Genomic DNA, 56603 nt, shown 5'->3' on the forward strand with positions numbered 1-56603 from the left:
TTCAGCTGAAGAAATCGTTCCGTGAGTCACATCAAAGAGAACCATTCCGTCGCCAACAACATAGTCGCTGCTTTTCAGCTGCAAATTCGAAGTTGTATCCGGCAATTCCAAATACTTCATGCCCATGTGAATTTTAGCCATGCGAACGCCGTCTTGCAAAAACACATCCTGTAACGTGAACGTCTTATAAACTGTTGTGGTGCTGTTGCCCTTGCCAAAAATCGGCATTTGGCGTTCCCAGGTTTCACCAAGCTTTACCGGCTTTTCGGGGAGCAGCGGCTGCGCCTTGAGGAAAAGCGGAATCAAGTTGAGTTCGTCTTCAGAAGGCATGTCCAAGGCATTTTCGATGGTCGGATCGGTAATGATGCCATCGTGATGAAGCTTGAACTGGAAATTCTGAATGGAAAGATATTTTTCGATATTGCGGAACTCATCGACGGAGCGCTTGTCGCTTGTGTAATCGACGGAATCGATTTTCATTTCGAAGCGACCAGAGCCATTGTCGTACGACATGAGGAGACTCATGGTACTGCGGACGCTCACATGCGTGCGCATAGATTCAGGAACATTCACAGAATCGCCCGGCAAGCTCACGTTCAACGTAGATTCAAGAACATACGACTGCGGGGCTACAGTCTGCGTGTTAAAAGCAAGATGAATTTCGTTCCGTTCGCAGGAGCAAAGAGTCAATAAAGCAATTGAAAGCGCCGAAAAAGCGCCAAACTTGATAAAATTCATGCAGTGAATATAGTAATAGTAGGCAGAACTTAGTCCGCTCCGCTCTTAGAACTTAGTTATTTTCTTTTAGATAGAAAGGAGTGTTCTAAGCTCTAGACACCCTTATTGCCGGAATCGCCTTTTTCGAGGCGCATTTGCTGGAAGAATCCTTTAAGGAGGCCAAGGCATTCGTCGGCGAGAACGCCACCCGTGACTTCTACAACGCGCTTGAGGGCATTGCCGGTAATGACATCTATTGTCGTACCGCAGCCGCCAAAGCGAGAATCCGGGGAGCCATAAACCACACGGGAAACGCGGCTGTTGAGGATGGCACCAGCGCACATGGGGCACGGCTCCAGAGTCACGTACAAAGTACAACCATCCAAGCGCCAGTTGTCGAGCGTGCTTGCGGCAGTGCCAATGGCAATAATTTCGGCATGGGCGGTTGCATCCTTGAGCTGTTCAACCTGGTTGTAGCCCTTCCCTATCACGACTCCGTCTTTCACAATAACGCAACCGATGGGGATTTCCTTCATGTCAAAAGCAATCTGCGCCTGACGAAGCGCCATGCGCATGAATTTTACGTCGTCGGGATTCGGGGTTTGTGGCGCGAGGTCGTTCGCTTCGCTCACTTTGAGGTCTGAGGATTCTTCTTTGATTTTTACGTTATTCATACTACAACCTATTCCTTTTTATTGCCGCTTTTACGACGATAAAGCATATACTCAACATAACCTCGAGGAAACATAAAGACAAGCCAAAGCCCCAATGATATAAAGATTCTTCCCAAAACACCACAAGAATTTCTAAAAATATAAAAAACACAACCAAAAATTATCGGCAATGCAACCAAACGAATTTTCCATATTTTCGGTTCATTGTACGGATGTTCATTGCATCCCATCAAAATTGGAATTACCAGCCCCGCCACAAAAAAGCAACCAAAAAAAATTTCATCAAAATGTAATGTTATAAAATCAGTCATTTTTGCATCACTACCAATTAGACTTATTTGAACTGCTGATTTCTTCAAGATTTTTCAATTTTTGTTCGTATTCGGCTTCCTGTTTCGAGGTATCTTTTCCTTCGCGTTTTTCACGCCCTACTTTCATAGCCATATCAAAAAGTTCATCCGCATAAAATTGAGATTCTTCCGATGATATCAAACTACCGGTTTCTTCGAAATTTTTCACCTTTTGTTCGTATTCGGCTTGCAATTCAGAAGTATTCTTCCCTTCCCGCTTTTCCTTGCCAATTTTCAAAGCCATATCGAAAAGGTCACCCGCATTATCACTAGCGTCACCTGGCGAAACTTCCCAAGGCGGAGCTTGTTTTCCAAAAGACCTCCCCAGAAAAACAATTGGAAGCTCTATAAGCCAAACCAATAGCGTAATTCCAAGCCAGTTAAAGATATTAGGCAAATTTATATAACAGTACGCTTTTTCACCGATAAAGAACTCAAAAAAAAGTATAACTCCAAAAACAGGGAAAGAGCCTAACCAAACAATCCACTTAAGATTGTCCCGTTCAACAAATTTCTTTGTTTTAAGCAGAAAGGGAAGAAGAATATAAATCAAGTATATCCAAAAAAGCGACCACATAGTCATCACTTAATTCCGCGGCCGTACGCGCAATACGAATCTTCCTGCATGTAGTCGCCTTCGTGGTAGTAGGCGGCACGGGCACGGCAGCCGCCACAACGGTCGTTGAACTTGCACTTGCCACAAGCGCCCTTGTAAGCCTTTGTACGCAACTGCTTGAAAATTTCGGCGTTCGCCCAGATTTCGTCAAACGGCGTATCGTGAACATCGCCCGCTTCTTCCATCATGTACGCGCACGGACGCACCTTGCCAATCGGGCTTACGATGCAATAGTCGAGGCCCGCGAGGCAGCCACGGCTGTAACGCGTCTTGATATCGAGCTGGTCTGCAATGCGGAGAAACTGCGGGGCGCAAGTGGGCTTCACCGGGATTCCAAGCGTGCGGCTCTTTTCCATAATCTTGCGGAGGAGGCCTTCGTATTCGGCAACGCGAAGCGCATGGTCTTCGATTTCCTTACCGCGACCGACCGGAATGAGGAAGAAAATCTGGTGGTTCACGGCCCCGATTTCCTTGACCCAGTCCATGATATCAAAAATTTCGTTCTGATTCCAGTCCATGATGGTCGTGTGGATCTGGAACGGGAGGCCAGCCGCCTTGCAGTTTTCGATGCCCATCAACGTGAGTTCAAAGGCATTCGGGAGGCCTCGGAAATCGTTATGGCGTTTGGGATCGATGCTATCGACGCTAATGCCCATCGCCATGGCGCCCGCTTCCTTGAGCTTAATTGCGAGGTCATGCGTGATGAGCGTTCCGTTCGTACCAAACACCGGGCGGAGTCCACGTTCGCGGGCATGGGCCACAAGTTCCACGATGTCTGGACGGGTCATCGGTTCGCCACCGCTAAAGATCATGATTTTGAATCCGGCCTTGGCAATTTCGTCGATGAGTTTGAGCGCTTCTGCCGTTGTAAGTTCGGCTGATTTATTTTCGCCAGCATCCTGGTAGCAGTGTTTGCACGTCAAGTTACACTTATTCGTTGTCATCCAAGAGACAATCATGCCATAGACCTCAATTCAAAAATGTTTTTCGCCACTAAAAAGCATCTGTAATAAATACAGTGTATGGCGATCCCCGAACACTTCGGCTTAGCTCAGTGCATCGCGGGGATGACATTGCAAATATAGAAAATGCCCGGAAGTAAAAATCCGAGCAACGCAATAATACCCATTGCGATTAAAAACCGCGAATGCGTTTACAGCTCATTTGCGCCGTTTCTTCATTGTAGACATAGATTGTATAAGGATGTCCCGGAACAAGTTCCGCATCGCATATTTTCAAAGCACCACTGGGGCATCCTCTCCCAGGCGTAAGGGTCGTTTTACGCTGAAAAGGAATAGAACCATCTTTACATTCCGTAAAATTTTCTTCAGACGATTCGTAACAAATGTGATCAACAGGCTCTTCAACAGTATTCTGATCACAAGAATAAACGTTACTGTTACTCGAAGAATCACTGCAAGCAGAAAGAACCGCCGCAAAGATTACAGCAATGCCAAATATCTTTTTATTCATTATAGATCCTTTTAAATATTGCTCTATACAGAAAAAGCAAGATTAAATCATTTTAATGAGCAAAATTTTGATACTTACTGCAGTCTGCATTTTCAAACAAAGGGCCATACGCATACAAAGTAAAATCTATTCCATTTTGTGTGGAATTACAAACCTTCGATGCATTACCAGGGCATCCAGAACCAATAGTTGTAGTTACGCCCGATGAAGACATATCAAATCCGGTATTTTTACTGGAACACGCTGCCCTTACATAGCTATCATCCTCCGATTCAACGCACATATGCACATCAATCCCCAAAACGACACCTTGCAAGTCGCAGGAAGTCACTTCCTTTTCGTCTTCGCAACCGGTAAAAAAACAGCAGCGGCAAGCACAGCTCCAATGAATATCTTTTTCATTTCAACTCCTTTTAACAATTTAAAATTAAATATATATAATTCGGCATTGTGGAAATCAGGGAAGAAAAATGTTTATAAGCGCAATATCTTTGCTGAATAAAAAAGCCCAGCATTAAAATGCTAGGCTATTAAGCAATTTCTTTATTAAACCATTCTAGACAAAATCAAGAATGATGTAAAAACTAGAAATCGAAAGTATCGCAGGATTCACCGAATGCATAAATTCCGTAAATGTATGTTTTTCCACCATCCTTCTTTGGGCATTCAAGCTTAGCACCAGAAGGGCAGCCAGTGCCAACCGTAGCGGAGCCACCAATTGCACTGTATGTCGTGTTCTGAGTTGCACAAAACTTATTTGCAGTTTCAGAATCAGAAAATTCTAAGCAGAGATGTCCGGACGTATCCCCAGCACTACCCATGAAAATATCACAAGAAACCTTGGAACTGCCATTAGCAGAGGTTCCGTTATCGTCATCGCCACAAGCGGTAAAGGCTGCTGCGCATGCAATCATGGATGCAAGTATAATTTTTTTCATATTACTCCTTTTTTTAATGTTAGAACAAACATACAAAAATAAAAAAACAAAAAAAACTTTTTTGCAATATTCATATAAATTTACAAAGCAGCTCTATTTTTTCGCTAAAAAAATTATTTCAGCAACTTTGTAAAAAAAACGAGCATATAATCAATTTGTTTTCATCAACATAATTCCTCAAAAAACTATCTTTATTGAAAAAACAAAAATATTTATGAATAGAAGAAGAGTCGTTATTACTGGTATGGGTGCGGTGACCCCCGTTGGCAAGTCCGCCCCTGAACTTTGGGCATCCATCAAGCAAGGCAAGTGCGGCATCGGCCCAATTACGCTTTTTGATGCAACAAACTGTCCTGTGAAAATCGCAGCCGAAGTCAAGGATTTTAAGCCCGAAGAACACGGCATCGACCCAAAGGAAGCCCGCCGTATGGCACGCTTTACGCAGTTCCTTGTCGCCGCCGCAAACGAAGCGGTCAAGGACGCAAGCCTCAGCCGCGAAATGCTCGCCGAAGATACAACAGGCATTGTCGCAGGTAACGGTCTTGCCGGCATGGACGTTGTCGAAGAAACTTATTGCAAGTACCTCGAAGGTGGACGCCGCCGCGTTTCGCCGCTCGCCATGCCAGAGCTAATCGCCAACGAAGCGTGCGCAAACGTTTCCATTGCACTTGGCATCACGGGTTCTGCACACACAGTCTGCACCGCCTGTGCCTCCGGCACGGATGCCATCGGCGTTGCCCTTGACTCCGTTCGTTCTGGCCGCTTGGATATTTGCCTCGCCGGCGGTTCCGAAAGCGCCATCACGGACTATTCCATCAAGAGTTTTGCTGGCATGCATGCGCTCACCGACAAGTTCAATGACGCTCCCGAAAAAGCTTCCCGCCCCTTCGACAAGGACCGTTCCGGTTTCGTGATGGGCGAAGCTGGAGCCATTCTCGTGCTCGAAGAACTTGAACACGCCAAAGCCCGCGGCGCTAAAATCTACGCCGAAGTTGCCGGTTACGGTTCTTCTGCAGACGCCTACCACATCACGAGCCCGCGCCCGGGTGGAGAAACTTGCGCCAAGGCCATGCTCAAGGCCATGAAGGACGCAGGCATCGCCCCAACGGATGTGGACTACTACAATGCCCACGGTACCTCGACGCACCTGAACGACCTCACCGAAACGCAAATGCTTAAAATTGCTCTCGGCGAACACGCCTACAAGATCAAAGTCTCTAGCACCAAGAGCATGACCGGCCACTGCGTCGGTGCAGCAGGCGTTATCGAAGCGATGATCAGCACGCTCGCCATCCGCGATTCGTTCTACCCTGCAACAATAAATCTGGACAATCCAGATGCCGAATGCGACCTCGACTACGTGCCGCACAAGGGCGTCGAAGGAAACATCGACGTTGCAGTGTCTGCTTCGCTTGGTTTCGGCGGTCACAATGGCATTGTCGTGATCAAGAAGTTCAAGGAATAAACGCAAGTACAAGAATCAACCGGATATGTCGGATAAAAGTCGAAAGAGTATAGCGATTTTAATGGCTGTGTTGCTGGTTGTGCTAATCAGCATCATTGTCGTTGGAATCCGTAAGCAAGGTGTCTATGATTCGACTATCCCGTTGAACCACGGCTGGACGCTCATATTCCATGGCGACACGACAGAAATCGAATCGACGGAAAAATACGCTATAGCCGAGCACATTCTCCGCGGTGACTCGCTCATTTTAAAGCGAAAACTCACGGCAGAAATTCCCCAAACTCCGGTCCTCCGCTTTAAGACCTATCAAACTTTTGTAGAAGCATATCGCGACGGGAAAAAAATTTACTCCAACAGCGAAAGCAATTACAGAAATCACGGCCTTGTCGGAAGCGGGATTCATTTTGTTTATCTAGGCATATCGTTAGTCAAAGACAGATCGTTAGAGCTAAAGTTCTATTTCTCGGAAAACGATGCGTGGAATATTCTCCCGTCCTTCGAAATCCTTCCTGCAAAATACGCCTACAACGACTTTTACGCACGACATTCTATAGCATTGGTCGTTGGGCTATTCCTATTGCTTTTCGGCATATTGGCTCTGTTCCTAAGCGCAGGCATGTTGTTCTACAAAATGAGATTTTTCCAACTCATGATGATTGGATTTTTGTCGATTTGCCTTGGCATTTGGACGCTGTGCTTTACGAAACTTTTCCAGCTGTTCTCCTATGATTTCACATTCAATACCAATCTTGAGTATGCCGCCCTTTACATATCTCCATTGCCACTTTATTTGCTATTGCTCCACATGCGTTACAAGCAAATTAGCAAAACGCTATGGTCGGGCTTAATCATTGTTGCAGGCCTTGATTTACTGATATTTGCCGTAACAACCATCCTGAACTTCACAGATGTCGTACATTACCCGCAATCCTTGTGGGTGTTCCACGCCTATGTCATTTTATGCATCGTTTACCTGTTTGTGACAATAATTTCGAATAAGCATAAATTCGACGCTCCGACTAGAATCTTAACAGCAGGCGTATTCACATTCGGCACATTCGCCATACTCGAACTCGTCCGATTCCATGTGATGACATTCTTCCATTTGGAGCATACAATACTCGGCATCACGTGGCTCCCAGCAGGAACACTTTTATTCGTCCTTCTGCTTGTCATGAGTTACATTGTTTACACGTACCGCTTGATGTCGGTAAAAACCGAGAAAGACTTGTTGAAGGAAATTGCTTACAGAGATTCGCTGACAGGAATTTACAACCGCGCCAAAAGCCAGCGTATTTTTAAAATACTCGACTCGACTTCCGCAGATTTTGCCATCGTGAGCATCGACATGAACGGCCTTAAGCTTATCAACGACCGCTATGGGCACAACGAAGGCGACCGGCAGCTCAAGGCTTTTGCAACCGCATTCCACGACGCCTTTACCGAAGTTGGAACAACCATCCGCTTGGGCGGCGATGAATTTTTAGCCGTCGTGCGTCAAGAGCACATTGCCGATGTGAATATTGCTTTAGCAAAGATGGCCGAACTTCAAAAAGATCTTAGCGCAAATTTACTTATGCCACTAGAAGCAGCCTACGGTGTTGCCTACAGACATGAATTTTCAAAAGATAAAAAAGGCCATTCAAAAGATATCGCTCAAGTCGATTCCGTAAAAGTGTATCAATTAGCAGACGAACGCATGTACGCCATGAAATCTGTGATGAAATCTACACTCGTACGACTTTGAAAAAAATTTACTTGACATCCGTTTGAAGGAATAGGTATATTGACATGCCGCCCGTTGAGCAAAATCAATTAGGGCGAACTTTTGGTGTATGAAAAAAGTCAAGATATTCCTGCCCTGTATTTTACTAGCGCTCGTGGCGATTGCCGCAATATTTTACGTCCATGAACGCCCAATGAAGGAATACCAAATTGACGGCATGCAAGTTTTCGAAATAGCGGCAACCGACAAAAACAAACCCGTAATCCTTTACATTCACGGCGGCGGTTATACGCTTGGCATTGCACAGACACACTGGGACATGCTTGCCGAACTTTCCAAAGCAACAGGCTGCGGCATCGTGATGCCCAACTACCCTCTATTGCCAAACCACACCGCTATTGAAGCACACACGCTCGTATTGAAACTCTACAGAGAACTGACAAAGCGCATCCCAGCAAGCAGAATCATCATTATGGGCGACAGTGCCGGCGGTGGATTCTCACTTGCGCTTTCGGAAGAAATTACAGAACAGTCTCTCCCCTTGCCCATGCATATCATCTTGATTTCGCCCTGGGTCGATATCACTGGCGGCGACAAATCCATCGAAGAATACGACAACTGGCTCCATATCGACGAACTTCATCAGTTTGGTTTATCTTGGGCAAACGGCATGGATGCACACGATCCGATGGTATCGCCTCTTTACGGCAACATGCAAGGGCTCCCGCCCACCGACATTTTCGTAGGCACGTGGGAAGTATTCTACCCCGACATCGTCAAATGCACCGAGAAGCTTAAAGAAGCAGGCGTCAACGTCACGCTCCACATCGGTGAAGAATTGGGGCACGTCTATCCGCTCTATCCAGACACAGACGGCAAGCAAGCCCGCAGAGCCATCGCAGAAATCGTCAACCGCAGCGCAGAAAGAACGCAGCAATTGGTTTTGAACGAACTTCTGAAAACGACCACAAAACGTTTTTAATCAAAAGAATCTGTTCCTTGTTATAATCATATTTCCAAAAGCATCACAGAAACTTTTGGAATAACTATATTTTGCCCCATAAACAAAAGAAGGAACAAATAAATGGAAAAGCAACCTACAACGGACAAGCAACCAGTAATAGCACAGCAATTAAAGCAGCCCAAAAATTACACGAAACTGATAATCATTGCCGTAATCGCCATCGTAATGATAATTCTTTTCAAGTGCAACATCGGTTACAACAGTGCGACGCAGTTGCTCGTCAAGCAGTCTCCGTTCGGTACGCTATCGTGCATCGACCACGCCGGTTTCTACTTCAAGGGTTTTGCAAGCATCTACTCCTACGACAGAACTAAAGACTTCTATTTCAATTCCTCTACCGAAAAGGTTAAAGGCGAAGGCTGGGAAGGCGGCGACGATGACGAAGACGACATTTCCGTAACGCTTTCTCGAAACGCAAACGCAGAAATTAGCGGCTACCTCAAATACCAGCTCCCGACGGACTGCGATGACCTCGTAAAGATTCATCGCGAACAACGTTCCGACAAGAAACTCAAGCATGACCTTGTTAGAAACTCCGTGCTTTCGGCCGTTAGAAAAACCGCACCGCTCTTCACCGCTGAAGAAGCCAAGGTGACAAAGATTGCTGAATTCAGAAGAATCGCCGAAGACCAGCTCACGGAAGGCGAATACCTCACCACGATCGAAGTGCTTACCGAAAAGGCAGGTGAAGACGAATTCGATTCCGAAGGAAAGATCATCAAGAAAGCCGAAACTCAAGAATACAAAGTAACGAAACTGAAACTGGACTCGAACGGTAACCGCATTCTCACCAAGCCCTCCGCACTTCGCCTTTACGGCATCAGGGTGGTGCAATTCGAAATCCAGAATGTCCGCCTCGACCAGAAGGCTCAACAGCAGCTCGACATCGTGAAGGACCGCGAAATGAAGCGCGTCTCTAACGCTACCGCAGCAGAAACCGCAAAGCAGGCTGCCATCACCGCCGAAGCCGAAGGTAAGGCTCGCATCGCTCAGGCCAAGGCCGATCAGGAAGTGGAAAAAATCAAGGCCGTGACGCAAGCCGAAAAGGAACGCGACGTGGCCGTTCTCCAAGCGCAAAAAGAACAAGAAGTCGCTCGCCTCGAAGCATTGAGAGCACTCGAAGTCGCAAAGAAAATCAAGGCCGAAAAAGAAGCTGAAGCAGCCGCCAACAGGGCTCTCGTCAGCGCCGGTTTGACTCCGCAAGAACGCGCCGAATGGGACTACAAGACGAAAGTCGGTGTTGCAGAAGCACTCGCCAAGTCCGCACACCCGCTCGTCCCGGAAATCATGATGACGGGCGACTCCAAGGGTGGCGCAAGCACCGCCATGGATGCCGTAGGCTTGAATATGCTTATGGGCCTTACCGAAAAGCTTTCGAAATAAACGGCTCTACGAAGCCTTCATCCTCGAAGCCTGTCATTCATTTACGCATGACTTGTTCGCCTCGGATATAGAAACATGCAAGCATGTTTCCGCATCACTCGGCTCTGCCGTCATTCTCGACCGAAGGGAGGGAATCCATAATTTTTCGTGCTCACAATTACGACAGGACTCTGTAAATCATCCCGCCTGATGAGGCGGGATTTTTTTCTTGGCGTTGAAACCTTTTTAAAGAAATTTATATCTTTCCATCAAGCATATCCCCGCCATTGATGGCAATTGAGCCTGAATGGAGTACCGCAAAGGAGTGTCGTATGTTTGAGAAGTTTATCAAGTCCTGCGTGAAATTTTCCATCTGCAGTGCAGCGTTGTTTTTCGTTTACCATCTATTCATCACGCAAAAGCTTGAAGAAGAAGTCCCTACAAACGTCAAGGAACAAGAGTAGCTTATGGAACAGAATAAAGATATCGCCGACATCCAGGCCGCCGAAGCAACTTCTCAAAAGAAGAAGAAGTTCATCCTTTGCTATCACAGTTTTAGCGTAAAAAATTTCAAGAAGGCTTCGGTCCAGATTCGTAAGCTTGCCGAAGCTGTGGGCTCCCCTATCAGTATTGCGGTGATTCCAGCAATGGGTGCAGCCCCGGAATCCGAAGCCGAGCAATTCCGTGAAGAACTCGAAAAGTTCGTGAAAGAAGGCTACGAGATTATGCTCCATGGCGCTCGTCATCGAGCCGATCTTTCGTTAAAGCGTAGCATTTCGGGCAAACTGGCCCTTTTGGTTTCGAACAACGAAGCGGAATTCGCTGGTATCGATGAACGTTTTACGCAGGCACTCCTCAAGCGCAGTCTCGCCTTGTGGAAGGCTCATGGCATGGGCAAACCATCCGGCTTTATCCCGCCTATCTGGTTCGGGAACAAGTACCTCAAGGAACAGGCTCTTGCAATTTTCGACTACTACGAAGATTTCCACGGCATTTACCAAAAGGTAAAGGGAAACATCAAGAAAACTAACTCAAGTACGCTCAGTTTCTCGATTTTGCCCACTCCGCTCCTCAAAATTGCGCAGACTTACGCTTGCCTCAAGATGCTCTTACCAGGTGGAGTCCACCGCCTTGTTTTCCACGACAAGGACTTTAGGACGATTGGTGAAAAACGCATTTTGAACATGGTTCGCTACATTTCGACCATGCGTGAAAAAATCATGTACAAGGACCTGTAATCACTTAAAGCGCAATTATGATTTTAAATAAGTTTTTATCTAAGATCGATTACAAGTCTTACGAAGACTTGTACAAGAATTTTAAGATAACTATTCCGAACAATTTCAACTTCGCTTACGATGTTGTCGATGAATACGCCAAGACCGAACCCAAGCGCGAAGCTCTTGTGTGGTGCGATGACAATGACGAAAGCCATATTTTTACGTTCAAGGATTTATCGCTCGCCTCCCAGCGCACTGCGAATTTTCTTGTAGAACAGGGAATCAAGAAAGGCGACCGCGTGATGCTTATTTTGCGCCGCCGCTATGAATTCTGGTTCTTTTTGCTCGCACTGCACCGCATTGGCGCTATTGCAATTCCAGCCACAAACATGCTTGCCGCCGAAGACTTGGAATACCGCTTTAACGCGGCCAAGGTCAAGATGGTGGTGACGTATGACGATCCGGCTTTGCAGAAAGAAGTCGATAAGGCTAAAGCTAAATGCGATTCTGTCGAAAAGCTCGTGACCGTAGGCCAAACGGCGCGTCAGAACTGGATCAGCTTTTACGATGACTACGAAATTTATCCGGCAATATTTGAACGCCCGACCGGGGACGCTGCGACGCACAATGATGATATCATGATTGTGTATTTCACGAGCGGCACGAGTTCGAACCCGAAGATGGTGGCGCACACTTATACGTACCCGCTCGGCCATATCGTGACCGCCAAGTATTGGCAGCATGTGGTTGACGGAGGCCGCCACCTGACCGTTGCAGAAACGGGTTGGGCGAAAGCACTCTGGGGTAAGATTTACGGGCAGTGGCTTGCCGGCAGCGCCGTGTTCACTTACGACATGACCACATTCATTCCGGGAAAGTTACTCGAAAAGATGGCAGAATACAAAGTAACGACGTTCTGCGCGCCGCCGACAGTGTATCGCTACATTTTGCAACATGGGATTGGCAAATACGATCTTTCGAGCCTCAAGTACTGCACAACCGCAGGCGAAGCACTGAACTTGGACATTTACAACAAGTTCTACGAGCAGACGGGCATCCGCATGCAAGAAGGCTACGGACAAACCGAACTCACACTTACCACGGGTAACTTTGGCTTTAGCGAACCGCACCCTGGTTCTATGGGCAAGCCGTCTCCAGGCTACCGCATGGAAATCGTGAACGCCGAAGGCAAGCCTTGCGCCGTTGACGAAGTTGGCGAGCTGATTATCAAGATTGATCAGGGCAAGCCTTTTGGCATGTTCGGAGGTTACTACAACGACCCGGAACGCACCGAAAAAGTGTTCGAGGGCGGCGTGTACCACACTGGTGATACGGCAACTCGCGACAAGGATGGATTCTTCTGGTTCGTAGGCCGCACCGATGACCTGATCAAGAGTTCCGGCTACCGCATTAGCCCCTTCGAAGTGGAAGAAGTGTTGCACAAGCACCCCGCCGTTTTGGAAGTGGCCGTGACAGGCGTCGAGGACAAGTCTCGTGGTCAGGCGGTCAAGGCAACAGTCGTTCTGCAGAAGGGCTACGAAGCGTCAAAAGAACTCGCCAAAGAAATTCAACTATTCGCAAAGAACATTGCCGCAAGCTACAAGAGCCCGCGCATTATCGACTTTGTAACGGAACTGCCGAAAACGATCAGCGGAAAAATCCGCCGTGCGACAATTCGCGACAAAGATGCCGCCGATGCATCGACAAGCTCAGCAACCGATAACGCAAACACGGGGAAAAATGAAAAAACCGCTGTAGAAAATGCAATGAGCGAAAAGTCTGAGTAAAAAACAAGATTCAAAAAAACGCACCCCTTGAGGATGCGTTTTTTTTTGAAAACTTCAAAATAGAATCAACTATTTATTAAGCGTATTGCAAAATTTATTAGCCATATCGACCAGGTCATCTATAGTATAATTTCCCGGCATTTCAGTCGGTTTCATACCTTCATAACCATAGCCTCCATAGGTTATTTTATAGCCATCATCTGTAAGCGTGAAAGTGCTTGTAGAGGTAACGCCAGCAACAGTTGTAGTTGCGGTTGCAGAATTATCCGTAGAGGTAACCTTGCAGGACGTATCTGTAGATGCAGATACACCATCTTCATCACCGCAAGCGGTAAAAACAGCTGCCGTAGCAAGAGCTGCAATAAGAGCCAATTTTTTCATTTTTATCTCCTTCTTATATTATAAAATTGGATTAGAATATATAAAATGTAATATTTTTATCACCATAAAATAACGTAAAATTTATTTTACAGTGACAAAAATCAAATAAAAAAACACCAAAAGGCGAGCAAAAAAAAAGTCCGACTTCCTAAGAAGTCGGACTTTTACAGATTTACTTGTTGTCGGCGCAGTATTTATTGGCCATGTCGAGCAGTTGCTCCTTCCCCACTTTTACATCAAATTCCTTTGGTTCAAGAGAACTTAGGGCTCCGCCATAAGTCATTGAATAACCGTTTTCGGTCTGAGTGAATGTTACGGAACCACCTTTCGTTGTGGCTGTAGCCGAGTTCTCGGTGCTAGAAACCGTACAATCGCTAGCATCAGTAACAACCGATGAGGCTTTAGAAGCAGCAGCGCAAGCAGAGAGAATGACCGCACTTCCAACAGCAGCAAGAATCATAATTTTTTTCATTTTTATTCTCCATCTTGTTGATTATGATACCAATAATATATAACATAATTCAATCAAGGTAAATAATAAAAATTTAACATTACAAAAAAGAGCCCAAGAAGGGCTCTCTTCTTTTCGCAAAAAAAACTCCGTTTATTTACAGCGTTTTGAACACCTTGCGGGCAGCTTCAATCGTACGGTCGATATCCGCTTCGCTGTGGGCGGCACTCACGAAAATCGCCTCGAACTGGCTTGGCGCCAAGTAAATGCCTTCGTCGAGCATCCCGAGGAAATAGCGACGGAAGAGTTCCAAATCGGATTTTTGCACATCGGCAAAACATGTAACCGGACCTTCGGTAAAGAAGATGCAGCCCATGGAACCCACCTGATTTGTCGCAAGTGGAATCCCTGCTTCAATTGCGGCATCCTTGAGCCCAGCAATCAAGCGTTTCGTCATCGCTTCGGCATGCACGTAATGCTGAGGATGCGTCGAAAGTTCGCGCATCGTTGCAAGACCTGCCGCCATCGCGACCGGATTCCCCGAAAGCGTTCCCGCCTGGTAAATCCCGCCGAGCGGAGCAATTTGCTGCATCACATCCAAACGACCGCCATAAGCGCCCACCGGCATACCGCCGCCGATAATCTTGCCAAATGTCGTGAGGTCCGGCTTAATGCCATACAAGCCTTGTGCACAATGAATCCCAACGCGGAAACCGGTCATGACTTCATCAACGATGAGCAAAGCGCCATGCTTTTTCGTCTCTTCCGAAAGCGTCTGCAAGAACTCGGGCTTCGCCGGCACCACGCCCATGTTGCCCGCTACAGGTTCTACAATCACGCCTGCGATTTCATCACCAATCTTATCAAAGAGTTCCTTCACGCCAGCAACATCGTTGTACTGGAGCGTAAGCGTATACTTTGCCAAGTCCGCCGGAACGCCTTTGCTGCTCGGCTTGCCCGTCGTGAGCATTCCCGAGCCAGCCTTGATGAGCAAGCTATCGCTATGGCCGTGATAGCAGCCTTCGAACTTCACAATCTTATCGCGACCGGTAAAGCCGCGAGCCGCACGAATCGCACTCATCGTCGCTTCGGTGCCGCTGTTCACCATGCGAATCATCTCGACACTCGGAACAAGCGACATCACAAGCTTTGCAAGTTCCGATTCCAAGCCGCACGGAGCACCAAAACTTAATCCGTTTTTCGCCGTCTCCGCAACCGCATTAATCACAGCATCGTGCGCATGCCCCAAAAGCATCGGACCCCAGCTGCCCACGTAATCGATGTAATCGTTTCCATCCACATCGTAGATGTGACTGCCCTTCGCACGAGCAATAAACGGAGGCGTAGCCCCCACGTTACCATATGCACGTACAGGGCTATTCACGCCACCCGGCATAAGTGTCTTTGCTTCTGCAAAAAGTTTTTCGCTTAATTGATGATTCATATAAACTACCTTAAAATCTCTAGTAACTAGCCCATAGGGCGAAGTAACTATCAACGAGTAACTCTTTTATTCCTTTACGACATGCACCACGCGCTGCGGGAACGGGATGGAAATTCCAACTTCGTCAAAGCGTTCCTTGACAGACTTCATATACTTGCAACGCATATCCCAATATTTAGCAGTCTTGACCCAAACTCTCATGTTGACGCAAACTGCGCTATCATCCAGCGACGAAACAAAGAAAGAAGGAGCCGGATCTTTCAATACCTCCGCATCGCTTTCGACAAGCTGTTTCATTTCGGCCATAGCCTTTTCCGCTGAATCCGCATAATCGATGCCAAACGTCAAATCCAAACGGCGCTTCGGATTGCGGCTATAATTGATAATGGGAGAACCCCAAAGCATGCTGTTCGGAGCAAACACATAAAGGCCATCCAGCGAAATGAGAATCGTATTGAAAAGCCCCACGCCCACAATTTTTCCCTTCAAGGAACCGCATTCGATGTAGTCCGATGCACGGAACGGCTTGAGGAACAGCAATAAAATTCCCGACGCGATATTCCCCAACGTGTCCTTCAACGCAAGGCCTATCGCAAGAGAAGCGGCACCAATCACAGTCACAATTCCCGCCGTATTCACGCCAAGAATGTGCAGAATCATGAGCAAGCCGACAATATAAATCGCATACGAGAACAGCGAATAAAGTAACGGTTTTACAGAAGCATCCGCCCCTTTCTTAATCGCAAAACTCAGAATGAATCGGATAATCGCCAATATAAGAACGATAGCGATAAGAACAATTGCTATTTCAATAGCATGCTGCAACAACACATTCTTTATCCCAATGTTCTTTAAAAACAAGTCAAATTCTTTCATAACTAATCATGCCCGCAGGCATCTCCCTTACAGAATTTTATTTTCCAAAACTTCCTTCGCGTGGTACGTGATGATAATGTCTGCACCGGCACGCTTGAACGCAATCAAGTTCTCGCGAATAATCGCATTTTCGTCAATCCAGCCCATCTTTGCCGCAGCCTTGACCATCGAATATTCACCACTTACGTTGTACACAGCGACAGGCACATTGCTGATTTCAGCCGTCTGGCGAAGCACATCAAGGAATGCGAGGCCCGGCTTTACCATCACGATATCGGCACCTTCTTCCAAATCGAGTTCCACTTCGTGAAGCGCTTCGCGACCATTGCGCACATCCATCTGGTAAGTCTTGCGGTTGCCAAAATGCGGAGCAGAATCCGCCGCATCGCGGAACGGACCGTAAAAAGCACTCGCGAACTTTGCACTGTAACCCATAATCGGCGTATTCGTAAAACCAGCCGCATCAAGCGCTTCGCGGAGAGCCGTGATATGACCATCCATCATGTCACTCGGAGCCACCATATCGGCACCAGCAGCCACCTGCGAAACAGCAGTCTTTGCCAAAAGTTCAAGCGTTGGATCATTATCCACATCGCCATCCTTAATGAGGCCACAATGTCCATGACTCATGTATTCGCAAAGACACACATCCGTAATCACGTACAAACTCGGAAATTTCGCCTTGATGGCACGCACCGCACGCTGCACAATACCATTCTTATCGTAAGCAGATGTCGCCATTTCGTCCTTGTGATTCGGAATTCCAAACAGCAAAATGGACTTGATGCCAAGCTCCACGCAGCTTTCAAGTTCCTTCAGGATTTCGTCAATCGAAAAGCGGAACTGGTCGGGCATGGACGGGATTTCTTCTTTCACACCCTCCCCTTCTACCACAAACATCGGGTAAACGAGAGCATCAGGGTTCACAGCAGTCTCTGCAATCATATTGCGGATAACTTCATTTTTACGTAAGCGACGAGGACGAATAATCATAATTTTAGTAGTCGGTAGGAAGTTAGAAGTAGTCAGTTTGAAATGTCATTCCCGCCACCGTGCGGGAATCTCCTTTTATAAAACAGGATTCAAGCTCAATTATAGTAAATAATGGGGGAAAAGTCCCCCTGATTTCTGTTTCGACAAACAATGCAGAAGTAAGGTTGGTGAGCTTGTCGAACCATCCATCACCCCCTTCCCTAGGAGCTCCGCCCCTAAGACCCGGTAAAGCGAATGCTAGGGCTATGTGCGGAAGTATATCTGCAAAAAATCCAAGAAAATGAATAAAATGTTAAAATTTAACATTAAGACAAGATGTCATTGTAAATGAGGAAAAATTATGACCATCTATTACGGATATCTATTACAAAAAAACTTTGCGACAGTGCAACAATTGTGATTATGAGCCATTATTTAGAAGTCAACATCCATCTAACAGGTCTAGTAGTACTAGTTTTATATTTTTTTATTACATAAATTAAACTGAATAATATATTTTTCTATAATTTATATAGTACAACAACCAGACATATTTTATTAATATATGAAATCGCTATCCGATCTTGCTTACAAAGCAGCTCATTGTTATGTAAACATTCATGAGAAATTTTGGTTTAAATATATTCTTAGTTTTTTTCTTTTTGGAATCCCTTTTTTTCTTTTAGATTTATGCACAAATGCCGGCCTTAGAGATTTTTTAAAAGAAAAATCCACGAGTGAAGTAAAAGATTTTTTCGATAGTAATTTCTGGTGGTTTTATCTGGCAACTGCCGCTATTTCATTTTTAGGAACGAGACTTTACTCATTAGCAAATTATCTTGACAAGAAATCAATCTTTTCTGACGTAAACATAGCGTCCCTTAATATCGTTTGGGAACAACTGGTTGACAACAAAAGAAATCGTTTTGATCAATTGCTTACATCAAAAAAATACACAAAACAAATGTCCAAAGAGGATATATTTAACGAAATAACACGTCCTGATCAACAATTTTTAGCAATTGCACAACTTTTACATGACTACTTTCACAACTCATTCAAACACGCATATAAAGTAAGAATTCTTCAGATTGAAAACAAAAAAGCTTATCAATGGTTGGCAGCAACGCCTCCAGGTCCTGTAACGGATTGTGCAAAACTAAACGAGCCAAAATCAACTATATCGCATTGCATAAAAAAGAAAAAAATGATAATTATCGAGGATATTGCAGATGAAATACAAAAAAACGATTCTCATTATTTAATAACTCACGATATAAAAGAAGAAAAAGGTTCTTTGATATGCATTCCATGCTACTGTGAAAAAAAACGTGATTTTGCAACAATTGTTATTATATGGTGTGATGAAAAATACTTTTTTAAAGAACGAGAAAGAGGAAGAATTGAAACAATCACAAAACAAATTGAAGCAAGAATCAAACTAGAACAAAATCTCTACATTTTAACGGAATAACATATGAAAAAAAAAGATATTGACGGTGCAGCTTTTAGCATAAAAACAAAAACTCCAGTTGCAGATGCAATAACAACAAATTATCTAAACCAAATAAACAGTTCTTTCAAAAGAAGACTAGAAAAAAGAACCTCTTTTTACGAAAATATCTATTTAGAAAAGAACAAATCATTTTGATTTAAAAACATTTCTTTCAATTTATTTTCATTTTCCGAATTCGCGTTCGATTTGCGCCAAATCTTCGGCCCATTCGCTTTGGATTTTTTGTTTGAGCTTCTTGGCAAGCGAAGGGGCGCGGCCCTGCGTGGAAACCGTCACAGCAATGTTTTCACCAAAATCCATGCGGGCAGGCACAATGAAATCGCCATCGAGGTAATCGCAAGCATTATTCACGAGAATGCGGCGAGCGCGTGCATCGTTAGAAACTTGGGCATTGACGGCTGGTTGGTCGGTGCAAATAAAAACCATGAAGACGCCACGGAGGTCGAGCGGCTCGTACGGACGCTGTTTTAGAGTGATGGAGAAAGACTGCTCCGCAGATGCTGAATGCGAGAAACAACTGGATTCTTCACTTCGTTCAGAATGACGATAAAGCGCATTAAATTCGGGGTCGAATTGCGGCGCAACTACAGTAATGCGAGCGCCAGTCGGAATAAGCGTTTTCACCTTGCGCAGAGCAATGCGGCCACCGCCCACCACAAGCACGTTACGCCCTTCAAGATTCAACTCGATGGAGAAGAGATTTGATGTTTTAGACGAAAGACGAGAGACGAGAGACGAGAGATGGTTTTCTTCAACAAGGGCATTATTCTCTTTCGTCTTTCGTCTGCAGCTCGCTTCAGCGAGCGTTCTTTCGTCTAACTGCGCATTGCGAATACCGCACACAACCATACTCGAAAATTCTTTCCAATCGCCAAGGCAAGGCAAAAGCGTAATCGGGATTTGCGGGAATTCCGCCTGCAATTTTGCAACAACACGCGGCACGTCATTCTTTGTATGCTGACCATTCAACAGCAAATACGGCAAGAGAGTCACCGATTCCACATCTTCACGCAAAATGGTCCGCAAGTCATTTTCCAAATCCAAAAGGCTTGTGCTCGCCACACGTGTTCCCGGCAAATCATGGTGCAAGCGGTCGAGAATTTCTTCGAATCCTTTGTACGCACCAGGCAAAATGCAATGATGAGCGATGATGAGAATGGCTTTCATATTTTTAGTAGGAAGTAGACAGTAGGAAGTAGACAGTTAGAAGTGTTAGTGGTTAGGATTCTTTTGTGTAATATTCCACGATTTTTTTCACGAGAGAATCCATCGTTGTTTCGTCAGAGGTAACCGTTTCAAAACCGTACTTGCAAGCTGCGGATTCAGTCATGCGACCGATGCAAAAAGCTTTTTGAGAACTTAGTTGGCAGAACTTAGAACTTAGTATTTTTGAGAAATTCTCGACGGCGCTGGAGCTTGCAAAAACCACAGCATCGGCAGATTCCACGGCTTCGCGTTTCCAATCAGGGAGTTCAGCCACCGGGAGCGTTTCGTAGACAGTCCAACGAGTTGCTTTCGGCAAGAGTTTGAGCAAAGTATCATCAGCGAGATTGCCTTGCAAAAGGAGGATACGGGATTCATCCAAATTCATGGACTCCGTTCCCTTCGACAAGCTCAGGGAACTTGTTAAACCACACTCGTCTCTCGTCTGTAGCGAGTTTACGAGCGTTCTTTCGTCTAAAATGCTTCGAAGAAGCATTCCCAGTCCTTCGCCGGTATGGTCTTCGGGAACGTAATCACAGCGAATACCATATTCGAGCAACTTCTTTTCGGTGATTTTTCCGACACTTGCAATTTTCTTGCCGGCTAAAACGCGCACATCATAGCCAGCAGCGAACAACTGCTTGAAGAAACTTTCCACGCCGTTCGTGCTCGTGAAGGCAAGGATGTCGAAGTTTGCGAGGGAGCCAAAGTCGGCAAAGCAATGCTGATCTGGATCCTTCGACTCCGTTTCACTACGCTCAGGATGACACATAACCAGAGGTTTTTCCAAAGAACGAGTTTCGATCATCGGGGTTTCGATAACTTCGGCGCCGAGAGCCGTAAGGCGTGCGCTAATTTCGCTAGATTGCTTTGCAGCACGCGTTACAACCAAGCGTTTGCCCGAAAGCGGCAAGTTCTTTTTCCAAGCAAGAGTCTTGCCAAGTTCAACAACGCCGCCCATAATCGTAATCGCGGGAGCGGTTACATGTTCGCGGACAATCGTCTCCCCCGCAGTTTCAAGCGTTGCCATCACTGTACGCTGGAACGGAGTCGTTCCTTTTTCGATAAACGCAAGCGGAGTCTTCGGGTCTTTACCGCATTCTATCAAGCGTCGAGCAATAAAATCCATATTGCCAATACCCATCAAAAAGACGAGCGTTCCAGGACAATGAGCAAGCGTCTCGAAATCAAGTCCAACAGGTTCACCAGAAGAAGGCATGGAGATTTCCGCCTTCGCGGGAATGGCAGAATCACTTCCTACTTCCGACTGTCTACTGTCTACTTCTTTCTCATGCCCCGTGATGATATGGAAACTTGTTGCAATTCCGCGATGGCTCACTGGGATTCCCGCATAGGCCGGCACAGCGATTGCCGAGGTCACGCCAGGCACGATTTCAAATTCGACGCCAGCAGCCACGAGTTCCAAAGCTTCTTCGCCTCCACGACCGAACACAAACGGGTCGCCGCCCTTGAGGCGTGCGATGGTTGCACCAGGCATTTCAATGGCGAACTTCACCAAAAGCTTGTTAATTTCGGATTGCTTTACCTTGTGGTGCGTTGGCATTTTGCCCACATCAACCATCTTAGCTTTTGTATTGCACATTCCAAGAATTGCTGGTGAAACAAGACGGTCGTAAACGACGACATCCGCCTTTTCCAAAATCGCATGAGCGCGCAAAGTCAAGAGTCCAGGATCACCAGGACCTGCGCCAATCAGATAAACCTTTCCGAAATTATTTGCTTTTTCCATCAAAATCAAATTTAGAAAATCTTTGGCTCACCGCCAAAAATTCATTTTTTAAAGACAATAGTACATCATGCGGGTGGGGCCCCAGCTCGGAGTGGTTCTCTTTTTTACGGATAATTTCATAAATTTTTTTTCCACTCATTAAATTTTGCCTATATTTTTGGCATGAATAGTTCTAGAGCAAAGCTTCGCGACGAAGTCTATACGCAGATGATGTGTGCCCAGGCACGTCTTTCCAAAGATCAAAACACGCAAATGGGAGCAGTGCTTGTCAGCGCTGACGGTCGAGTTATCAGTACCGGTTACAACGGAGCCCCCGCCGGATTCGACGACGAGACGGTACCCTATACGCGAGAAAAACAACTCCTGGCCTACGACCTTTTGGACGCAGATACAGGCGACCTCATCAGCCATCACGAATTCGAAGCGAATAAATATCCGTTCATGGTCCATGCCGAAATCAACGCGCTCCATTACGCCCGCGGCAAGGTGCCTCCCGGTTCCAAGCTCTATGTGATTGGATTCCCATGCGAACGCTGTTCTCTCGACATCAGCCTTTCAGGCGTTGCCGAAGTGTTCGTGACCAAGGATGATTACGACCCCAAGTCCACGCTGAACAACAGCCGCGACACGGCCTACTACATGTTCGCCCAAGCAGGAATCATCGTGACACTTTGCGGCAAACGCATTCGTCCCGTCGTTTCCAAGCCAAAAAAAATAATTTAATAGCCTTTTTGCTGTTCTTTTTCCGAAGCAATTATTATTTTGTAGATCATGAAGATCAAGCAAAAAGTAAAAATATTTATCAGTATTCTAAGCACCCTATTCTTTTTAGGGTGTGAAGGTTATTATACAAAGATCCATACACTGGACATGACCGTAGCCGAAGCTCCAGAAGTTCACGGTGCAAATACAAACCAAGATTCACATTCTGCTTCATGGCGCATTACAGGCAAAATAAATTCCGTTCAAGAAAAAGAAATCAAAGAAACTACAAAAAGAAACAACGAGCATTCCGAAAACACCTATATTACTTATAAAACAGGCGGTATAGATTTCAGCGGCAAAGCAGATTTTCTCTACAAGGTTGATGGTTTCTTTTTTGGATCCGGTTTGGGATACAGAGATGGAATATACCATCACTTCACTTTTGGAGCAAACCTGCAACACGTTGAATTCGGCCTATTTTTTGGTCTATACCACCAATATATTGAAATGGATTACAACGCTACAAAATGTGACTACGAATACGACTTGTTCATCCAAAAAACTGAAGAATGCGAAGCATACAAAGATAATCAACAAGACTATTTCACAAGTCCATTCATTGGTGCATTTGCAAGTATATATATAGATAAATTCTTTATTAGTTATAGTGCAAGTTTATATTCACCCCGCGTTAAAATTGAAGAGCATAGCCTAGACCTAGCAGCCATCACAACACAGTATATCACAGCGGGAATTAGAATCAACAGATGGATTGAATTAAGCGCAGGTGCATCAATAACTTATATAAACACACCACAGTGGTACTATGGATTTACGGGCGGAATAAGCATCTACGCCATGTAACCGTCAATAAAAGAATTTACATCCCCAATTTAGTCATAAACTATTTACAACTGTTCTTGAATTTTTTGGGCTAGCGCAATGCCCAATTTTTTTGATTGCAGCACAAAATCCACAGTATTCAAATCAAGGTTTCCGACTACTTCTGCACGGAGCAACTTTTCAGATTTTTCGTCCCAGTAAATGCCACGAATTTTTAAAGTCGGAGCAGTTTCAGAATCGAGATGGAATCCGTCCTCATTGCAAACAATTTCTGCAAAACTTGCCACCGGGAATTGACAGCCCGCATTGAGCGCCTTCAAGTAAGACATTTCCGCGGAAGCAATGCAATAAGTCGCGACATCGTTCGCACGAGCGAGAATTTGTGCGAGGTCGCTTCGACCAGGCTCTGCGACCTTTTCCGATAAAGTTTCAATCGCTAAAATTCCCTGACCGCTGGCGGGGAGCACCTGGTCCGTGCTAAAGTATTCCGTCACTTGGTCTGCAAGGCCCATGCGTTTGAGGCCGGCCGCCGCTAGCACAACTCCATCAAGTTCCGCAAGTTTACCAATGCGTGTCTGGATGTTTCCGCGAATCGGCACATATTCCAAATCCGGGCGGAGCGCTTTCAATTGGACGATACGACGAATGCTACCTGTTCCGACGCGAGCACCAGCCGGCAAATCCATAAAGCGAACGCCTGCAGCACCACCGCGCGCAAGGAATGCATCACGCGGGTCTTCACGCTTCAAGACTGCGGCAAGCTTGAACTGCGGCAGCACTTCGGCCGGCATGTCCTTAAGACTGTGAATAGCAATGTCAGCGCGATTTTCGAGGAGCGCAATTTCAAGTTCCTTGATGAACACGCCCTTGCCGCCAAAACTCGAAAGCGACTTGTCCAAACGGCGATCACCTTCAGTTGTCATGGAGACAAGCTCGTAAGGCACGCCGATAACCTCGGCAGCCATCGTTGTCTGAGCCAAGGCCAAAGCACTTTTGCGAGTTGCTACACGAAGTTTCATCGCTCCCCCTAATTACATTTACGAAGACATTTCAAATACGTCAACACGTCTTCGACTGAATTCGAATCTTTTATCTTGTACAAATAATCATTAGCCATTTTTTTGGCAAAGCGTTCATACATCATCTGGATGCGCTTTTTGTCCGCATCAGACACATCTGGGAGCGAGCGCAACAACTTTTCAGATTCTTCATTCGCAGTCGCCACCATTTTTTCGGCAAAGACATGGATATCCTTTGCAATATCGTCCATGCGATACCACTGCATAAAATCTTCGATACCTTGTTGCAAAATCTTTTGCGCAGCTTCAAGCTCAATCATTCGCAAACGACGGTTTTCAGACACAATTTGTTTCAAATCATCAACGCAAACATATTGCACACCGGGCAAATCGCCAATTGAAGATTCCGCATTGCGCGGATTCGCGAGGTCAACGACAAGGCGTTTTGAAGCGGCAGTCTTTTGGGCTACTTCGGTAGATTCCGCGACCTGAATCGCCTTTTCAAATTTTTCCTTCGTGATAATCGGTTCCTGGCTTGCGCTGCAAAGGATTAGCACATCGCTCTTGCCCACAACACTATAGCGGTCTTCGAATCGAACAGGCGTCAAAACATCACCGAACTTTTCCGCATTGGTAAATGTTCTGCTGCTCGCAAAAATCTTCGTCGTATTCTCTTGTACGTACTTTAGCATGAGCGAACCCATTTCGCCAAGCCCCACAATATAAACAGTGCGATTTTCCAAATCGTCAAAAGTCTTTTGCACCTGCTTCATCGCCAAAAACGGGATGTTGCAGCTGAGCTTGCTCAAGTTCGTTTCGGTCTTGATGCGCTTTGTCGTGTGGATGGCGCTCTGGAAAAGTTTATTCAAACTGTTGCCCGTCGCCTTGAGCTGGTGCGCTGTTTCGTAAGCACGGTCGATTTGGTGCAAAATCTGATCTTCACCCATTGCCACGGAATCAAGCCCCGCACACACGTTCATCACATGATGCACAACATCCTCGCCAGCCTTCGTGTAGAAGAACTTTGCAAAATCATCATAGCTCTGGTGCGCAAGTCCGCAAACATAACGAACCAATTCGGCAGTATCCAAATCGCGATCGCTTGCGACATAAACTTCAGTGCGGTTACAAGTAGCAAGAATCAAAAGCTCGTCAAACGGAGAATGACTCAATGCCTCCGTCTTAACGTCCATCGGAATATAAAACTTTTCGCGAATTGCGATTTCTGCCACCTTGTGGCTCATTCCTGCCATATAAATCTTGCGCATGATCCAAAGATAGAAAAAATAAACTCCACCACACGCAATATAGGGGATTTCACTATGACACAAGTACTTTCTTAATTGAAAAATACTTTTTCTTTCAAAAAAATATTATATATAAATTTATAGAAACTGAATTACTTGGCTAGGATATTCAAGAGCATGATAAAAAGAATTTTCTCCAGCGCTATTATTTCGTTAGTTTTCGCATCGCAAGCCAACGCTTGGGATATGGGTACATATGTCGAAAACGCTCAAGCCGGAGAAGGCATCAAAACGGATTCAACGTGGAAAAAAAGCGAAACACAGACTGCAAAAAAAGATTTGAGCATGCAAACGGGCTTTCAAGAAGACAAAGTCAAGCATCATAGCATTTCATTTACATACGGAATACTCACACTTAGCGACTTTGCCGCAATGCACATTTCTGCATTCACAGAACTTTTCTCTTTAGGTCATGAAAAACTTCCCGTATCCATGTATGGAGCTTATTCAATAAATTATGGTTATAAGTTCAATGAAGTCGTAGAAACAGGCTTAATTTTCAATTACGCGCATCCTTTTAAAAAAGGCTCCTTTTACACAATCATGCCTAAAATCAAATTAAATTGCAACTATGAAGGTTATGTCAACCCGTTCGTAGAACTAAATGCAGGAATCATTTTTTCTGATTTTTTACCAGATATTTTTCCGGCATTTCACATCACATTTATAGGAATCGAAATTGGTCGAACATTCCCGATTACTCTTGGCTTACTCGGTTTTGGACAACAAGGCGTTGCATACGCCGGTTTAGGATACAGATTCTAGAAACTCAAGCAAAAAACTTGAAGCTCGTCTTCTTGAGTTCGCGAACGGAATTCAGCACGACAAATTCAACAGAAGATTGTTGTAGCGCGCTCAAGGCATTCACGCAATCGGCAATGATTTGATCCAAAAGTTCCGCAGAATTGGCGTGCATCATCGCATATACGTTGTACGGAAATCCTTCAAAAGACGGACGCTCATAGCAATGAGAAATATGCGGATTCGAAGCAAGAAGCGAGCCCGCTTGCGCAATCAAATCACAAGACTTTACAGGATCCTTCGTAGCTTCGCCACTCAGGATGACGTTACTACCCCTTCCTACTTCCGACTTCCTACTGTCTACTATTCTAAAGCAAACCATTGCGTTAAAAGCAAAACCAGCATCTTGATGCCGCAGAATAGCTCCAAAACGACGCATACGTTTGGCGTCAATATCTTCGCGGAGTTCTTCGCACGAAACGCCCCAATCCTTGAACGGAGTGAGCGAATGCGGAATATCTTCACAAGCCGTGCGAATACGGATTTTGTCAGATTCGGAGAGATCGACCGCAGTCTTCCTGAATTCACTGGATTCTTCCAACCAAGCGTCAACACGAGAAATAATGGTTCCCCTACGCTTCGCTTCGAGGATGACAAGGTTGTCAGAATGACGTTCCGTCCCTCTCTCGTCGCTATTCCTGCCTACTGCCAACTGTCTACTGTCTACTGGCACGCTAGCGCCTTTCATCACCGTATTGATTTTAAACTTTCGCGTTGCCGACATCACATGCACATCGTGCAAATCCGTCTTCGCGCAAACGCGGTCCACAACAGCCTGGATTGCGGATTCATTTTCGGCAATGACCGTAAACCAAACATTGTATTCGTGACTGCGGATGTAATTATGCGTAATCGAGGGTTCGCTCATCACGACGGTGGCAAAATTTTCCATCGCCGTCTGCGCATGCGGTTCTGCAGAAAAATCAAGCGATGACGTCAGAACCTTCCCCGCGCAAAGTCTCGAAATAAAGCCCAGCTTTTTGGAATCGTAAACGCCACCAATACGGCGAATCACGCCAGAGGCGCGCATTTTCTCAACGGCATCGAAAACCGTGGTTTCATCTGAGCCGATTTTTTCCGCAAGGACAGCGTACGGACGTTCCGCCAACGGGAACGCATCCTGAATCACATCGAGAATCTGCTGTTCAAAAGAGTTCATGGATCCTATCGGTCGTGCACTCCCTCCAGGATGACAACCTTCCTACTTCCTACGGTCTACTTCCTACTAAATTCCCACTTCTTCATCCGTCAAATAGCAAGCCGGATCTTCGGCCCAGAAGTCGCCAGTCACCGCTTCGGCACGCGTGCGGAAATTGCCGTTGCACAAATTCAGGAACTTGCAATTCGGGCAACGTCCCTTGAGTATCGGCTTACGGTTCTTGAGACCCGCCATAATCGAGTTCGATTCGTCCGTCCAAATGTCGCCAAAGTTGCGTTCGCGAACATTTCCGAGCGTGATATATTGCGTAAACTGGTCCGGATGCACGTTACCGACGCTATCGATATTGCCAAAAGCCATACCGCTGCGGTTTCCGCCATTGCGTTGGATCAAATCCAGAACAATCTTCGCGCGTTCCGGATCTTCACGTTTCATACGCTGGTACAGATAAACGGCATCTGCATGGTTGTCGACTGTCAAAATTTCTTTGTTCACGCCGCGCTTCTTAAAATCCAAAGTGCGATCGATAATCAAGTCCATCGTCTTGCGGCTTTCTTCGTGATTCAAGTCGTTCTCGACCATCGCACTTCCGCGACCGCTATAGACAAGGTGATAGAAACAAACTCTATCAATGTTTTCCGCTTCGAGCAAATCAAAAATCGCATTCAGGTCCTGCACGTTGTAACGCGTAATCGTAAAACGCAGCCCAACCTTCTGGCCCGTCGCCACACAATTGCGGATACCACGCAAAGCCAACTGGTACGCACCCGGCTTACCGCGGAACTTGTCGTGAGTTTCTTCGCAACCATCCAAGCTGATGCCCACATAGCCCACGCCCATCGCCTTGAGCTTCTGGGCCACATCCGGTGTAATGCAAGTGCCGTTCGTCGAAATCGTCGGACGGATGCCCTTGCTTGCCGCGTAGTTCGCGAGTTCAAAAAAATCCGGGCGCAAAAGCGGTTCGCCACCGCTGAACAACAGCACCGGCACTTTAAATTCCGCCAGCTGATCAATAAGCTTGATTCCCTCTTCGTGCGAAAGTTCGTTCTGGTACTTGATAGCCTCGGAACGAGCATAGCAATGCACGCACTTCAAATTGCAAGTCTTGGTGCAATTCCACACCACCACCGGACCACGGCCCGGACCCACACCGTTCTTAGATTCGTGAGCACGCGGTTCGTAACGAAGAGAATCCCCAAAGTTCGGGGAATCCATCAAAAGCTTAGTAATACTGATCATGATGCGCCAAATGTAGAAATTTTATTCTGCGCTCTGTTGCAAAATCTTAATCTGCTCGTCCGCCCATTCTTCAAAAGTGTCGTCTGCGATATGCGCTTTCACGGACTTCATCAAGTGGATGTAGAAATGCAAATTGTGAATCGCCGCAAGCGTCCAGCCAAGCGGTTCCTTTTCCTTGAAAAGATGGCGGAGGTAAGCGCGGCTATAGTTACGGCAGCAATAGCAATCGCAATTCGGGTCAAGCGGCAAATCGTGCTGGTGCGCAAATTTAGCACCTTTGTAGCGGAGCACACCACGGCTTGTATAAACTAATCCATCCTGTGCGTTTTTCGCAGGCAGAATACAATCGCACATATCCACGCCACGTTTCACAAGCTCTAGCAAATTCCACGGCGTTCCCACACCCATCACGTAACGGGCGCGGTCCTCGGGCAATAAGTTTGTACAAAAGTCAGCGATTTCGTACATTGTCTCGACAGGCTCGCCCACCGAAAGCCCGCCCATTGCATAACCATCCGGTGCAATTTTCTTGAGCGCTTCGATGGACTTCTGTCGCAGTTCCTTATGCATGCCGCCTTGCACAATTCCAAAGAAAAACTGCGGATAGCCATGAATCGGTGGATTCGCCTCCAACCATTCCTTCGCCTCGCGCGTCCACTTGAGCGTGAGCGCAAGCGACTTTTCCGCCTCCTCGACCGTACTCGGGTAAGGCGTGCATTCATCGAACGCCATGATGATATCCGCACCAATTTCGCGCTGCGCATTCATCACGCTTGCGGGTGTGAACAAATGACGAGAGCCATCCAGCAAACTCTTGAACTGGACGCCTTCTTCGGTAATCTTTCGGAACTGCTTTAAGCTCCACACCTGGAATCCACCGCTATCCGTGAGCATCGGCTTGTTCCAACTCATGAACTTCTGCACGCCACCAGCTTCGGCAATAAGCTTTGTGCCCGGTCGCAAGTACAGATGGTACGTATTCGCAAGAATAATTTCTGCATCAAGTTCGCGGATGTCGCGGCTCGTAAGCCCCTTGACCGTCGCCGCGGTACCTACAGGCATAAACACGGGCGTTGTCACGTCTCCGTGCGCCGTATGGATAACACCAAGGCGGGCCTTGGATTTTGCAGATTTCTTTAAAAGTTCAAAAGGGTTTTCGTTCACGAAGCCAAAAATAGAAATCTTCGTCTTTTATTTTTATGGATCCCGTCGCCCTTGCGGGCTCCAGGATGACGACACCGTTACGACTTTTCGAGTTTCGGCATTCTATTTCGCGGGGTCAAATGGCGCATTGCCTTTTTACCCGTATGCGTGGGCAAAACTTTCTGGCTTGCAGAAAGAGTATGCTCAATTTTGTTTTCGCCAAGAGGACGAAACTGTCCCGTTAAGAGATTGTGGTCGATAGCCATAGGAGCTCCTAATGTTTTTGATGGTGATGTAGCTAATATAATATAATTTTTAAAATTTTTTTTGGATGCACCTCACAGATAACGCAAAATTCTCGTATGTTTCATCAAAAGATGCGCTAGAACGCCCATTTTCGAACATCACACTGTAAGCATTGCGCCCCCGAACCTCGTCTCGGGTCCAAAAATAAGCGTAATTTTCAAAAAAGCTAAAATATTCCATGTAGTAATATCCGCCCTGAATTTCGGAGATAAAACCACGCGATTTTAGAGAATCCGCAGCGTTTTTAAGACCACCCACCGATGCAAACAAGCTATCGAAATCAGCTTTGGACGGAAGTTCCCAGTCATCTGGGCAAGCGTTCATCGCCACATTCCATTGGTATAGCCGCCCCTGTTTTTCACAGTAATCATCACTATTATTAAAACACCCAGACCATCCGCGAACAGAATCTGCAACGTTATCCAATTTTTCTTGATAATTGAGATTTTCGGCCATCCATACTCGCCCACCGATATCTACAGTTTTATACGTTTGCTGGTCACGTGAATCGACAAAGAAATTTGCTCGAAATTCCGCACCGGACGGAGTCGAATCAGAGCAGGCCAAAATGCCAACAACAAGCAAAGCGAAGCCACAAATTCCTATTTTATCTTTCATACAATTAAAATAAGTTTTTTAATAGAATTTTTTCATTCTTGCGACAACAACTAAACCTTATTTTCTACTAACAAACAACTCATAACCAATAACAATTTTCTATATTTGTGCGTCGGAACGACGATTTGATGAACAAACCGCCACGGTTAATACGAGGCACTCGATGGACTTGAAAATACTCCCTCAGCCAGACGATGTTACGTGCGGACCGACTAGCCTACACGCAGTTTACTCTTATCTTGGCTATAACATCTCCCTTAAAAAGCTCATTTCCGAAATTGAATTTCTGGAAGAAGGTGGAACGTTAGGCGTTTTCCTTGGTATTGATGCTCTCAAACGCGGTTTCAAGGCTACAATTTATTCATACAATCTAAAGATTTTCGACCCGACCTGGAGCAAGCTCAAAATGCCTGAGCTACGAGAAAAGCTTGTAGCCTTGCACAAGGCAAAACACGCTCCAAAACTTAAAAAGGCCATTGACGCCTATATTAGATTTATTGACTTGGGTGGAACCGTTGCTACGGCAGACCTTCGCGCAAGCATGTTCGAAGGTTACTTCAAGCGCGGCATTCCCGTACTTTGCGGACTCAGCGCCACTTACCTTTACCGCTCCCCCCGCGAATACACAAACGATAAGGACCAATCGGTTTTTGATGACATTCACGGCGAGCCCATGGGCCACTTTGTAGTGCTTTATGGACTTGACGAGAAAAAACAGTTCATGGTCGCAGACCCAGATTGTACCAACCCGATGGCAAACGGCCCTTATTACAAAGTAGACAAATTCCGTCTGATCCACAGCATTTTGCTGGGTGTCATGACGTACGATGGAAACATTCTTGTTGTGGAGAAAAAATGAAGAACGCTCCGGCTCTGATGATTACCTGCGAACACGCGAGCAACGCTCTGCCGGATTTCGTATTGCGCGCATTCCGCGAGAGGGATGGAATTCCTGACGAAGTCCTCGCCTCCCACCGCGGTTATGACATCGGTGCGTACAAAATATTTTCGATTCTTGTGAAGCGCCTAAAGCCGGACTTTCACAGCGCAAGCAAGTTTTCGCGTCTTGTCGTAGACATGAATCGCAGTTCGACCAGCAAGTCGTTCTATTCGGAATATACAGCGAACTTGCCAAACTCAGTTAAAGCGCGCATGCTTAGCCTTTGGGAAAAATACCGTGAGAAAATCGAAAGCTTTGTCGCGGGTAAAATTCCCGAAAAGCAACGCAAAACAGGCAAAGATGCCCCGCCAAAAGTCATTCACTTGGGCATTCACAGTTTTACTCCTGTCCTAAACGATGTCGAACGCGACGCCGACGTAGGGATTCTTTACGACCCCAGCCGCCCCGCCGAAGCAAGAATTGCAGAGAATCTCATCAAGAGCATCCGTGAACGCGCCCCGTGGCTTAAAATCCGCAAGAATTACCCGTACCTCGGCAAATCCGACGGACTCACCACCACACTCCGACAAAAATTCGGACCCGCCTACGCCGGACTCGAAATAGAGATTAACCAAAAGCTGCTGAGCAAGTAACGCCCTGGGGCCCCGCCCGCATGACGTACTTTTAGCATTCTTCATAAAAGCAAAGAACGAAACCTTAAATTCTCGTCTTTTTTCAAAAAACTTACAGTTTTTCCTAATAATCTTATTTAATTTTATGCGTGGATTTTTGCCCTTATGCGTGTGCCACACGCCATAGGTGTATATGATCAGATTTTTTCGAAAAAACCTAAAAAATGGAGATAGTCCATGGCAAAAAAGATGATTGCGGTTGATGGTAACGAAGCAACCGCTAACGTCGCCCACAAGTTGAGCGAAGTTATTGCAATTTACCCCATTACCCCGTCCAGCCCGATGGCCGAACATTCCGACAACTGGAGTGCCAAGGGCCAGAAGAATATTTGGGGTCAAGTTCCTCGCGTATTTGAAATGCAGTCCGAAGGTGGTGCCGCTGGTACCGTCCACGGCGCTTTGCAGACTGGTGCCCTGACCACTACGTTCACGGCTTCCCAGGGTCTTCTCTTGATGATCCCGAACATGTACAAGATTGCAGGCGAACTGACACCCGCAGTCTTCCACGTTACAGCTCGTGCTCTTGCTATGCAAGGCCTTTCTATTTTCGGTGACCACTCCGACGTTATGGCTTGCCGCCAGACCGGTTTTGCAATGCTCGCCTCCTCTTGCGTTCAGGAATGCCAGGACCTCGCTCTCGTGGCCCACGCTTCCACGCTCGAAAGCCGCGTCCCGTTCATGCACTTCTTTGACGGCTTCCGCACTTCTCACGAAGTGATGAAGATCGAAGCTCTCGATGAAAACGTCATCCGCGACGTTATCGACGACAAGTACGTCAAGGCTTGCCGTGCACGCGCTATGACACCGGACCGTCCGACCATGCGCGGTACCGCTCAGAACCCGGACGTTTACTTCCAGGGTCGTGAAACCGTGAACCCGTTCTACGCCAAGGTTCCGGAAATTGTCCAGAAGTACATGGACAAGGTTGCAAGCTACACTGGCCGTCAGTACCACATTGTGGACTACGTCGGTGCTGCCGATGCAGAACGCGTCATCATTTCCATGGGTTCTTCTACCTGCACCATCGGTGATACCGTCAAGTACTTGAACTCCAAGGGCGAAAAGGTCGGTCTCGTCAACATCCGCCTCTACCGTCCGTTCCCGATGGAAGCTGTCGTTGCAGCTCTCCCGAAGACAGTCAAGAAGATTGCCGTCCTCGACCGCGTGAAGGAACCGGGTTCCGCAGGCGAACCGCTCTTCCAGGACGCCCTCACTGCTGTTTCCGAAGCAGTCATGGCTGGCAAGATGGCTATGCCGAAGATGATCGGTGGCCGCTACGGTCTTTCTTCCAAGGAATTCACGCCGGCTATGGTCAAGGCCATCTTCGACGAACTCTCCAAGGCTGAACCGAAGGCTCGCTTCACCGTCGGTATCAACGACGACGTTTGCAACACATCCCTCACCATCGACCCGAACTTCAAGCTCGAAAGCGACTTCTTCCAGGCCATGTTCTTCGGTCTCGGTTCTGACGGTACCGTTGGTGCAAACAAGAACTCCATCAAGATTATCGGTAACGAAACCGACAACTACGCTCAGGGTTACTTCGTCTATGACTCCAAGAAGTCCGGCTCCATGACCACCTCTCACCTCCGCTTTGGTAAGAGCATCATCGACGCCCCGTACCTCATTGGCGAAAACGAAGCAGACTTCGTCGCTTGCCACCATACTCCGCATCTCGAATCCGTCGATATGCTCAAGTATGCCAAGGACGGCGCAACGTTCCTCGTGAACACCCCGCACTCCGCTGACACCGTTTGGGATACCTTCCCGCGTCCGGTTCAGGAAGCCATCATCAAGAAGCACCTCAAGGTGTTCGTCATCGACGCATACGCTGTCGCAGCAAAGACTGGCATGGGCCGTCGCATCAACACTGTAATGCAGACCTGCTTCTTCTCCAAGCTCGGTAACGTTCTCGATGCAGAAACTGCTATCAAGTACATCAAGAAGTACGCCGAAAAGACCTACGCCAAGAAGGGCATGGAAGTCGTCCAGAAGAACTGGGACGCTATCGATGCTTCCCTTGCCAACCTCTTCGAAGTCAAGGTTCCGGCCGCTGTCACCAGCACGAAGGAATTCCGCGCTCCGATCCACGGCAACGCTCCGAAGTTCGTGAACGAAGTCACAGCCGAAATCATCAAGGGCAACGGCGAACAGCTCCCGGTCTCCAAGATGCCTGTCGACGGTGTGTTCCCGACCGGTACCACCAAGTACGAAAAGCGCGACCTCGCCCTCAACATCCCGTCCTGGAATCCGGACGCATGCGTACAGTGTGGCAAGTGCGCTATGGTCTGCCCGCACGCAGCTATCCGTCTGAAGGTCGTCGATGAATCCGCCGTGAAGAACGCTCCGGAAGGCTTCAAGTACACTCCGGCCAAGGGCTTCAAGCTCGAAGGTTCCGACAAGCCGGTATTCGCAATCTCCGTTTCTAGCTACGACTGTACGGGTTGCGGCGTTTGTACTCAGGCTTGCATTGGCAAGGACAAGACCGACGCTACCAAGAAGGCTATCAACATGGTTCCGCAGGAACCGATCAAGGAACAGGAAGGCAAGTGCTTCGACTTCTTCGTTGACCTCCCGGAATTTGACCGCACCAAGGTTAACAAGAACCTCGTCAAGCAGGCCATGCTCCTCGAACCGTTGTTCGAATTCTCTGGCTCTTGCGCAGGCTGCGGCGAAACGGCATACGTCCGTCTCGTTTCTCAGCTCTTCGGTGACCGCATGGTCGTCGCAAACGCAACGGGTTGCTCTTCCATTTACGGTGGTAACCTCCCGACCACACCGTGGGCAAAGAACAAGGAAGGCCGCGGTCCGGCTTGGGCAAATAGCTTGTTCGAAGACAACGCTGAATTCGGTCTCGGCATGCGCCTCGCAATCACGAAGCATGCAACCCAGGCTGTAAGCCTCCTCGACGAAGTTGCAGACAAGCTCCCGGCTGATCTCGTTGAAGCTCTCAAGACTCAGAAGCAGGACGACGAAGCCGGCATCCAGGCTCAGCGCGCTAACGTCGCTAAGCTCAAGGAAGCCCTCAAGGATGCAGATTGCGAAAAGGCAATCAGCCTCCGCGACGAATTCGCAGACTACCTCGTCAAGAAGTCCGTGTGGATCATGGGCGGTGACGGTTGGGCATACGATATCGGTTACGGTGGTCTTGACCACGTCATGGCAACCGGTGAAAACGTGAACATCCTCGTTCTCGATACCGAAGTGTACTCCAACACGGGTGGACAGGCCTCCAAGTCCACGAACCGTGGCGCCGTTGCCCTCTTCGCTGCCGCTGGTAAGCGCGCTGGCAAGAAGGACCTCGGCCTTATCGCCATGAGCTACAAGAACGTTTACGTCGGCCGTATCGCCATCGGCGCAAACGATGCTCAGGCTCTCAAGGTGCTCCAGGAAGCAGAAGCTCACAATGGTCCGTCCTTGATCATTGCTTACTGCCCGTGCATCAACCACGGTTTCGACCTCAACAACCAGCTTGCACACCAGAAGATGGCTGTTGATTCCGGTTACTGGACTCTGCTCCGTTACAACCCGGCCCTCGCTGCCGAAGGAAAGGCTCCGCTTATCCTCGACTCCAAGAAGCCGACTATCCCGGTTGCAGAATACATCTACACCGAAAACCGCTTCAAGGCCCTCACTCGCACCAATCCGGAAGTCGCCAAGGCACTCGCCGACGACCTCCAGAAGGAAGTGGATGCCCGCTACGCTTACTACGAAGCCATGAGCCAGAACACGGCTGTGTAGTTTAGACGAAAGAACGGACCTTCGGTCCTATAGACGAGAGACGAAAGAAATTTCGGCTCTCGTTTTTTTTGTTGATGCGTTTTGCATTTTAGAAGCGGGCATCCACGGCCAAGCGAAGGAGGCTACTCTTAAGTAGCCTTCGCAGCGCGGAGCATTCAACGTCACAAGTTCTTATATGCGATAGTTGAATGCGGAGTCTCATACCGATGCCCGCTTCGCATACTACGAAGCCATGAGCCAGAACACGGCTGTATAAAAAGTAGACAGTAGGAAGTAGGCAGTAGACAGGACTTGTCATTGCGAGAAGCCGCCAGGCGACGAAGCAATCCAGTCCTTCACCTCCCTACGAGATACTAAAACGCCCCGTCACGATGAGTGGCGGGGTGTGTTTTTTAGAAGCGGGCATCCACTGCCAAGCGGAGGAGGCTTCTATAAAAGAAGAAACTCATCAACGCAATGAGAACGTGTTGTTTTCCAATTGCGTTGAGCAATATCGAATTTCAAAACCAATGGCTTAGACTCATCATCATTATAGATTACCAATTTTAGGCGGGTTTCATCTCCAAAGATTTTTTGATGTACAAATATCCCTACACCATGGATAGTCTTCATTGTTCGAATATTCGTTGAATCAATTATGACTTCATCCTCTTCCTTAAAAAAAGAACCTAATACCTTTTGGGGGAATACATTCCCATATTTGTTACTATCCAAATAAACATTAATTGATTCAAAGAACCTTTCCGAAATTCCTTCCAGATTCATATCGATTCTTCCGCCAGTACGGCGTATTCGCTCCAATGGATACTCGTATCAAGCGCTTCAGGGCGCACAAAAAACATCTGCCCCACTTTCTCGCGAAGGGTCATCTCGCCGATGTCAAGCGCAGATGAACTTTCGTCCGAAATTTCTACGGATGCCGAGGAAGAATCGTCACCGCACGCGGTGAAAACTAGACTGAAAAAAGTTGCAACCAAAGCCGCAAAAGAAACCTTTAAACAGCACAAGCTAGCTGTGTTAGAGGGGGTATCCATGTCAAAAAGCCTTACGTTCATAATATAAATGCAAGTAAATAAAATCAATTTTACAACAATTCAGAAAAATACGTGATTAAGAACAAATAGGCCGCCAATGCACCCATCATTTTTCATCATATCGACTTGTTTCGCTATTGATTCGATACAGCAGTATCGCGCAGAACATCGGCATCACGTACCCGATATACAATGAAACACCTGGCTTAGAAACTAAAAGATTGTAAAGCCCATGGACCGTCACGGAAAGCGACAACACACCCGCAATACCCGCAAGCGAAAAAGCCTTGTAATTTTTCAGCAGTTGCATACCCTTAGCCAACGCCACCAAAGTCACGATATGCATCACGCCCACAGCCGCGCCGCGCACCAACACATTCGCCAATTGCGGAGCACCCGATGATAAGATGAAGCAGCAATTTTCAAACGTCGCAAATCCGGCCCCAACACCAACAGCACACAACTGGGTATCGTCATCTGATGGATTGAACACGTAAACGCAAAACAACATTGACAGAAGCTTCATGCACTCTTCTATCATCGGAGAAAGGAAAATAGAGGTATCCTCGGCCGTAAAACCGGATATCAATTGAATAAACCCAGAAATATACGCCGACAAGATGCAAACCAACATGCCCGCAAGGAACGAAATCGTCGAACAGCGTGCGCTCCCCCTCGTGAAAAGCAGCGTAATTGCAAGCGGCACCGCGATGCAAATCAGAACATTTTCAGCATAAATCATTGGCAAGTTCCCTTTTCATCGACACATACATCAACGGTAACACCAGAACATTTGAAGAAAAAGCCAAATAATAATAGACGCCAGAAGTCAAAAACATCGAAAGTTCCGTCCACAAAAAGAACGTCAATGTCATAAAGTAATCCTTACTCCGAAAACTTTTAACCCCAAGCCAAGCCATCAAAGCAAACATCACCACAAAAAAAGCCACTTTAATAGACTCAAACAAAAAACCTTTCACATAAAGCAAAGGAATTTGCAAGATCAAAACAGAAACACCCATCACCGCCGCAAGCCACAGCTCCTTCCGAGCCAACACTCCCCTACTCCGCATTCCACGAATCAAGAGCCACAAAAAATAGATGTACGGAATCCCAAACAAAACATCCTGGAGCCATTCGCCAGACCACGCGATCCACAACGCAATATTCACGCCGATAAAAAGAATCGCAAAAACAATCTCCCCAAAAATCTTTTTTTTGTCCTTCAGCACCACATCCAGCCCTGCCGACAAAAGCAGAATCATAGCGCACTCCCCTATTTCATTAGCCGCAATCGGCATGCGCGTATCCGGTTTTAAAACATCATAAGCAATCCAATACATATTGCTCAAAAGAAAACTGGTCATCGCCAACATAAAAAAGAACGGAAGAAACACATTTTTTCCGTTATCCATCAACCGGACGGTTTTTGCAATAATAACAACTAAAACAATTGACTGTAAAATGGTCGTTATTATACCAAACAGAGTCAATCCACTCATTTTAGCCTTCTCCAGCTAAATGCGAATCGCCCATCCGTTCATACGCAATACGCAGAGCCTCTTTCCCCCTCGCCAAAATATTGTACGTCTGCTTTATGCTTTTCTTTATGATTCTGCTAATCTGCTCAGGCTTCATGTTCTCGAAATACAAAAGGAATAACGCATTCCTGTAATCGGCATCGATAGACTTCATCGCACGATACACTTGCGAATCCGTCTCATTTTGCAAAAGCATCCCAATCGGGTGAGAAGCAGCATCAGCTTCGACATTGTTCAAAAAATCACTCGCAGAAGAAACAAACTTGACCTTATTTTTCCTTAGATAAATCAGCGCCTGATTCTTGGCAACCGCAAAAAGCCAAGTTTTGAACGACGCACCGTTTTTTTCCTTATACTTAGCCGTGCCAGAAGCCAAAATGGCAAATGTGTCCATCATCAGCTCTTCGGCGACATCAACATTTTGAACGAAACCATACAGGAACAAAATAAGGCTGTCCCTATACTTATCAAAAATGACCTCAAGAGCATCTTGAGCATCCTGATTCAAAAAACGGACAAACAGCTGTCCATCAATATCCGGCATCTCCCATTTTCCCATCAAGATTATGTTTTCATAACAAAATCTAATTATTTAATTACAACCAACAAGATTGATTCTTAATTTTTACAAAGAAAACGCCGCATATCGTAATGTAAATAAAAATTTATAATAAAATTTTGAGTAAAAACCAGCTTTCTCGCAATTAATAATTTGAAAATTAAAAAACGTTCCTATAGATATTTACACCTCAATAGACGCTTGGGATTTTATCCCAGGCGTTTTCTTGCATTTAAGCAAATACAATATTTATTTACAATAAAAGATCGAGTAAAAAAACTAAATTATGCAATTAATTAAAAAATGAATATTTTAGGAGGAAAACATGAAATACTCAAAAGAAGACGCCTTAAAAGAAATAAAACGACGAGCCGGAATCATCCGACAAAAGCATGACCGAAAGGTAACGAACATTTTGACGACTACAGCAGGCTTTACCCTAATCGCACTTTTTGCCGTAATCGGCATTTTCTCGGGTTCAGCGATTTCCGCAACGCCATCCGCATACGGAGCGTTTATTATTTCTGCGGAATCCGGCGGATACGTACTGACCGCAGTTCTGGGATTTGTTTTGGGCATCGTGGTGACTCTTCTTGTCAAACAATTGAAGAAGAAAAAATAACTCAAGCCAACTTGCATCAACAACCTTTATCGTTTAATAAAACCGAAACTCGGTTTCAGGGTTAAAGAATTTATGCTGAGATCAATCAAAATCCAGCATTTTTTAGTGTCTATTTTTTATAAAATTGCTTTTAAAGCAAGCCAGCTATTTCGTAAACAAAAATTTCAAATAAAATAAAGAGTAAAAACAAGCATTCCTGCAATTAATAAAATGAAGAGCCAAAAGCCTGATAAACACACACAAACAATAGGAGAAATTAAATGCAAGAAGTTACAAATTGCGGCGAATGGATTGTTTATATCGTTACAGATAACTTTTCAAAAAATATAGAACTCGCTTTTGCAAAATTAAACAGCGTTGATAACGGAATCACCTATAAACCGATAGCACAGTTAGCAACACAGCTTGTCGCAGGCGACAACTATACTGTTCTTGCCGAAAAGTCTTCCGTTTGGGAGCCACACGTCAAAAAGAATGTTCTTATAACATTCTACGCAAAATTCGACGCAAAAGAACCGAACGACATTCAAATATTCACGATCGCTCCGCTTAAAGCAGGACAATCAACCGTAGCTATTCCTAACGGTCAGTTAATCAACATTTCAAGACTCATTCCAGTAGTCGACAATGTCCAAGAAGCTCTTGGAGAATGGAAGATCGATGTTAAAACTAAAGACTGGCCTACAGACGTAGACAAAGCTATTGAGCAACTGAACCACCAATATGGAGCAGCCTACAAGCCCATCGCCTATCTTGGTGAACAGCTTGTCCACGGACACAACTACGCCATTCTCGCTGAATTTACCGTTGTACGCATCTGCCCAAGCGTCAGTATAGTTCTTATAATTTTCAATGTTAACGACGGAAAAATCCAAATCGTTTCTATCGAAAATATTATCGAAAGCTACGGATTTGTAAGACCGGGCAGCATAATAATCGCCCCAACAACAAATATTCCTGATGAAGTCATGAACGAATTCAACTCCGTTATGGAACACTTTGTGGGTTCGGACGTCAAGCCTTTCGCATACCTTGGAGATCAAGTTGTATCAGGCATCGACCGTTTCCTCGCTGCCGAAGTAACGGCTGTACATCCAGGCGCAAAGCCAAGGATTGCCTTGGTCGTTATAAACGCAAAGGATAAATCAATCCAGTTTAAATATATTCTTTAGAACCTAACCATAGAACCACTCAATTAAACTACACCACAAAACGCTCAGGATTTAATTCTGGGCGTTTTTATTTTGCGTTTATTTTCATTTGCAATAAAACATCACAAAATCTTATTTAAAAAGATAAAAAAATCACATAACGTAAATAATAATTTTAAATAAATTAATGAGTAATTGTAAAAAAACAAGCAATTAATTATATGAATAACAAGAGAAAATTAAGTTATTCATTATTACAAAAAAAGTGTAATGACTATTGATTATTTTCCCTTAAGATTCAAGACAATTTCAAATAAAATAATTTTAAATTCACAATATAACAAAACAGGAGACCAATTAGAACATGGCAGATCTAGAAACAAATTCTTTAGACGATTCGCATGTCGTTCATTCAAAGCTAAACGCGAAAAGCAATATCAAATGTGCAGATGGCCCACGTCCAGCAGGCTATTGTCATGATGGAAATATCGATCTAGAAAAGACAAATTGGATGTCAAAACTCAACAACAATTTTCGAATGAGTGATTTGTCCCTTCCGGGCACGCACGACACGATGGCTTTTTATGGTGGCGATGCCGTTCAATGTCAATCAGTCAATTTATTGGAACAACTAAATTCAGGCATCCGCGTATTAGACATTCGCTGTCGCCATATTGCAGATATTTTCGCAATCCACCATGGAGTAGTTTTTCAGAACGCTTATTTTGGAGATGTTCTCGACACCGTTCAGGAATTTCTAGAAACGAATCCTTCTGAAACAATTTTCATGCGAATACAAAAAGAGCATAACGAAGAAAAAGTAACTCGTTCATTTGAGGATACATTTAAAATTGCTTATTGGGAACCTCGTTCTAATTTATTCTGGAATCCGAATAAAAGTACTAATAAAACAAATCCCAAATTGTCCGAAACAAGAGGTAAAATCGTAGTCCTTCAAAAATTCGATGCCAAAGGCACCTACGGAGTTCGTTGGCCAGACAATTTCGAAATACAGGATGAATATCACTTAAGCACCAATTGGGATTTGTATGATAAATGGACAAAAGTCAAGGATCATCTGACAAACGCAAATAATTCAGATCCATCTAATCGAAAAACATTCATCAATTTTCTTTCTGGATCGGGAGGATCATTTCCTTATTTTGTAGCCAGTGGTCAATCAAGTCCTGGAACAAACGCACCTCGACTTCTTACAGGTCGAACAACCCCAGGATGGAAAAACAGTTGGGTCGATTTTCCAAGAATCGGCTGTGTCAAAATAGTATTCACAGTATGCTCTATAGCGTTTGAAGGAACAAACATTCTTTCGGCAGAAAGAATAGGAAAAGGGAAAGAATTCAAAAAATATGTCGGAATGATAATGGCCGATTTCCCAGGAAAAGACCTTATCGAAGGCATAATAAGCCTTAATTTTTAGATATCGCTAATAAGTCAAATATTCATTTTTACTTATTACTCCAAAGTCTGTTACTCTAAAGTGAGTGTCAGACTTTTTCGTTTTTACATATTCTGACAGAAATTTTCCACCCCCCGCCCCATTTAAGTTTGTTTTTTTTAACAAAAAATCATTTTTAAGAATGTTTTTTGCAAAAAAAATGGTATTTTATAGGCGATTATTACTAATTCGAATTTACAGAGGAATTTCATGAGCTGGTCATACTCAAGAGAACACCAAAAGAATATCCTTTGCATGATCATGGCTGGCGGTCAAGGGAGCCGCTTGCAGCCCCTCACCCGCGACCGTGCAAAGCCCGCCGTCCACTTTGGTGGAACCTACCGCATTATCGACTTCGTTCTCAACAATTTCATCAACTCCGGCATTTTCAAGATCAAGGTTTTGACGCAGTTCAAGAGCGATTCGCTGAACAAGCACATTTCTGCCGCATGGAACTTGAACGCTAGCCTTGACCAATATGTGGACCTCGTTCCGGCCCAGATGCGTACGGGTGACGAATGGTACCGCGGTACCGCCGACGCCATTTTCCAGAACATCAACTTGATTACCGACGAACGCCCGGATCTCGTAGCGATTTTCGGTGGCGACCACATTTACAAGATGGACATCAACCAGATGATTGATTTCCACCTTTCCCGCGCAGCACTCCTCACGATTGCCGCCATTCCGGTTCCGGTCGAAGAAGCCCGCGAATTCGGTATTATCGAAGTGGATGCCGACAACCGCATGGTGGGTTTCGAAGAAAAGCCGAAGGAACCGAAGCAGATGCCGAGCCGTCCGGGTTGGTGCCTTGCCAGCATGGGTAACTACCTTTTCACGAGCAAGTTCCTCGTGCGTGAACTTTTGAAGGGCGCAAGCTCCGGTGCAACGGACTTCGGCAAGCACATCATTCCGCGCTTGTACAAGGAATATCCGGTTTACGTTTACGACTTCAACACGAACATTGTTCGCGGCGAACAGGCTTCTACCAAGGGTTACTGGCGCGATGTGGGTACGCTCGATGCCTTCTTCGAAGCTAACATGGACCTTTGCTCCGAGAATCCTCCGTTCGACCTGTACAACAACTACTGGCCAATCCGTACGTTCAACTGGAACCAGCCGCCTGCAAGATTCTTTGCCGGCGACAACAACGCACACCAGGGCGCAGCTGTGGATTCCATCGTTTCGGCAGGCTGCATTATCGGTGGCGGTACGGTCGTAAAGAGCATTCTTTCGCCGGGCGTGACCATCCAGAAGGATGCTTTGGTCGAAGAATCTATCCTCTTCCCGAACGTGACGATTGGTCCGGGTGCCAAGGTGCGCCGCGCTATCGTTGAAAAGGGCTTGCATATTCCGGCCGGTTTCCAGATTGGTTACGATTTGGAACGCGACAAGCAGCTCTTCCACGTGACCGAATCCGGCATCGTCGTCCTCGCCAAGGATACAATTATAAAAGCGTAATTTTTTTCAATATTTTTTAACACCAATCCTTGATTATATAATCAAGGATTTTTTTTCATTGCAAAAAAAGCGTCGGCCAAGGCATATTCTTCGCAGTAGCGTGCAAAACGAGAGTCGCGAACGACTACTTGTAGGCGTTCATGACCGAGTGACGCCGCAGACGCCGCAGGCGTCAAAAGCATCAAAGGCGAATGCTGCGGTTGCACTTGTGCAAACATAGCTGAGCCGTAATTGCTGATGCTGAAAGCATCCACTCCGAGCTGGGGAGCTCCCCCATTTTTTCTAAATTTGCTCGCATGAACGAAGAACAAAGCGCAAAATTTTCTCAGAAGTTACAAGATATTGCTAAAGCTCCCAAGTACCGCGGAGCGATTTTCCAGATTGAAGCCGATGAAAAGGGCCTTGCCCTTGTTGACGTCAAGGAAGCAAGCCTCAAAGTCTACTTGATGATTGACCCAGAATGTGACAAGATTCTGGAAACAAGATTTTTCACGTACGGTGGTCCGCTCTTTACCGCCCTTGCCGACTCGTTCTGCCGCAAGATTCAAATGGCAACAGTCGAAGACGCTTGCAAGACTACCGCCGAAAGCCTTGAAGAAGAATTGCGCGACACGCCAAACGTGCGAGCCATCCCGGAAGATGCCGTGGAAATCAAGCAGATGAACAAACTCATCGCGAAAGTTTTAGAGGTCTACCCCGAAAAGAAGGCCACCGCCATTATCGTTCGCGAGAAGATGGAGCGCATCAAGTACCGCACGCAGACTGCCGAAGGCCGTGCCGAAGCAGATACCGAATGGAATGCGCTCACCAAGGCTCAGAAAATTGAAAAAATCGAAGCATGGCTCCACCAGACCGTCCGCGGAACGCTCCAAGGAGACGGTGGCGACATCCAGATTCTCGACCTCACCGACGATAACCGTTTGCAAATCCGCTATCAAGGCGCATGTGCCGGTTGCGGTAGCGCTATGGGCGGCACGCTCTTCTACATCGAAGACGAGCTGAAGAATAACGTCTATTACAACTTGATCGTTGAACCAGAAGATCCGCTCGCCAACATTCCGCAGAATCCGGACTTGCCGGGCTTGGATGACTACAATCCGCCTGCTAGTTTGTTCTAATTGACAGTCGATCGTTATCGGTCGTTGGTCATTGGTTATTAGTTTTATGCCCACCGTGCGTGGGCATTTTTTCTATATTTCCTTCGGAAAAATCCACAAAGGAAATGATATGTCCGAAGAACTCGTTTTGAAATTCGTTGACCCGCAGCCGATGCGCTACGGTGAAAACTCCCACCAGTCTGCCGTGTTCTACCGCGACCCGACCTGCACCGAAGCAAACCTCGCTTCTGCAAAGCAGCTCTGGGGTAAGGAACTCTCCTACAATAACATTGTTGACGCTGACGCCGCCCTCGAAATGGCTCGCGAATTTAGCGATGGCAACGCTGTTGTAATCGTGAAGCACATGAACCCGTGCGGACTTGCAACGGGTGAAACGCTCCGCGAAGCTTTGGAAGCCGCTTGGGCTGGTGATCCGGTATCCGCTTTTGGTTCCGTGATTGCTGTGACCCGCAAGGTTGACCTTAAAACTGCCGAATTCCTCAAGGGCAAGTTCGTTGAAATTTTGCTCGCTCCGGCATTCGATGACGACGCTCTCGAATTCCTCAAGAACAAGTCCAAGGACATTCGCCTCCTCGAAGTCGGCGAAATCAAGAAGGCTACAGCCTGCAAGGTTTACAAGCACGTGATTGGCGGCATGCTCGTCCAGGACCGCGACATCGGTACTTGGGACAAGTTCGAATGCGTCACAAAGGCTCAGTTCCCGAAGAACAAGGAAGACCTCGCCCGCTTCACTTGGCTCGTCACCAAGCATACAAAGTCCAACGCTATCGTAATGTGCTACGAATACAAGCCGGGTTATTTCCAGGTGATGGGTCTTGGCCCGGGCCAGCCAAACCGCATCGACTCGAACCTCCGCCTCTGCCAGCCGCGCGTTCGTGACAACGTAGCTCGCCTCCCGGAAGCAAAGGAATTCTTCGACGAAAACGGCAAGCTCGTGAACGAAGCTGGCCTCAAAGCTCTCGAAAAGAAGGTCTTTGGCGAAGTTGTTATGGGTTCTGACGCCTTCTTCCCGTTCCCAGACAACGTCGAAGCCGCACACGATGCTGGCGTTCGCTACATTGTTCAGCCAGGTGGCTCCAAGAAGGACGACCTTTCCATCGAATCTGCAGACAAGTTCGGCATTGCGATGGTGTTCACCGGAATGCGCCACTTCCGTCACTAATTTACTATAAGGTAAGAATGATTCCAGTTTCTCAAAAAGAAACAAACCAAAGAGAGAAGGACCTCTACTACGCGGTCCTCTCTTTCTTGAAGTCTGTTCGCAAAGCCGGTAAGACAACCGCCAAAGAATGGAACGAGTACCGCTCCAAGTTGACGGGTATTGCGCCATCGCCCGAAATGAGCAAGGCAACCGACATGTGGACAATGGATAACTTGGATCAATTCCAGCCGGACAAGACGCAACTTCCTCCGTTGAATGACATGGAATCCGTTGCAAGAGTTTCGCCCGAGTTTTTGTCGCAGTTGTTGGAGGCTTTGTACTACGGCATGCTAAACTTGACCCAGGCGAACTTGATTTCAGACGAAATTCAAGATGCGGACCCGGAATGCGTAAGCACGGCATCCCTTGAAGAATTGTTGGTCAAGCTCTGGATCGGAAACGCGAAGAGCTACCGGAAAATTGTAGTGAACTAAGCGGCGTTGCCGCAGTGATTAGTAAACAGTGATTAGTAAACAGGATCGCAGAAATCAAGATGTTTTTTGCTATTTCTAACCACTAACCACTAATCACCAACCACTAATTACTGAAAGTTATGAGCAATAGAGTACGTGTTATTGGTGGCGGTCTTGCGGGCTGCGAAGCGGCACTTCAATTGGCAAGCCGTGGTTTTCAAGTTGATTTGTACGAAATGCGCCCCAACAGGCAGACGCCAGCACACAGGGACGGACACCTCGCCCAACTCGTCTGTTCAAACAGTTTCAAGGCTTTGGGCATTACAAGCGCTCACGGCCTTTTAAAAGCGGAACTTACGATGCTCGGAAGCTTTTTGCTGGAATGCGCGCGCGAAGCAGCAGTCCCCGCAGGCGATTCCCTGACCGTAAACCGCGACATTTTTAGCGAACTTGTCGAAAAGAAGATTGCAGAATTTCCGAACATTACGCTGCACCGCGAAGAAGTAACGAGTCTCGAAGGCGATTGCCCGACGCTTGTTGCCGCGGGACCTTTGGCAAGCGACACCCTCGCCGATGATATTTTCAAGCGCCTTGGCAGCAACCGCCTGCATTTCTTTGATGCTATTGCGCCAGTGGTCGAAACAGACAGCATCGACTTTGATCACGCCTTCTACCGCAACCGCTGGGAAAAAGGCGAAACCGCAGACTTTATCAACTGCCCGCTCGACAAGGAAACTTATACTGAATTTGTGCGCAAGCTCTGCGAAGCCGAAGCTACGGAACCTCGCCCGTTCGAGAAGAAAGAACTTTTTGAAGGTTGCCTCCCTGTCGAAGAAATGGCGCGTCGTGGCTACGAAACTCTCCGCCACGGGCCCATGCGCCCGATAGGGCTTGGGCTTGGAAACAACGGCCATTTGTGGTACGCCGTGATCCAGCTCCGTGCCGAAAACAAGCAGAAGACGTTGTTCAACATGGTCGGTTTCCAGACGCGCCTCAAGTGGGGCACGCAAAAGGAAATTTTCACCATGGTGCCCGCTCTGCGTAACGCCAAATTCGCGCGTCTCGGCTGCATGCACCGCAACACGTTCATCGAATCGCCAAAGTTTCTCGATAAAACGCTTCGCCTGCGCCCGGAACTCGATTGCGCGAAGGGCATTCCGCCGACATGGTTCGCAGGCCAAATTACAGGTTCCGAAGGCTACACCGAAGCGGTAGCTACAGGCTGGTATGCCGCCTGGAACATGGCGCAAACAATTTTGCACGGACACTCCGACCCGCTCCCGGAAGAGAGCTGCATTGGCGCACTTATGAACCGCCTTGTCGAAGAAAACGAGGACTTCCAGCCGATGAACTTCAACTTCGGCCTCCTCCCCCACCAAGACGGCCTCAAGAAAAAGAACAAAAAAGAAATCCTCGCGGCAAACGCAGAACGCGCTGTCCGCGAATGGATTGCCGCCCGTAACATGGCATAAAATATGCGTAACGAGATCAAACAAGCGATTTTGCAGCAAGAGCTGAAAGATGGAGAAATGCTCCCATCCGTACGCAAGCTGATGAAAACGTTTGGCGTCTCGTCGGGAACCATTCAGGGCGTGCTCAAGCAACTCTCTGAAGAAAGTCTCATTTACAGCATCCGAGGCAAGGGATTTTTCTGGGGCAAGGCCCCTGACGCCAACGACCTTGCGCAAAAACTTTCGAAAACGGTCCATCACGAAACAGTCATCGAGCGACTCGAAAGAGAATTTTCTACGGACTGGGAAAAGGGATTTCTCGATCCGAACAAGAATTTGCCTTTGGCCAAGGAACTTTCCGATCGCTACAACGTTTCTCAAACGATTCTCCGCAAGTTCTTGATTCATAAGGTCAATCAGGGAATTCTCGTCCGCAGAGGGCGTTTGTACGCATTCGCCTCCCCGCACAAAACGAAAACGGTCAAGAACTTTAGCGAGATTTTGTTTGTCACTCGATGCAATTCGTGGGGCGGCTTTACCGCCGAAAGCGAACGCGAGCTCGACTTTTTACGTTTAGTTTATCAGACCGCCGGCGAGCAGCATTTCAAACTCATTTTGCTCGGCATCAACGAAGAGAGCGGAAAACTCATCGACCGCAGCGGAAAAGTCTGCCGCCTGACGGATTATCCGAATGCCATCGGAGCTGTGCTCTCGACATTGCTTGTGCAAAATCCGCATGCGCTTTTGCAACTTTTTTACGGTGTGAAGTATCCCGTCTCTGTGTGGTGGGAACACCCGCTGCCAAACATCCCGCCACGCTTTTTAAGCAAAAATAATTGGGCGTTTTTCAACTCGACTTTCGGCGAAATTCCAGGCCAGCAAATGGGCAAATACCTTTTGCAAAAAGGATTCAAGAAGGTCTGCTATTTTTCGCCGTACCACAACAGTTCATGGTCCAAAGACCGCTTGACTGGACTCAAAAATTCAGGACTCGAAGTTCTTGAATTTACCGACGATGAATACGCAAGCCCGTGGGATTACAAGGAAATCGCAAGAGCAAAAGTTTCAAGACTTTCCGTCGAAATATATGCGCGCAACCTTGTCAAGAAAAAACTTTTGCAATTTGTACAGAACGTCCCGCCGGATTGCAACTGCTGGGTTTGCGTCAATGACGAAGTTGCAGGGCTTTTCAGCGAAATAAGCGATGAGGGCAATTGCATTTTGCCCGGTGAAAAGACCGACCCGAACGTACTCGGATTCGATAACTCCGCCGAAAGCTACTTGTTGCGCATCGCATCTTACGACTTCAACACCAGCGCGCTTATCAAGCAGATATTCTACTACATCGAAAATCCCGATGGCTTCGGGAATAAAAAACGCCTGCACCAAATTCTGGGGCAGGTCGTTGAGAAGTAGGTTTGGGCTATGGGGTATGGGCACGGGTGCTAATGCACCCCATACCTCAAAGTGAGCCTCCGGCGAACGCGCTCAAAGCGACCACCGGGAGCGAGTTCATAGCTATACGTTCTTATTCACAATAATCGTCTTGGCTTCGAAGGTTTCACGGTCAATCCACTTGACCATCAAGGAGACCTTGTTGTCAACGTTCAGAGCGTCCCAGTAAGCCTTGAGCGTTTCTTCGGCACTGTCAAAAATCGGCATGAGTTTCGGGAAACCGTTGAAAGACGGAATCGGCTTGCCGTCCGTTTCGTACGTGCTGATGAAGTGACCGAGACCCGGGAGAGCCTTTTCGAATTCAAACGTCATGCGTTCGCAGCCAGCATCTTCGCTGTTGTTGCGGCTCTTGAGAATGGAGAGCTTGTAGATAGCCGGTTCAGCATTCTTGTAGTGGATGCCGGAAATACGCGGCGTGAAGTTCGGGGCATCGTCTTCGTACTGACGAGTGCGGAGAGCGCTTTCGAACGTACCACCAAGCTTGATAGCATTGTAAATCGTGTCCGTCTGGTCGCCGTTCGTGATAATCTGCACGTCCTTCGTATGGCGAGCCGGATAGTAAATGATGAGGTGTGGGTCCGTGAGCTTCGATTCGTCGAAAGCCTTGGTCTTCATAAAACCAGTGTCGGCTTCGATTTCAAACACGCGGTTGCGGCTGTTCACGCTACGGCCCATGATCCAGTAAACCTGCACGTAGGACTTGCCATCGGCACTCGTGCCAAGCACAATGCCACGGCCCGGGTACGGGTTCTTGGAGAGGTCGTTGAAATTCTGTTTTGCTTCTTCTGTGTAATTCATAGTTATTAGTTACTAGTTAATAGTTATTAGTTACTAGTAAATCTAGAAATGAAATTCTAGTAACTAGCAACTTCTAACTCATAACTACCTTTTTGGATTGTAATTATTCATCAGGACCATCGCAAGGGTCACGCAGAACATGATAACGCTACCCACAACCACCTGCTGTTTGTGATCGTATTCGCGCTTAACGTAAGTCGGATTTTCTTCGTTCAGTTCCTGCAAGGTCGGGCCTTGCTTTAACTTGGTACTGTCGATGCCGAACACCTTCTCAATCTGTTCGTCAGTCATGTTGAGCGTACTCGTGTGAGTGCTATCGTACCTGTCGAGTTTATCGGCTGCAAAAGATGGAGCGGCAAAAAAGAGTGCAAACGCCAAGACAAGGATGGTCCCCAAAGAACCACCCTGGATTGCCACGCCCTTATGCGGCACGCAATGACGATTTCTCGAATTCGAAAAAAACACTCTTTCGTCTCTCGTCTGTAGCCCGCCGTAGCGGGCATTCCCTCGTCTTATTACCCTTCCTTAGCGAGTTTGTCAAGAATCTGATTTACGAGACCCGGGTTAGCCTTGCCGCCGGACTTGCGCATGGTCATGCCGACCAAGAAGCCCTTGAGTGCAACCTTACCAGCCTTGAATTCAGCGAACTGGGCGGCGTTAGCAGCGCAGACTTCACGAACCACAGCTTCGATAGCGGCGGTGTCGGTCACCTGCACAAGGCCCTTTTCCTTCACGATCGTTTCCGGATCCTTGCCCGTTTCGAACATTTCGGCAAACACGGTCTTTGCAATCTTACCGTTGATGGTGTTGTCTGCAATGAGGTTCACGAGAGCGCAGAGCTGTTCCGGCTTGATCTTGAGAGCGGAGAGACCACCTTCGAGGTCCTTCATCTTGGCGAGGAGTTCCGTGATGACCCAGTTAGCAAGCACCTTGCCGTTCTTGCAGTTCTTGGCGGCGGTGTCGTACCATTCGCTCACGTCGCGATCTTCGGTCAGTACCTGGGCGTCGTATTCAGAAACACCGAAGTCCTTCATGAAGCGTTCACGGCGGGCATCCGGCAGTTCCGGAAGCGTGCGGCGGATTTCATCAACAAATGCCGGATCGGTCACAAGGCGAACCATGTCCGGTTCCGGGAAGTACTTGTAGTCGTGTGCGTCTTCCTTACTGCGGATCACAATCGTCTTGTCGGCGTTGGGGTCGTAACGCTTGGTGCACTGTTCGACTTCCTTGCCAGCATCGAGCGTCGATGCCTGGAGGTTCATTTCGCAGTAGAGAGCCTTTTCGAGGTTCGTGAAGCTGTTCAAATTCTTGATTTCGGCGCGGATACCGAACGGAGCGTCTTCGGATGCGCGGAGAGAAATGTTACCGTCGCAGCGCATGTTGCCGTTTTCCATGTTGGCGTTGGAAACACGCGTATATTCGAGCGTCTGCTTAATCTTCTTCAAGACGAGCACGGCTTCTTCCGGGCTACGGATGTCCGGTTCGGTCACGATTTCGCAAAGCGGCGTGCCGCAGCGGTTTGCGTCGAAATGGCTCTGGGACGGGCTCATGTCATGGATGAGCTTACCGGCGTCTTCTTCCATATGGATACGGGTAATGCCCACGCGCTTCTTGGTGCCGTCGGCCTTCACAATTTCGAGCCAGCCGTTCTTGCAAATCGGATGGTCATACACCGGAAGTCCACCCGTCTGCGTAATCTGGTAACCCTTCGGAAGGTCCGGGTAGAAATAGTTCTTACGAGTCCACATGGCGTTCAAATCGATTTCGCAGTTGAGAGCGAGACCCAAGCGAATGGCATATTCCACAGCCTTCTTGTTCGGCACCGGCATTGCACCCGGCATACCGAGGCAAACAGGGCAAACGTGCTTGTTCGGGCTTGTGTTCACTTCAATCTCGCAGCCACAGAACATCTTTGTCTTAGTGGCGAGCTGGCAATGGATTTCGAGACCAATAACAGGACAGTAATTAGACATGTTAAACTCCAATAAATTTTACGCGGAAAAGATAGAAAAAGTAGGAAGTAGGAAGTAGGAAGTAGGAAGGATTTTAGCTTTATTATCGAGCTTCCAAAAGAATAGTCTATTCGTGGTTGGGGTTCTTATTGCTGACGGCAATTTTCTAGAGCCTTAGCACGATTTTCGTCGTATTCCATCAATATTTCTGAACAATGCTTGTTGCGGCCAAAACCTTTTCTACACCTAACTCTTTTTACAGCTTCATTGAATTTGGCAAAGACAACGCTATCCATATCCTCTTTACGCACAAGGCTGTCTAAAATGTGGCGAATTTCTTTTTTATACGCCAAAGAATCAAAGCGATTTGCGCACGGACAAGTTTCATCGCAAATTTCTAGAACAAATCTTGCAAAAGTCGTGCTGTCCATAATGTAATTCGACCGTAGAATAAATTCATCACCCGCAGCAAGGCAGGCCCTGTTACACGCATTGATTGGAATGATATTTTCAAAAGGGCGGCAAGATTTTTTACATTCGTACGCAAGAGGACGCACATTCAGACCAACAATCGAATCATCTTTTTGTTCAAGAATCTTCGCCGCATAGCATGCGCGGTAACATTCGTCAGCAGAATGCAATGTTTGAATGCGACGAGGTTCTTTTTTCTCTTCTTTCGCCTCCGTTTGTGGATTAAGCTTTTTAATCCGTTCCCGCTCTTCAATCTGTTTTTGCGCGTTTTCTCGCAGGCGATTTTTCGACTCTTCCGACATTACAAACTTTCTATTCTTTTGCACGAGCTGTTCCGTTTGAGGCAAATTTTGCGATTCATCTTTGTTATCGAAACAGCCGATAAATAGCAAGGCTAATAAAGCCAAAGAAAAAACATGGTTGCAAGTTATTAGACCCATCATAAAATATCCCCTAATTAACTATTCTATAAAATACAATTCCATAACTTGAAAAACAACAAACAGCAAGACCACGCCAATAAAATCTTTCAACAGGCGATGCCATAATCCAATTCAAAAAAAAACATTGTTCATAAAGCCTAGAGCTTGGGCAAGAATCGAAGAATTCAAGCAAACTGAGGCATTAAACAAACGAACCCTCACTTATGATGTGGGCATTGGCAACGAAATATTCAAAAATGTTCTGATTTAAATTTCGTCCAGCGTAACGACGAGCGCATCGGTAGCATCGCGGAAATTTGCGCATTCGGTGAGAATGCAGTCGGCGCCATTCACAAACGCAGTTGCAAGACGCAGCGACTCCGCTTCGGTCAGCTTGTGGTTCGTGCGAGCCGCAGCAGCAAAAAGCTCGGCCGCCTTGAGTGACACATCGGCATTCACTTCACAAAGGCGAACGTTTGCAGACTTCTCGAAAAATTCGCGGTACTGCCTAGCAAGCACGCCATCATTTGCGCCATACGCTTTCTTGCAAATTTCAAACAAAGTCACAGAAGAAACGAGAACTTGTACATTGTTCTCATAGACACCGTCCAACACGCCAGAAACTATCGGGTAATAATCCGGATGCATCTGCAAGAGCCGAACTAGCGGCCCCGAATCCAAAAACAAAATGCGACTCTGTTCAATCGACTTAATCATAACCTTCTGCAACAATTCTACGGGCTTGGGCGGAGCCCACTCTTAATCATCTTCTTTTACTGGTTCGTAGATTTCCATGTAAGCGGCGTCATGACGCTGACCGGAACGCATCATCTTGAAACGCCCCGCTCTCGGGTAGAAATACCAATTCATCCATTCCCCACTCATGTCCGTGCGCTTTGTCTTGAGAGCGATTGGCTTTTCACCCATATAATAATCTCGTTTGTGCGGGATTACGCGTTCCATGGCGCGGTACGTATGCACAGAATTTCCGGCGCGGCGTTCAACCGTTCCATGTCCATCCTTGCTCCACGTAATGTTCACAACGCCATGATCGTCCTTCAACGGTTCGCAAGTATCAAACCCACTTGCACACCACAAATATTTCGGATAAGAGAACGTATATGAATCCAAATTAAAAGTCTCGACAATGCGGTTGTTCCCTTTAAATGTCGGATAGTTACCAGCAAGCGTGTAACCACCTACATTGTAATCTTCGCAACCATGTTGAGCCACGCGGACAACGCGGTTAAACACATCAACACCAACAGCGCAACCTTCTTCCTTATAAACAAAGCGGGCATGACCGTTGATATTCTTCTTTTCAAGATTACCCATCTCGATTTCGGCAACGTCTTCGTCCTTGCCGTTTTGCACAATGATATTAAAACGGCTAGCGTTACTCGGAGAACTCTTCAACACCACGCGTCCCGTTTCAGAAACGTATTCGCCGCTTAAGTCCGCGTATTCCTGCATAAAGCGGTCCAGTTCCGAACGCTTCACCCAAACGTCGCCAAACTTGCAATTCACCGGCACATAACGAGGCGGAACCTTAGGTTCCACTTCTTCGTAAGTCACAACACGCTGTTTCTTGGTGACCATCTGCATTTTTCCATTTGCACCACGAACTTTTTCTTGCACATCCACAAAACTTTCGTGTTCAATACGGTCTTTGGGAATCGGGAGCTCCTTGACGGCATCAGAAGACGTCAGGTATCCTAACGAACGTCTTTCATCAATCTCTCCATTAATTTTCTTATAGACATCCAGTTTCATTTGGGCAAAAGCGCTCGCCGAACAAAGAAACAACACCACCAACAAGTTTTTTTTCAAAACAATCTCCTATTTTGGATATTTAAATTAGATTAATGGAGGCATTATATGTAGTAAAAAAAAGATTATGTTAATTTTACTAACATTTAAATGAGTATTTAAACACGAGTTTAACACCAAGGAGATCGAAAATGAAGAAAATGTTTCTTGCTAGCTGCCTGCTTGCGGCATCCGTGTTCGCAGCACCGTCGGCAGAAGATGTTAAGGCTGCAACCGAAAAACCGGCAGTAGAAGCTAAAGCTGCCGTAACTAAGGCTAAGGCCGTAACGGCAAAGAAAAAAGCAAAAGTTGAAAAGGCCAAGGAAGACGCAACCAAAGCCGCTACCGACGTAAAGGCTGCCGCAGCAGATGCAAAGGCAACCGCAGTAGCCGCTCCGGAAGCCGCCAAGGCCGAAGCAACTGCCGCAGTCGAAGCAACAGCAGCAGAAGCAAAGGCCGCCGCCGAACCGATTATTCCAGCAATTGCACCGGAAGCTCCGAAGGCTGAAACCGCTCCGGTTGCCGAAGTCAAGGCTCCAGAAGCCCCTGTCGCCGTAACACCGGTACCCGCTCCAGTTGTAGAACAAGCTCCGGTCGCCGAAACAGCACCTGTTGCAGAACCCGCTCCGGCTGTAGAAGTTCCGGCTGAAGCCCCGGCAGAAATTGCCGCCACAGAACCGGCTTCTACAACATCCCGCAAGAAAAAGAAAATGATCGAAAACGCCGTTTTCACGGTTAATGAAATTGATTTCGATATCAACGCAGACTTCGAACTCGAAGCCGGCAAGGTTTTCTGGACCTCCGAAGATGACGAAAATTCGGACAACCTCGAAAAGTGGAGCGGCCAGGCCAACTTTGCCATCCTCGCCGAAACAAAAGACTTTAAGGGCAAGCTTGCCCTCGCCTTCTACCCCGGCGACTTGAAGACCGACAACGTCCACCATGATATGAGCTCCGCCGAAGACTACTTCTCTCTCGATGAAGCATGGGCTCAGCAGAGCAAGGGCCGCTTCAGCTTCAAACTCGGTCGTTGGGACAACACCGATAAGAACGGCGATTACTTCGGTGGCTACATCGATGGTTACAAGAACGGATTCCTTTCCACTCAGGACCCGGAAAACCAGCTTGAATTCGGCATCATCGCGAACGAAAACTTGGACGTTTCCATCTCCTTTATCAGCAAAGCAACCTACCTCAACAAGGGTGACCTCCGCCTTGCGTTCAACTTCCACGACCTTCCGAGTCTCGAATTGTTCGACATCCAGCTCGCTTACCGTAGCAATGTCTTCGA

59 protein-coding genes (2 of these 59 cut by a window edge) are annotated in these 56603 nt (G+C 46.8%); 25 read left to right on the forward strand and 34 right to left on the reverse strand.

All coding sequences use genetic code 11. The annotated features are described in order from the left end of the window. From HUF13_RS05130 to HUF13_RS05160, 7 genes are all read right to left on the reverse strand, one after another. Positions 1-738, reverse strand: the 5' portion of a protein-coding gene (locus HUF13_RS05130) for a hypothetical protein (RefSeq protein WP_173474125.1). Its footprint begins 102 nt before the window's first position; only the first 738 of its 840 coding nucleotides appear in the window; the start codon lies at positions 736-738; its stop codon lies beyond the left edge, outside the window. A gap of 92 nt (positions 739-830) precedes the next feature. After that, a complete protein-coding gene (gene tadA / locus HUF13_RS05135) occupies positions 831-1391 on the reverse strand; it encodes a tRNA adenosine(34) deaminase TadA (RefSeq protein WP_304038838.1) in 561 nt (186 codons plus the stop codon). A gap of 8 nt (positions 1392-1399) precedes the next feature. Further along, positions 1400-1750 (reverse strand): hypothetical protein, encoded by a 351-nt coding sequence (locus HUF13_RS05140; RefSeq protein ID WP_173474126.1) that lies wholly within the window; start codon positions 1748-1750, stop codon positions 1400-1402. After that, a complete protein-coding gene (locus HUF13_RS05145; RefSeq protein WP_173474074.1) occupies positions 1713-2318 on the reverse strand; it encodes a hypothetical protein in 606 nt (201 codons plus the stop codon). Before HUF13_RS05145 ends, HUF13_RS05140 begins: the two co-directional genes overlap by 38 nt. Positions 2319-2323: 5 nt before the next feature. Then, positions 2324-3316 (reverse strand): putative heme d1 biosynthesis radical SAM protein NirJ2, encoded by a 993-nt coding sequence (gene nirJ2, locus HUF13_RS05150; RefSeq protein WP_173474127.1) that lies wholly within the window; start codon positions 3314-3316, stop codon positions 2324-2326. A 175-nt stretch (positions 3317-3491) separates the two neighbouring features. After that, entirely contained in the window at positions 3492-3830 is a 339-nt protein-coding gene (locus HUF13_RS05155) for a hypothetical protein (protein WP_173474128.1), read from the reverse strand. Between the two features lie 584 nt (positions 3831-4414). Further along, positions 4415-4768, reverse strand: coding sequence for a hypothetical protein (locus tag HUF13_RS05160; protein WP_173474129.1), 354 nt, complete (start codon positions 4766-4768; stop codon positions 4415-4417). A 214-nt stretch (positions 4769-4982) separates the two neighbouring features. Here HUF13_RS05160 and fabF point away from each other — a divergent pair, with 214 nt between their 5' ends. From fabF to HUF13_RS05190, 7 genes are all read left to right on the forward strand, one after another. Beyond that, positions 4983-6233 carry a beta-ketoacyl-ACP synthase II gene (gene fabF, locus HUF13_RS05165; RefSeq protein ID WP_173474130.1) on the forward strand — a complete coding sequence of 417 codons (1251 nt, stop codon included), beginning with the start codon at positions 4983-4985 and terminating at the stop codon, positions 6231-6233. A 61-nt stretch (positions 6234-6294) separates the two neighbouring features. Further along, entirely contained in the window at positions 6295-7980 is a 1686-nt protein-coding gene (locus tag HUF13_RS05170; protein WP_173474131.1) for a GGDEF domain-containing protein, read from the forward strand. An 88-nt stretch (positions 7981-8068) separates the two neighbouring features. Beyond that, a complete protein-coding gene (locus HUF13_RS05175) occupies positions 8069-8941 on the forward strand; it encodes an alpha/beta hydrolase (protein ID WP_173474132.1) in 873 nt (290 codons plus the stop codon). 102 nt (positions 8942-9043) lie between these two features. After that, positions 9044-10366 carry an SPFH domain-containing protein gene (locus HUF13_RS05180; RefSeq protein WP_173474133.1) on the forward strand — a complete coding sequence of 441 codons (1323 nt, stop codon included), beginning with the start codon at positions 9044-9046 and terminating at the stop codon, positions 10364-10366. Positions 10367-10677: 311 nt separating this feature from the next. Next, entirely contained in the window at positions 10678-10809 is a 132-nt protein-coding gene (locus tag HUF13_RS17260) for a hypothetical protein (protein ID WP_304038840.1), read from the forward strand. A gap of 3 nt (positions 10810-10812) precedes the next feature. Then, positions 10813-11583, forward strand: a complete 771-nt coding sequence (locus HUF13_RS05185; protein WP_173474134.1) for a polysaccharide deacetylase family protein — start codon at positions 10813-10815, stop codon at positions 11581-11583. A 17-nt stretch (positions 11584-11600) separates the two neighbouring features. Next, complete coding sequence (locus tag HUF13_RS05190) at positions 11601-13352, forward strand: AMP-binding protein (RefSeq protein WP_304038841.1); 1752 nt, start codon at positions 11601-11603, stop codon at positions 13350-13352. Between the two features lie 69 nt (positions 13353-13421). Here HUF13_RS05190 and HUF13_RS05195 read toward each other — a convergent pair whose 3' ends face one another. The 5 genes from HUF13_RS05195 to hemB form a co-directional block, all read right to left on the reverse strand. Then, positions 13422-13733, reverse strand: coding sequence for a hypothetical protein (locus HUF13_RS05195; RefSeq protein ID WP_173474135.1), 312 nt, complete (start codon positions 13731-13733; stop codon positions 13422-13424). Between the two features lie 172 nt (positions 13734-13905). Next, on the reverse strand, positions 13906-14205 hold the full coding sequence (locus tag HUF13_RS05200) for a hypothetical protein (RefSeq protein WP_173474136.1): 300 nt from the start codon (positions 14203-14205) through the stop codon (positions 13906-13908). A 136-nt stretch (positions 14206-14341) separates the two neighbouring features. Next, complete coding sequence (gene hemL, locus HUF13_RS05205; RefSeq protein ID WP_173474137.1) at positions 14342-15628, reverse strand: glutamate-1-semialdehyde 2,1-aminomutase; 1287 nt, start codon at positions 15626-15628, stop codon at positions 14342-14344. Between the two features lie 66 nt (positions 15629-15694). Then, entirely contained in the window at positions 15695-16504 is an 810-nt protein-coding gene (locus tag HUF13_RS05210) for a mechanosensitive ion channel family protein (protein WP_173474138.1), read from the reverse strand. Between the two features lie 27 nt (positions 16505-16531). Continuing rightward, the gene (hemB, locus tag HUF13_RS05215) at positions 16532-17497 is read right to left on the reverse strand and encodes a porphobilinogen synthase (RefSeq protein WP_173474139.1); all 966 of its coding nucleotides are present in this window, start codon (positions 17495-17497) and stop codon (positions 16532-16534) included. Between the two features lie 544 nt (positions 17498-18041). Here hemB and HUF13_RS05220 point away from each other — a divergent pair. Both HUF13_RS05220 and HUF13_RS05225 read left to right on the forward strand, forming a co-directional pair. Beyond that, positions 18042-18950, forward strand: a complete 909-nt coding sequence (locus tag HUF13_RS05220; protein ID WP_173474140.1) for a hypothetical protein — start codon at positions 18042-18044, stop codon at positions 18948-18950. A 3-nt stretch (positions 18951-18953) separates the two neighbouring features. After that, positions 18954-19127 carry a hypothetical protein gene (locus HUF13_RS05225; protein ID WP_173474141.1) on the forward strand — a complete coding sequence of 58 codons (174 nt, stop codon included), beginning with the start codon at positions 18954-18956 and terminating at the stop codon, positions 19125-19127. Between the two features lie 27 nt (positions 19128-19154). Here HUF13_RS05225 and HUF13_RS05230 read toward each other — a convergent pair whose 3' ends face one another. From HUF13_RS05230 to HUF13_RS05240, 3 genes are read right to left on the reverse strand one after another with little or no spacing between them, the layout of a single operon-like run. Further along, the gene (locus HUF13_RS05230) at positions 19155-20159 is read right to left on the reverse strand and encodes an NAD(P)-dependent oxidoreductase (protein ID WP_173474142.1); all 1005 of its coding nucleotides are present in this window, start codon (positions 20157-20159) and stop codon (positions 19155-19157) included. 52 nt (positions 20160-20211) lie between these two features. Further along, on the reverse strand, positions 20212-21945 hold the full coding sequence (cobA, locus tag HUF13_RS05235) for a uroporphyrinogen-III C-methyltransferase (protein WP_173474143.1): 1734 nt from the start codon (positions 21943-21945) through the stop codon (positions 20212-20214). After that, positions 21929-22084 (reverse strand): hypothetical protein, encoded by a 156-nt coding sequence (locus tag HUF13_RS05240; RefSeq protein ID WP_173474144.1) that lies wholly within the window; start codon positions 22082-22084, stop codon positions 21929-21931. Before HUF13_RS05240 ends, cobA begins: the two co-directional genes overlap by 17 nt. 23 nt (positions 22085-22107) lie before the next feature. On the opposite strand from HUF13_RS05240, the gene HUF13_RS05245 reads away from it, so the two are divergent. Both HUF13_RS05245 and HUF13_RS05250 read left to right on the forward strand, forming a co-directional pair. Beyond that, positions 22108-22668, forward strand: a complete 561-nt coding sequence (locus HUF13_RS05245) for a deaminase (protein WP_173474145.1) — start codon at positions 22108-22110, stop codon at positions 22666-22668. 48 nt (positions 22669-22716) lie between these two features. Next, on the forward strand, positions 22717-23514 hold the full coding sequence (locus HUF13_RS05250; RefSeq protein ID WP_173474146.1) for a hypothetical protein: 798 nt from the start codon (positions 22717-22719) through the stop codon (positions 23512-23514). Positions 23515-23558: 44 nt separating this feature from the next. Here the strand turns inward: HUF13_RS05250 and hemC are convergent, their stop codons facing one another. After that, complete coding sequence (gene hemC / locus HUF13_RS05255; RefSeq protein WP_173474147.1) at positions 23559-24512, reverse strand: hydroxymethylbilane synthase; 954 nt, start codon at positions 24510-24512, stop codon at positions 23559-23561. Between the two features lie 8 nt (positions 24513-24520). Beyond that, complete coding sequence (gene hemA, locus HUF13_RS05260; RefSeq protein WP_173474148.1) at positions 24521-25780, reverse strand: glutamyl-tRNA reductase; 1260 nt, start codon at positions 25778-25780, stop codon at positions 24521-24523. Positions 25781-25936: 156 nt separating this feature from the next. Between hemA and HUF13_RS05265 the strand changes: the two genes are divergently transcribed. After that, positions 25937-26584 carry a hypothetical protein gene (locus tag HUF13_RS05265; RefSeq protein WP_173474149.1) on the forward strand — a complete coding sequence of 216 codons (648 nt, stop codon included), beginning with the start codon at positions 25937-25939 and terminating at the stop codon, positions 26582-26584. Between the two features lie 4 nt (positions 26585-26588). Here HUF13_RS05265 and HUF13_RS05270 read toward each other — a convergent pair whose 3' ends face one another. The 5 genes from HUF13_RS05270 to HUF13_RS05290 form a co-directional block, all read right to left on the reverse strand. Next, positions 26589-27779 (reverse strand): Lrp/AsnC family transcriptional regulator, encoded by a 1191-nt coding sequence (locus HUF13_RS05270; protein ID WP_173474150.1) that lies wholly within the window; start codon positions 27777-27779, stop codon positions 26589-26591. A 66-nt stretch (positions 27780-27845) separates the two neighbouring features. Further along, positions 27846-29018 (reverse strand): putative heme d1 biosynthesis radical SAM protein NirJ1, encoded by a 1173-nt coding sequence (nirJ1, locus tag HUF13_RS05275; protein WP_173474151.1) that lies wholly within the window; start codon positions 29016-29018, stop codon positions 27846-27848. Positions 29019-29039: 21 nt separating this feature from the next. Continuing rightward, positions 29040-30182 (reverse strand): tRNA guanosine(34) transglycosylase Tgt, encoded by a 1143-nt coding sequence (gene tgt / locus HUF13_RS05280; RefSeq protein ID WP_173474152.1) that lies wholly within the window; start codon positions 30180-30182, stop codon positions 29040-29042. A gap of 77 nt (positions 30183-30259) precedes the next feature. Further along, entirely contained in the window at positions 30260-30427 is a 168-nt protein-coding gene (locus HUF13_RS05285) for a hypothetical protein (RefSeq protein WP_173474153.1), read from the reverse strand. 49 nt (positions 30428-30476) lie between these two features. Beyond that, complete coding sequence (locus HUF13_RS05290) at positions 30477-31085, reverse strand: FISUMP domain-containing protein (protein WP_173474154.1); 609 nt, start codon at positions 31083-31085, stop codon at positions 30477-30479. A 163-nt stretch (positions 31086-31248) separates the two neighbouring features. Here HUF13_RS05290 and HUF13_RS05295 point away from each other — a divergent pair, with 163 nt between their 5' ends. The 3 genes from HUF13_RS05295 (at position 31249) to nifJ (ending at position 36398) form a co-directional block, all read left to right on the forward strand. Then, entirely contained in the window at positions 31249-31944 is a 696-nt protein-coding gene (locus HUF13_RS05295) for a peptidase-C39 like family protein (RefSeq protein WP_173474155.1), read from the forward strand. Beyond that, on the forward strand, positions 31941-32618 hold the full coding sequence (locus HUF13_RS05300; protein ID WP_173474156.1) for an N-formylglutamate amidohydrolase: 678 nt from the start codon (positions 31941-31943) through the stop codon (positions 32616-32618). The genes HUF13_RS05295 and HUF13_RS05300 overlap by 4 nt, the downstream gene beginning before the upstream one ends. A gap of 216 nt (positions 32619-32834) precedes the next feature. Next, positions 32835-36398, forward strand: a complete 3564-nt coding sequence (gene nifJ, locus HUF13_RS05305; protein ID WP_173474157.1) for a pyruvate:ferredoxin (flavodoxin) oxidoreductase — start codon at positions 32835-32837, stop codon at positions 36396-36398. A 429-nt stretch (positions 36399-36827) separates the two neighbouring features. On the opposite strand, the gene HUF13_RS05310 is transcribed toward nifJ, so the two are convergent. The 5 genes from HUF13_RS05310 to HUF13_RS05330 all read right to left on the reverse strand — a co-directional run bounded on the left by HUF13_RS05310 (position 36828) and on the right by HUF13_RS05330 (position 39532). Continuing rightward, complete coding sequence (locus HUF13_RS05310) at positions 36828-37163, reverse strand: hypothetical protein (protein ID WP_173474158.1); 336 nt, start codon at positions 37161-37163, stop codon at positions 36828-36830. After that, positions 37160-37432, reverse strand: coding sequence for a hypothetical protein (locus HUF13_RS17265; RefSeq protein WP_304038842.1), 273 nt, complete (start codon positions 37430-37432; stop codon positions 37160-37162). Before HUF13_RS17265 ends, HUF13_RS05310 begins: the two co-directional genes overlap by 4 nt. Before the next feature lie 106 nt (positions 37433-37538). Continuing rightward, positions 37539-38174 carry a PrsW family glutamic-type intramembrane protease gene (locus tag HUF13_RS05320; RefSeq protein ID WP_173474159.1) on the reverse strand — a complete coding sequence of 212 codons (636 nt, stop codon included), beginning with the start codon at positions 38172-38174 and terminating at the stop codon, positions 37539-37541. Further along, the gene (locus HUF13_RS05325; protein WP_173474160.1) at positions 38161-38934 is read right to left on the reverse strand and encodes a hypothetical protein; all 774 of its coding nucleotides are present in this window, start codon (positions 38932-38934) and stop codon (positions 38161-38163) included. Before HUF13_RS05325 ends, HUF13_RS05320 begins: the two co-directional genes overlap by 14 nt. Position 38935: 1 nt before the next feature. Then, positions 38936-39532, reverse strand: a complete 597-nt coding sequence (locus tag HUF13_RS05330) for an RNA polymerase sigma factor (protein WP_304038846.1) — start codon at positions 39530-39532, stop codon at positions 38936-38938. Positions 39533-39857: 325 nt separating this feature from the next. Between HUF13_RS05330 and HUF13_RS05335 the strand changes: the two genes are divergently transcribed. The 4 genes from HUF13_RS05335 to glgC all read left to right on the forward strand — a co-directional run bounded on the left by HUF13_RS05335 (position 39858) and on the right by glgC (position 44222). Further along, on the forward strand, positions 39858-40154 hold the full coding sequence (locus HUF13_RS05335) for a hypothetical protein (RefSeq protein WP_173474162.1): 297 nt from the start codon (positions 39858-39860) through the stop codon (positions 40152-40154). Positions 40155-40414: 260 nt separating this feature from the next. Continuing rightward, positions 40415-41326, forward strand: coding sequence for a hypothetical protein (locus tag HUF13_RS05340; RefSeq protein WP_173474163.1), 912 nt, complete (start codon positions 40415-40417; stop codon positions 41324-41326). Between the two features lie 343 nt (positions 41327-41669). Next, positions 41670-42743 carry a phosphatidylinositol-specific phospholipase C gene (locus HUF13_RS05345; RefSeq protein WP_173474164.1) on the forward strand — a complete coding sequence of 358 codons (1074 nt, stop codon included), beginning with the start codon at positions 41670-41672 and terminating at the stop codon, positions 42741-42743. Positions 42744-42971: 228 nt separating this feature from the next. Further along, positions 42972-44222 (forward strand): glucose-1-phosphate adenylyltransferase, encoded by a 1251-nt coding sequence (glgC, locus tag HUF13_RS05350; protein ID WP_072828879.1) that lies wholly within the window; start codon positions 42972-42974, stop codon positions 44220-44222. A gap of 41 nt (positions 44223-44263) precedes the next feature. Here glgC and HUF13_RS05355 read toward each other — a convergent pair whose 3' ends face one another. Further along, positions 44264-44440: a hypothetical protein gene (locus tag HUF13_RS05355; protein ID WP_173474165.1), complete on the reverse strand. Its 177-nt coding sequence runs from the start codon at positions 44438-44440 to the stop codon at positions 44264-44266. A 78-nt stretch (positions 44441-44518) separates the two neighbouring features. On the opposite strand from HUF13_RS05355, the gene HUF13_RS05360 reads away from it, so the two are divergent. From HUF13_RS05360 to HUF13_RS05380, 5 genes are all read left to right on the forward strand, one after another. Next, positions 44519-45340, forward strand: a complete 822-nt coding sequence (locus HUF13_RS05360) for a NifU family protein (protein ID WP_173474166.1) — start codon at positions 44519-44521, stop codon at positions 45338-45340. A 109-nt stretch (positions 45341-45449) separates the two neighbouring features. Continuing rightward, a complete protein-coding gene (locus HUF13_RS05365; protein ID WP_173474167.1) occupies positions 45450-46502 on the forward strand; it encodes an IMP cyclohydrolase in 1053 nt (350 codons plus the stop codon). A gap of 17 nt (positions 46503-46519) precedes the next feature. After that, positions 46520-46975 carry a hypothetical protein gene (locus HUF13_RS05370; RefSeq protein WP_072828910.1) on the forward strand — a complete coding sequence of 152 codons (456 nt, stop codon included), beginning with the start codon at positions 46520-46522 and terminating at the stop codon, positions 46973-46975. Between the two features lie 119 nt (positions 46976-47094). After that, positions 47095-48426, forward strand: a complete 1332-nt coding sequence (gene trmFO / locus HUF13_RS05375) for a methylenetetrahydrofolate--tRNA-(uracil(54)-C(5))-methyltransferase (FADH(2)-oxidizing) TrmFO (protein ID WP_173474168.1) — start codon at positions 47095-47097, stop codon at positions 48424-48426. A 3-nt stretch (positions 48427-48429) separates the two neighbouring features. Then, entirely contained in the window at positions 48430-49821 is a 1392-nt protein-coding gene (locus tag HUF13_RS05380) for a GntR family transcriptional regulator (protein ID WP_173474169.1), read from the forward strand. A 102-nt stretch (positions 49822-49923) separates the two neighbouring features. On the opposite strand, the gene HUF13_RS05385 is transcribed toward HUF13_RS05380, so the two are convergent. From HUF13_RS05385 to HUF13_RS05410, 6 genes are all read right to left on the reverse strand, one after another. Beyond that, a complete protein-coding gene (locus tag HUF13_RS05385; protein WP_173474170.1) occupies positions 49924-50658 on the reverse strand; it encodes an IMP cyclohydrolase in 735 nt (244 codons plus the stop codon). An 84-nt stretch (positions 50659-50742) separates the two neighbouring features. Then, positions 50743-51123 carry a hypothetical protein gene (locus HUF13_RS05390; RefSeq protein ID WP_304038843.1) on the reverse strand — a complete coding sequence of 127 codons (381 nt, stop codon included), beginning with the start codon at positions 51121-51123 and terminating at the stop codon, positions 50743-50745. Positions 51124-51173: 50 nt separating this feature from the next. Next, the gene (gene gatB / locus HUF13_RS05395) at positions 51174-52631 is read right to left on the reverse strand and encodes an Asp-tRNA(Asn)/Glu-tRNA(Gln) amidotransferase subunit GatB (RefSeq protein WP_173474171.1); all 1458 of its coding nucleotides are present in this window, start codon (positions 52629-52631) and stop codon (positions 51174-51176) included. Positions 52632-52756: 125 nt separating this feature from the next. Next, positions 52757-53524, reverse strand: a complete 768-nt coding sequence (locus tag HUF13_RS05400; protein WP_173474172.1) for a hypothetical protein — start codon at positions 53522-53524, stop codon at positions 52757-52759. A gap of 246 nt (positions 53525-53770) precedes the next feature. Then, positions 53771-54220, reverse strand: coding sequence for a hypothetical protein (locus tag HUF13_RS05405; protein ID WP_088639692.1), 450 nt, complete (start codon positions 54218-54220; stop codon positions 53771-53773). A gap of 42 nt (positions 54221-54262) precedes the next feature. Next, positions 54263-55333 carry a hypothetical protein gene (locus HUF13_RS05410; RefSeq protein WP_173474173.1) on the reverse strand — a complete coding sequence of 357 codons (1071 nt, stop codon included), beginning with the start codon at positions 55331-55333 and terminating at the stop codon, positions 54263-54265. Positions 55334-55464: 131 nt separating this feature from the next. On the opposite strand from HUF13_RS05410, the gene HUF13_RS05415 reads away from it, so the two are divergent. Further along, on the forward strand, positions 55465-56603 hold the 5' portion of the coding sequence (locus tag HUF13_RS05415) for a hypothetical protein (RefSeq protein WP_173474174.1). The gene runs 382 nt beyond the window's last position; 1139 of the gene's 1521 nt are visible here — the first part of the coding sequence; it begins with the start codon at positions 55465-55467; its stop codon lies off the right edge, out of view.

Origin of the sequence: Fibrobacter succinogenes (assembly GCF_902779965.1) — a bacterium.
Classification (GTDB): domain Bacteria; phylum Fibrobacterota; class Fibrobacteria; order Fibrobacterales; family Fibrobacteraceae; genus Fibrobacter; species Fibrobacter succinogenes_F.

Excerpts from the sequence above, each read along its gene's own strand:
- HUF13_RS05250 (WP_173474146.1), top strand. The coding sequence starts at position 22,717 with ATGAAGATCAAGCAAAAAGTAAAAATATTTATCAGTATTCTAAGCACC.
- nirJ2 (WP_173474127.1), bottom strand. The coding sequence starts at position 3,316 with ATGATTGTCTCTTGGATGACAACGAATAAGTGTAACTTGACGTGCAAA.
- HUF13_RS05220 (WP_173474140.1), top strand. The coding sequence starts at position 18,042 with ATGAAATCGCTATCCGATCTTGCTTACAAAGCAGCTCATTGTTATGTA.
- HUF13_RS05225 (WP_173474141.1), top strand. The coding sequence starts at position 18,954 with ATGAAAAAAAAAGATATTGACGGTGCAGCTTTTAGCATAAAAACAAAA.
- HUF13_RS05190 (WP_304038841.1), top strand. The coding sequence starts at position 11,601 with ATGATTTTAAATAAGTTTTTATCTAAGATCGATTACAAGTCTTACGAA.
- HUF13_RS05170 (WP_173474131.1), top strand. The coding sequence starts at position 6,295 with ATGGCTGTGTTGCTGGTTGTGCTAATCAGCATCATTGTCGTTGGAATC.
- HUF13_RS05340 (WP_173474163.1), top strand. The coding sequence starts at position 40,415 with ATGCAAGAAGTTACAAATTGCGGCGAATGGATTGTTTATATCGTTACA.
- HUF13_RS05270 (WP_173474150.1), bottom strand. The coding sequence starts at position 27,779 with ATGAACTCTTTTGAACAGCAGATTCTCGATGTGATTCAGGATGCGTTC.
- HUF13_RS05295 (WP_173474155.1), top strand. The coding sequence starts at position 31,249 with ATGGACTTGAAAATACTCCCTCAGCCAGACGATGTTACGTGCGGACCG.
- glgC (WP_072828879.1), top strand. The coding sequence starts at position 42,972 with ATGAGCTGGTCATACTCAAGAGAACACCAAAAGAATATCCTTTGCATG.
- trmFO (WP_173474168.1), top strand. The coding sequence starts at position 47,095 with ATGAGCAATAGAGTACGTGTTATTGGTGGCGGTCTTGCGGGCTGCGAA.
- hemB (WP_173474139.1), bottom strand. The coding sequence starts at position 17,497 with ATGATTATTCGTCCTCGTCGCTTACGTAAAAATGAAGTTATCCGCAAT.
- HUF13_RS05405 (WP_088639692.1), bottom strand. The coding sequence starts at position 54,220 with ATGATTAAGTCGATTGAACAGAGTCGCATTTTGTTTTTGGATTCGGGG.
- HUF13_RS05335 (WP_173474162.1), top strand. The coding sequence starts at position 39,858 with ATGAAATACTCAAAAGAAGACGCCTTAAAAGAAATAAAACGACGAGCC.
- HUF13_RS05380 (WP_173474169.1), top strand. The coding sequence starts at position 48,430 with ATGCGTAACGAGATCAAACAAGCGATTTTGCAGCAAGAGCTGAAAGAT.
- cobA (WP_173474143.1), bottom strand. The coding sequence starts at position 21,945 with ATGGAAAAAGCAAATAATTTCGGAAAGGTTTATCTGATTGGCGCAGGT.
- tadA (WP_304038838.1), bottom strand. The coding sequence starts at position 1,391 with ATGAATAACGTAAAAATCAAAGAAGAATCCTCAGACCTCAAAGTGAGC.
- HUF13_RS05200 (WP_173474136.1), bottom strand. The coding sequence starts at position 14,205 with ATGAAAAAAATTATGATTCTTGCTGCTGTTGGAAGTGCGGTCATTCTC.
- gatB (WP_173474171.1), bottom strand. The coding sequence starts at position 52,631 with ATGTCTAATTACTGTCCTGTTATTGGTCTCGAAATCCATTGCCAGCTC.
- HUF13_RS05265 (WP_173474149.1), top strand. The coding sequence starts at position 25,937 with ATGATAAAAAGAATTTTCTCCAGCGCTATTATTTCGTTAGTTTTCGCA.
- HUF13_RS05300 (WP_173474156.1), top strand. The coding sequence starts at position 31,941 with ATGAAGAACGCTCCGGCTCTGATGATTACCTGCGAACACGCGAGCAAC.
- HUF13_RS05195 (WP_173474135.1), bottom strand. The coding sequence starts at position 13,733 with ATGAAAAAATTGGCTCTTATTGCAGCTCTTGCTACGGCAGCTGTTTTT.
- fabF (WP_173474130.1), top strand. The coding sequence starts at position 4,983 with ATGAATAGAAGAAGAGTCGTTATTACTGGTATGGGTGCGGTGACCCCC.
- HUF13_RS17260 (WP_304038840.1), top strand. The coding sequence starts at position 10,678 with ATGTTTGAGAAGTTTATCAAGTCCTGCGTGAAATTTTCCATCTGCAGT.
- HUF13_RS05155 (WP_173474128.1), bottom strand. The coding sequence starts at position 3,830 with ATGAATAAAAAGATATTTGGCATTGCTGTAATCTTTGCGGCGGTTCTT.
- HUF13_RS05310 (WP_173474158.1), bottom strand. The coding sequence starts at position 37,163 with ATGAATCTGGAAGGAATTTCGGAAAGGTTCTTTGAATCAATTAATGTT.
- HUF13_RS05360 (WP_173474166.1), top strand. The coding sequence starts at position 44,519 with ATGAACGAAGAACAAAGCGCAAAATTTTCTCAGAAGTTACAAGATATT.
- nirJ1 (WP_173474151.1), bottom strand. The coding sequence starts at position 29,018 with ATGATCAGTATTACTAAGCTTTTGATGGATTCCCCGAACTTTGGGGAT.
- HUF13_RS05230 (WP_173474142.1), bottom strand. The coding sequence starts at position 20,159 with ATGAAAGCCATTCTCATCATCGCTCATCATTGCATTTTGCCTGGTGCG.
- HUF13_RS05285 (WP_173474153.1), bottom strand. The coding sequence starts at position 30,427 with ATGGCTATCGACCACAATCTCTTAACGGGACAGTTTCGTCCTCTTGGC.
- HUF13_RS05185 (WP_173474134.1), top strand. The coding sequence starts at position 10,813 with ATGGAACAGAATAAAGATATCGCCGACATCCAGGCCGCCGAAGCAACT.
- HUF13_RS05385 (WP_173474170.1), bottom strand. The coding sequence starts at position 50,658 with ATGAATTACACAGAAGAAGCAAAACAGAATTTCAACGACCTCTCCAAG.
- HUF13_RS05160 (WP_173474129.1), bottom strand. The coding sequence starts at position 4,768 with ATGAAAAAAATTATACTTGCATCCATGATTGCATGCGCAGCAGCCTTT.
- HUF13_RS05145 (WP_173474074.1), bottom strand. The coding sequence starts at position 2,318 with ATGTGGTCGCTTTTTTGGATATACTTGATTTATATTCTTCTTCCCTTT.
- HUF13_RS05245 (WP_173474145.1), top strand. The coding sequence starts at position 22,108 with ATGAATAGTTCTAGAGCAAAGCTTCGCGACGAAGTCTATACGCAGATG.
- HUF13_RS05365 (WP_173474167.1), top strand. The coding sequence starts at position 45,450 with ATGTCCGAAGAACTCGTTTTGAAATTCGTTGACCCGCAGCCGATGCGC.
- HUF13_RS05180 (WP_173474133.1), top strand. The coding sequence starts at position 9,044 with ATGGAAAAGCAACCTACAACGGACAAGCAACCAGTAATAGCACAGCAA.
- nifJ (WP_173474157.1), top strand. The coding sequence starts at position 32,835 with ATGGCAAAAAAGATGATTGCGGTTGATGGTAACGAAGCAACCGCTAAC.
- HUF13_RS05355 (WP_173474165.1), bottom strand. The coding sequence starts at position 44,440 with ATGTTTGCACAAGTGCAACCGCAGCATTCGCCTTTGATGCTTTTGACG.
- HUF13_RS05330 (WP_304038846.1), bottom strand. The coding sequence starts at position 39,532 with ATGGGAAAATGGGAGATGCCGGATATTGATGGACAGCTGTTTGTCCGT.
- hemL (WP_173474137.1), bottom strand. The coding sequence starts at position 15,628 with ATGAATCATCAATTAAGCGAAAAACTTTTTGCAGAAGCAAAGACACTT.
- HUF13_RS05175 (WP_173474132.1), top strand. The coding sequence starts at position 8,069 with ATGAAAAAAGTCAAGATATTCCTGCCCTGTATTTTACTAGCGCTCGTG.
- HUF13_RS05370 (WP_072828910.1), top strand. The coding sequence starts at position 46,520 with ATGATTCCAGTTTCTCAAAAAGAAACAAACCAAAGAGAGAAGGACCTC.
- HUF13_RS05400 (WP_173474172.1), bottom strand. The coding sequence starts at position 53,524 with ATGATGGGTCTAATAACTTGCAACCATGTTTTTTCTTTGGCTTTATTA.
- HUF13_RS05210 (WP_173474138.1), bottom strand. The coding sequence starts at position 16,504 with ATGAAAGAATTTGACTTGTTTTTAAAGAACATTGGGATAAAGAATGTG.
- hemC (WP_173474147.1), bottom strand. The coding sequence starts at position 24,512 with ATGAAACTTCGTGTAGCAACTCGCAAAAGTGCTTTGGCCTTGGCTCAG.
- HUF13_RS05320 (WP_173474159.1), bottom strand. The coding sequence starts at position 38,174 with ATGATTTATGCTGAAAATGTTCTGATTTGCATCGCGGTGCCGCTTGCA.
- hemA (WP_173474148.1), bottom strand. The coding sequence starts at position 25,780 with ATGCGCAAGATTTATATGGCAGGAATGAGCCACAAGGTGGCAGAAATC.
- HUF13_RS05240 (WP_173474144.1), bottom strand. The coding sequence starts at position 22,084 with ATGAGTGGAAAAAAAATTTATGAAATTATCCGTAAAAAAGAGAACCAC.
- HUF13_RS05325 (WP_173474160.1), bottom strand. The coding sequence starts at position 38,934 with ATGAGTGGATTGACTCTGTTTGGTATAATAACGACCATTTTACAGTCA.
- HUF13_RS05290 (WP_173474154.1), bottom strand. The coding sequence starts at position 31,085 with ATGAAAGATAAAATAGGAATTTGTGGCTTCGCTTTGCTTGTTGTTGGC.
- HUF13_RS05345 (WP_173474164.1), top strand. The coding sequence starts at position 41,670 with ATGGCAGATCTAGAAACAAATTCTTTAGACGATTCGCATGTCGTTCAT.
- HUF13_RS17265 (WP_304038842.1), bottom strand. The coding sequence starts at position 37,432 with ATGGATACCCCCTCTAACACAGCTAGCTTGTGCTGTTTAAAGGTTTCT.